Consider the following 41,653-nt stretch of genomic DNA (forward strand, 5'->3'; position numbering starts at 1 on the left):
CTTGCGAAAAACGAATCCAAGTCAGACCATTTCAAATGGTTCGATGTCTGCCCGGATGCGACACATCTGGTGTGTCCATCCTCGCAGTATCCGGTTCTCAAGGTGCACGCCCTCGCGGTCAATCCGGTCCGACCGGGCCGCGCGGCAAGGAGATATATTGCCAGACCGGAGGGGCCCGCGGGGCGGGAATCCCGCACTCCATATTTTGTTCACAAACGAACCAATCCTTCAGCTGTTCCACTGAAGTCATATCTGAAGCATCGGCTTCCGGTATTGGCGATGACCAGCTGGTTTATAGGTGTTGAGGTATCGGTCATCTCTGGTGCGCTACTTTACTCTAACGGCATCTGGTTTTGGTTTCCTGTCGGTAAAAGGCTGGTTTTGGCCGCCAGGCGTCCTTATATATAGAGAAGATCGGGTTCGAACCCGTGCACCGGCAACAAAAAAGCGGCCGGCATCCGCCAGTCGCTTTTCTATTCTATGGTGGGCCGTCAGGGGTTCGAACCCTGGACCTTGGGATTAAAAGTCCCCTGCTCTGCCAGCTGAGCTAACGGCCCGCGGATGGCATTGTACCACGGTCTAAGACTATTCCCAACTCCATTGGCCGTTCTGGAAAATCACAATTTCACGTCCATCAGGTGTAATGCCCGTAATATCGATGTCGTCCGTGCCAATCATAAAGTCAACGTGCGTGCTCGAAACGTTGACGCCATGCTCCAGAAGTTCCTCTTTGGACATGTCATACCCGCTTTCGATGCACTCGGGAAAACCGACACCCAACGCAAGGTGACAGCTGGCGTTCTCGTCATAGAGTGTGTCGTAGAACAGAATGCCGCTTTCACGAATCGGTGTGTTCTTGGAAATAAGCGCGACCTCGCCCAGATGAGCAGCACCTTCATCGGTTTCAATAATGCTCGCAAGCGTTGCCTTACCCACGCGAGCGTCATAGTCCACTACGCGGCCGTTCTCGAACTTAATCCAAAAATCGTCAACCTTATTGCCGTGGTGAATGAGCGGCATAGCCGAGTACACGATGCCGTCGGCGCGCATACGATCGGGCGAGGTGAAGACCTCCTCGGTGGGAATGTTGGGGAAGAAAGGGTGACCGTCGGGAGTTTTTCCCTTGCCGCCGGCCCACTCATGGCCTTTCGTCATTCCAATCGTCAGATCAGTTCCATTCGAAGCGGTGTAGTGCAGGCAATCAAATTGATTATCGTTTAGGAAGCGCAGGTTCTTTTCGAATGTGGCGTCATGGAGCTCCCAGTCGCTCTCCGGGTCCTGGCCATCAGCACGAGCGGTGTGCAGAATCGCATTCCACAGCTTATAGACTGCAACCTCATCGGCGTCTCCCGGGAATACCTCGCGCGCCCAAGCAGCGACCGGAGCGCCGGCGATGCACCACGGGTTAATGTTGTAGTCCAGTCCACGGCGGAAGACCTTGCACTGCATGTTCCTCGCCTTAGAAGCTGCGGCAGGCTTAGCGGGATCGATACCCTTGAGGGCAGCAGGGTCCGTGCCCTCAATAAAGATAAAGCAGGCTCCGTCCTGGGCAAACGAATCCAGCTGCATGCGCTTCCACTCGGGAGTCTGCTCAAAATAGCTTTTCTCGACATGCTCGTAGGTAAGCCTCGTCACGGCATCGTCAGCCCAGATGACCGTCACGTGACCGGCACCGGCGTCATAAGCCTCCGCAACCACCACGCGCGCAAATGACGCGCACTCGACGGGAGACTGAACGACGACCTCCTGACCGGGCTTAACGTTGACGCCCTTGCGGACAACGAGACGCGCATAATTGTTAATCTTGGGCTCCAGGGACTTCATACCCTCCAGAGCCTCTTCGACCGTCAGGGCAGCTCGAATCATGTGCCACTCCATCTATCTACAGGACAGTAAAAAGGCGCACCGCAAAAAACGACGCGCCTTATATCTTAGCGATATCTATAGGTTGTAACGCTACTACTTCTTCTTGGAGGCCTTCTTGTCCTCTTTGGCAGCCGAGCGCTCGATAATAGCGTTGAGCTTGTTATCGGACATGCCCTCGGCCTGCGCGCGATACATATTACGCAAGGGACGGATGCGCACGAAGTCGTAGATGAAGTCACCCAGAATGACGATGTAGGACAAAACAATGCCGGCCATCTGGACGGGGCTGGACACCATGCCAGCGGGAGCGAAGTACAGCGAAGACCAAATGGCCACGACGAGCACCATGCCGATAGTAAGCACGGCCCACCAGATGCGGCGGCGCTTGGTGTAGTCCTCATCCTGCTTGAGAAGGATACTCGACACCGTGTAGATGCGGTCCTCCTTGGCGCGCCGCTTAGCCTTGCGGGCGCGCTTCTCCTCTTTAGAGAGGCCCTCGAGGCTCTCGCCCTTCTCGAGCTCCTTGCGGCGTGCCTTGGATGATGCCGGCACGACGCGAACAGAACTCGCTGCCTGACGAGCTGGCTTGGCGGATGCGGCGGACTTGCGCGCAACCCCGGTAACCTCGTGGGATTGCGTGCGCTTGTTCGTGGCGCTGCGGGTACTCACTTACGCGTTCTCCTTCATGCTTGTAAACTGGGAGCCCGTGATGATCTGGAAGGCCTCGCGATAGCGCTCGGACGTGCCATCGATGACCTCGGCGGGCAGATGCGGGGTCTCCCCCGTCATATCCCAGTTGGCCTTGAGCCAATTGCGGACGAATTGCTTGTCGTAGCTAGGCTGAATCTTACCCTCCTCGTAGCTGGCGGCAGGCCAGAAACGGCTGGAGTCGGGCGTGAGGCACTCGTCGATCAGCGTGACCTTGCCATCGATGACACCAAACTCAAACTTGGTGTCGGCAATGATGATGCCACGGGTCGCTGCATACTCGGCGGCAGCTTTGTAGATCTTAAGAGACAGATCTCGGATCTGCGTGGCGATGTCCTCGCCAACGATCTCGCAGCAACGCTCAAACGAGATATTCTCGTCGTGATCACCGATCTCGGCCTTCGTGGACGGGGTGAACAGCGGCTCGGGGAGCTTGGAGGCCTCGGTCAGGCCCTCAGGCAGCTGGATGCCGCAGACGGTGCCGTTCTCGTCGTAGGTCTTCTTGCCCGAACCGGTCAGATAGCCGCGGACGATGCACTCGATAGGAATCGTCTGGGCCTTCTTAACCAGCATGGCGCGGCCTGCGAGATAGTCACGATACTCGGCAAACTCCTTGGGGAAATCCGCCGGATCGATGGAGACGAGGTGATTGGGGACGATATCGGCAAACTTGTCGAACCAGAACGCCGAGATACGGTTGAGCACCTCTCCCTTAAACGGAATTTCGTCGGGAAGAATAAAGTCGAACGCAGAAATGCGATCGGTGGCGACCATCAACAGGTTTTCGCCGGCATCGTAGATATCACGAACCTTGCCACGGGAATCCGGACGACGCTCCATCGTTGTCACGTGAGTCACTCCTTACCTAAATACGATAGAAATGCGGGTTCTTTCCCGCACGTTTTCGCAAACTCGGAGCGGCAGGGACGCGGCCCCTCCTTCACCGAATAGCGAAAAGCTAGTGCTCCATTGTAGTAGATGCCGCGTCCGCCGTGTGCTCGCGGGGCAGATGAATCGTAAAAGTCGTACCCTTTCCAAGCTCCGACTCCACGGATATGTAGCCATGGTGACGCTCGACGATCTGTTTAGTTACGGCGAGGCCGACGCCCAGGCCGCCAGCTTCGCGGGCGCGGCTGGCATCGGCGCGCCAAAATCGTCCGAAGATACGCGACAGATCGTCCTTGGCAATACCGATACCGGTATCCGAAACGGCAATACTGACATGCTTGCGGTCACTGAGCACCGACACTACGACCCAACCGCCCTCGGGGGTGTAGCGCATGGCGTTGCTCATGAGGTTGATGACGCATTGCGTGATCATGTCGGGATCGGCCTCGACGACATCGTCGTGCCCCTGGGTTTCATCTGCAAAGCGAAGGCGAAGGTCACGGTCGGCAAACAGACGCTCCTGGCCGTTCACAATCGATCGCACGAACGGAACCATGTCCACCGGTTCGAGATTGAGCGGAGCCGTGCTGTTTTCCATACGCGATAGGTCGAGCATCTGCTGCACCAAACGAGCCAGGCGACGCGTCTCGGAAGCGACCGTCTCCAGATGCTCGTCGTCGGTGGGATACACGCCATCTTGCATGGCCTCGACCGTTGCAAGCATGGCCATGAGCGGTGTACGAAGCTCGTGTGCGACATCCGAGGTCAGGCGCTTTTCGTGCTTCATATCTTTCTCGAGTGAGGTGGCCATCTCGTCAAAGGTCTCACCCAGCTGGTCGATTTCGTCATCGCCGCGCAAGCCCGTACGAGCAGACAGATCGCCGTCGCGAATTTGCTTGGCTGTGCTCGTAATACGATGAATCGGCTTGGTAAGCATGCGCGACACGAGCGATCCGATAACGACCGAGATGCAGATTGCAACAACCGCGGCAAGAGCCATGGCGTTAAAGGTCTTCTCCCTAAACGCAGAATCTGCCTTAGTGAGCAGAGCGTCGGAGCCGATAGCCCATAGCTTTACCTGTCCGACATGCTCGCCAGAGGACGTAACGATTTCGACGTTGGCAACGCTATCGGAGTCGGTGGGCGCTGACGAGACCGGGCTATGCGAGGCCTTTTTACCGCTCGAGCTGCTCGACGGCAATTCGCTCTCGCGCACATCGGCGGTCGCACTTGCCGAAGGCCATGAGTCGTCATAAACGACAACGCCCTTTTTGTTGACGACCTGCATACCCAGGTCGTCGGACACCAAGCTCGATGTCGCGACCGTGCGCAGCTCGCCCGCAGTCCAATTGCCGTTTTCCTCATACGACGTCGCAAGCTTTTCGGCAGCAGAATTGGCGATCTCGACGATATTGGAGCGCGTGTAATCCGAAAAGACGGTGCCCCACACAACGGAGACAACGCCCACCAGCACCAATACCGTCATGAGCGATGTCAGGGCAAAAGCCAAAGCCATACGCGAGGGATAGCTCATCGCCGGCCGTGAATCGGAACGAGGCGTGTTCCAACTTGCCTTGGAACCCGCCTCGTTCTCCTGCTTGTGCTTTTGTCCGATTTCAAAGCGCGCAGGTGTCATATGTGATTTACCTATTTCTCGTCCGACTTATCGGTCTTGGCCGGAGCCTCGAAGCGATAACCGACGCCGTGAACGGTATAGAGCCACTTAGGCTTCTTGGGGTCGTCGCCCAGCTTGGCGCGAAGGTTCTTCACGTGGCTGTCGATGGTGCGCTCGTAGCCCTCAAAGTCGTAGCCGAGCACCTTCTCGACCAGCTCCATACGGTTATAGACGCGACCGGGATGGCGAGCAAGCGTGGTAAGCAGCTTAAACTCGGAAGCGGTCAAATCAACTTCCTTGCCCTCGACCAAGATCTTGTGGCCCGAGATATCGATGACCAGATCGCCAAAGTCGAGTACCTCAACGGCGGGCTCGTCTGCCTGGTGAGCACGACGGAACAGGGCGCGAACGCGGGCGACGAGCTCGCGCGGCGAGAACGGCTTGATCAGGTAGTCGTCGGCACCAAGCTCGAGGCCGATGATGCGATCCTCGATCTCGCCCTTGGCGGTAAGCATGATGATGGGCACATCCGAGGTATCGCGGATAGTGCGGCAAACGCGCTCGCCGGGGATCTTGGGGAGCATAAGGTCGAGCACAACCAGGTCGAACTGGTGCTTCTCGAACTCCTCGATCGCAGACTGGCCATCGCCAACGCCAACAACCCAGTAGCCCTCGCGCTCGAGATAGGCAGCGACAGCGTCACGGATCGCCTTCTCGTCCTCGACCAGCAGAATCTTTTTTGCATCTGAAGCCATAACACGGCCCCCCTGTCTCAATTAGCTAAGAACAAGCCCATTTTAACGCACCTGAGCCCACCGGGCATCGCATGGGCGCGACAGCTCGGCGGGCGGTACTCACGGTTACAATGGGCTTATTCCCCCGTTGGCGCCTTTTTAACCCCTCGGCGCTAAAGAGAGAACAGGCGAGCGGTAACCGTCTCGGGAATTCCTTGGCTATTACGCACCGTGGCATAGGTTAAAAACGTATTCGATTTTCCCGCCGTAGCTGGATAGTCGCCATATTCGAGAGCGCGGTCGGGCGACAGCAGCGAACCATAGGTTTTAGCGGAGGTATCGATCAGAAAATGCGATGCCTGAACCTTAACCAGATATTTGCCCTTCCTGCCGGCGGCGCACGCGAGCGGTTCGCGCGATAGAAATTGATACGGGCCGCCCTCGTTACCAATGTAGGTACCCATATTGCCCAGGCCGCCCACGCCGGCATAGGTCGCCTCAATGGAGAACACAAACGTATCGCCCATATATACGGCCTCGAAAGGTGACACCGACGAAGGAAGGACCAGCTGAGCCCTCTTGGTATTGTTGCCGTCCGTCAGGTCGATCGCCGTCATGCCGTAGTAGACGCCCTCGTCATTGCGCACGCGGGGTGAGATAGTCAGGATGCCATCGCTCACGCGCGGTGCAGACGCAAAGCGGCCTGTCGACTTCCAGATTGCCTCCGCTTTAGATTCATCGAGCGAACGGCGGTAGCAATATGAATCGCTGCCGGTCTTATTGCCACCGGTCGAAGGCATCTTGTACCAGATGACCGACGAGTCAAAGGCGGTAAACAGCGGAGGGTCGTAGTCCTCACCGCCGCGATCAAGCTCAACGGCATTACCAGTAAGCGCCGCGCCCGACAGGGTTTGCGCATAGAGCTTCCACGACGAATTCGCGTAGTTCATCTCAACCCACGCAAACACGCTATCGGTGGCGCGAACGTCGTAAAACGCATAACCGGAACCCTCGACAGGATCGTCAATCAACGTGGTGAGTGAGCCGTCCCCCATGTTGAACACGCCAAGCGTGTTGGCATGCAGCGCAGATGCGGGCGCCATCATCGCCGCAGCGTAACCTCCATCGCAGTAGTACAGCAGCGTCCCCAATGGCAACGTCCACGACGCCGTCGGCTTAAGATCAATGTCGACGGCCTCATACTCTTCGGTAATCGAGACGATCTTGGAATCATCTTTGATAACCTGCGGCTCACCGGCAGCATCATCGCTGGTGCCCGTTTTTTTCGAGCACCCCGCAAGCAGCGTGGCAGCACTCGCGGCAGCACCACCCAACACAAATCCTCGGCGCGTTACCCCATTCTTAACGCGATCAAAAATACTCATTAGGCAATCTCGGCACGCGCGGCCTCGATGGCACGCGTAAGCTGGTCGGCACAGGAGGTCTTTTTCGTGCCGCACGTATTGCCGGCCAACACCTCAATCACACGATCGGAAGAAACACCTTCGACCAATTTAGAGATGGCCTTGAGGTTGCCGTTGCAGCCGCCGGTAAACTCAACGCCCAGTACTTTGCTGCCGTCATCGGAAAGATTGAGGTGAATATTGCGAGTACACACGCCCTGGGGCTTGTAATCAAACGAAATCATGCGATCTCCTTCTCAGAATGTCATTCGAGACGACTATTATCCCCGTCTTTCCATAAATGCAACGAGGCGCTTTACCGGCAACACACATTACCAGCAAAGCGCCCTAAAAAGCTAACGTTATGCCCGAACCTACTCGAAGCTCAGCTGCTCCAGACGATCGAAGACCGTATCGATGCGGGTGAGGAAGTCCCACGGATCAAAGATCTCGTCGAGCTTCTCCTGGCTGACGGTGCAGCGCGGATCGGCCTCGAGGCGCTCCTTGAAGGTGGGGCCGGAAACACAGTCCTGCACCTCATGCCAGGTCGCCATGGCGTTTTCCTGCACGATTGCGTAGGCGTCCTCACGGGTAATGCCCGTATCGACGAGGGCCAGCAGAACCTTGGAGGAGAAGATGAGACCGCGGGTCTTGTTGAGGTTGGCCATCATGCGAGCCGGATACAGCTGGAGGCCATCGATAACGCGGATAAGGCACTGGAACATGTGGTCAAGTGCGATAAAGCTATCGGCCTGGGCGACGCGCTCGGCAGAAGAGTGCGAAATGTCACGCTCATGCCACAGGGCGACGTTGTCGAAGGCGACCTGGGCGTTGGACTTCACGACGCGCGACAGGCCGCAGACCTTCTCCATGGTGATGGGGTTACGCTTGTGCGGCATGGCGGAGCTGCCCTTTTGACCCTTGCGGAACGGCTCCTCGGCCTCGAGTGTATCGGTCTTCTGCAGATTGCGAACCTCGGTAGCGATACGCTCGCAGGTGGCCGCCGTGGTGGCGAGGACGCCAGCGAGGTAGGCATGATGGTCGCGGCTGATAACCTGCGTGGACAGCGGGTCGTGAACCAAACCCAGGTGCTCGCAGACATACTCCTCGACAAACGGCTCGATGGAGCTGTAGGTGCCAACGGCACCCGAGATGGCACCGAAGGCGACGTTCTTGCGAGCGTCCTCAAGGCGATCCAGATCGCGCTTGAGCTCCCAGGCCCAAGAGCCAAACTTCATACCAAAGGTCATAGGCTCGGCGTGGATGCCGTGAGTGCGACCGGCGCAGAGCGTGTTACGCTCCTCGAAAGCGCGACGTTTGCAGATCTCGCCGAGTTTCTTGACGTCCTCGATAATTAGGTCGCAGGCCTGGGTGAGCTGATAGCACAGGGCCGTATCGCCCAAGTCAGAGCTGGTCATGCCATAGTGAACCCAACGGCTGGGTTTAGGCTCGCCCTCGGGAACATCGGCGTCGATATACTCCTTCATATTGGTCAGGAAGGCAATGACGTCATGGCGCGTGACTTCTTCGATCTCGTCGACCTTCGCCTTCTCAAAGTTGGCGTGGTCGCGGATCCACTGAGCTTCTTCTTTAGAAATACCGATCTTGCCGAGCTCCGCCTGGGCCTCGCAGGCCAGAACCTCAATCTCCTGCCAAATGGCGTACTTGTTCTCGAGGGAGAAGATGCGTCCCATCTCCGGGCGGGTATAGCGATCGATCATGGCGGCTCCTTTTTGGTTATTGGCACGTTGGTCGTAACTCAACCATTGTACCGTGCGCAGGTGCAAGTATAGGCAGCAGGTATTAACCTAACATTTTGCCATTTGCCTAACGTTCACACCCTGTCGGGTTCGAGTCCCGGCACTTTATTGAAAAAAGCACGACACCGTGATGGTGCCGTGCTTGTACTTTTAACTGGAGCGGGCAACGGGACATCCGCGCATTTGCTTCGCAAATCCGCACCGGCTTCAGGCGCCTGTCGGCGCCTTCACCTGCTCGCTACAAACGCTTCGCGTTTGCTTAACGCTCACACCCTGTCGGGTTCGAGTCCCGGCGCTTTATTGAAAAAAGCACGACACCGTGATGGTGCCGTGCTTGTACTTTTAACTGGAGCGGGCAACGGGACTCGAACCCGCGAGTGTCAGCTTGGGAAGCTGATGCCTTACCACTTGGCGATGCCCGCATATGTGGGGGATAGTATAACGCGGTTGTCTTGTTTGATACAAGGGCGCTAACCCTTGTTTTACGCATGGAAAATCATCTTCTTGTTGCTCGAATTGCGAAAACAGGGACTCGAGTAACCTGTTTTACACCGTCTTCTACCTGCTCTTTTGTTTGATTATCTAAAACCGGTCTCCATTTGTTGGGAACTTGGCAAGTTCTTGGTCAGCTCGCGGTACTTACCCGTATGACCCCCGGCGCTAATCTCATCCCACGCGCCGCAATCTCCCAGCGCGGCGCACAAAGGATAAGGAGCAGCCATGTCCAATGCACCCACGCACTCTGTCCACAGCGCAATCGCAACAGCACCGCTGCTCCTATTCCTCTTGTTGTTTCTAGCCTGCGCCACGCCTGGTACCGCCTGCGCCGTCGATGGAAACGATACGCTTAGTTTTCGCACCATCAGCGATATGTGCGGACCGTTTGGCATTGGCAAGTACGAGGCACAAGACACCTCGATTTCTTACTGCATGAACCAAGACTGCCCCGGCCCCAGCAGCCCAGGAGGACCCTGGCGGACCTACAATCAGGGTTGGACATGGCTCGACAACGAGTTTGCCGCCGTCATCTGCCATGGATACCCCTCCGCCACATCATTTGGCGGCCATAACCTAACGGCCGAACGCGCCCGCGCCGCAACCCAGATTGCCGTGTGGATGCTCAAAGGAACCACGCGCCCCGATGGCTCTTTTGCGTATACAAACAACGCCGGCGTTGCCAAAAGCGGCAAGTTCGATCAAGACGCCGAGGTTGTCGCGGCGGCGCGCTGGCTCTACGACAACGCAAAAGCCGGAAATATTAAGGCCGACCCGCATCGCGCCAGACGCTATCACGGACCCGTCTCTAACGAAGGCCGGCACCAGGATATGCTCTACGTTTTGCCCACCATCAACGTATCCTTTGAGAAAAGATCTGCAGACACTGTCATTACCAGCGAGAACGATACGTATCAGTTAGGTGGGGCGACGTTTAACATCTTTGAGGAAAACACAGACAAACACGTCGGCAGCATCAAAATGGACGGCAACGGTCGTGCACGGGCAACACTTTTGCCCAACACGGCATACTACCTAATCGAAACCAAAGCGCCGACAGGCTATCTGTCCCGACGCGATCGCATTGCCTTTACCACCGGAAAGAGCGGCGGACATGTCACAATCAACGAGCAGCCAGGTTCTATCACGCTGCGTGTCGTTAAAACCGATGCCGCCACGAATGCCGGAGCGCAGGCGGGAACCTCGCTCGCCAAAGCCGAATTTACCTGTGTCTCGCAATCTACCCCTGGGTGGACGCGTACCTTCACGACCGAAGGCGATGGCCAGGCGACCTTAAGCGGCATTCCCCTGGGAACCTTTACCCTCTACGAATCGAAAGCACCAGAGGGCTACCTGCTCCCCCATGACAGCTGGACCTATACGGTCGGCCCCAATCAACTAAACGACACGGGCGTCGTTGAGCTCGAACGCCGCATCCCCAATACTCATGTTGCGTTTGACCTCGAGATTTCCAAGTTCAAGGATTACGGGAACGGCGAGCAATCGGGATTAGAACAGCCAGCGGAAGGCGTCGTCTTTGAAATCGTCAGCAACAGCTCTAAGCAGGTCGTAGGCACATTGACGACAAATATCTATGGCTTCGCATCCACCAAAGACCAGCCCAAGGCCTGGTTTGGCGCGGGCACACGACCGGACGGCGTCCACGGAGCCATCCCCTACGATCGTGAGGGGTATACCGTTCACGAGGTCCCGGAAACTGTTCCCGCAGGCTTCAAGCGGGCAGAAGATTGGACCATCGCGCCCGAGCAAATCGCCGACGGAGCCAAGCTTCAGTACATAGTGGACAATCACACCCTTTCGACACATCTCCAAATCATCAAACGCGATGCCCAGACGGGAGCTTCCGTCCCCCTTGCCGGCTTTAGTTTTCAGCTGCTCAACAGCAACCGTGAACCCATCTCTCAAACATGCTGGTATCCGACGCACAACGTTATGAACACCTTTACCACCAATGAGACCGGCACCGTCACGTTGCCAGAATCGCTCAAGCCGGGCACATATTACGTACGAGAAGTCGCAGCCAAAGCGCCCTACCTTGTGGGCGACGAACTGAAGGTGACGATTCCTGCCGATGCAGATCTCACACCTATCGCCGCCGTCTCGTATTTCAACAGCGCGGCAACCGGAAGCATCGAGATCGTGAAGGCTGACGCAGTAGACGGCAGTGCCCTATCTGGTGCCAAGTTTGAAATTCGCGCTGCCGACGATATCGTTTGTCCCGATGGCCACATTGCCGCCCTTGCCGGTGAAGCCGTTGCCGCCGTCACAACTGATGAACAGGGTAAAGCTCGCGTAGACAACCTTTCGCTGGGTTGCGGAACGGCACGATACGAAGTCGTTGAAACCCAGTCTCCCGACGGCTATCTACTTGATCGGACAGCACATATCGTTGAGCTTGCTTATATCGACCAGAAGGTCCCCGTGGTCGAGTCGCAGATCGAATTGTCTAATGATTACACCAAGGTCGATTTCTCCAAGGTCGATATGACAGGCAAGCATGAAGTTAAAGGCGCCCGACTGGTCTTATGCGACGCCGATGGAACAGAAATTGATTCTTGGATATCATCCGAGCAGCCCCATCGCGTGGAGCACCTTGAACCCGGTTCTTATACCCTACGCGAAACAATGTCCCCGCGCTCCTATGACCTCGCTGAAGACGTATCCTTTGAAGTCGAGGATACGGGGAAGATCCAGGCCGTAACCATGACGGATACACCGATTGAGATTAAGGGGAGCGTCGACAAGCAACAAGAAATCGCGCGGCCAACCGCAAAGGGAACAGTAGCGAACGGCGACGGTAAAAACCGGGCGGCGACGCAACCCGACAGTAAGGGCTCCTATTCCTACACCATCGACGCTCAAAACGAATCGAGCACCTGGGTCGACGAGTTCACCGTCACCGACGATCTCGAATGTGCCAAAGACGGCACGGCCAAACTTGTCGCCATTAAAACCCCAATCGCCGTCGGCGACTTAAACGGGCTCTGCAATGTTTGGTATCGAACGTCACCGGCAGACAAGTTGGGCATAAAGGAAAAGGCCAACGCCACACTTGACGATGAACACACCAACCCGTGGCTCGAGACAGCCGAGGTCAAAGAGCGGCTGGGCGAGGATGTGCGGATTGTCGATTACGATGGCTGGAGTCTTTGGAAAGCCGATGTCTCGACCACGGAGTCTTCCACCCTCGAAGTAAAGGACCTTACGCTTTCGGACGACGCTGTTATCACGGGGATTCGCTTTGAGTATGGATCGGTTTCCGCAGACTTTACGACCCGGCGCGACAACGATTCTTGGAATCGCAATGGGCTTAAAGACGAGCATGACGACCTTGACGACGCGGCGGCAGCCCTCAAATCGGATTTACACGGAGCAATCATCCGGATGTGTGCAACCTCATCCTATACGCCCCAAACCGCACTCGCCAACAGTGCCCGTGTTGACCTTTGCCGCAACGGAGGAGGCGAAAAACTCGAGTCGCACGATAAAGATCGTGTTGTTCAAAAATGCGCCATTCCGCAGGATCTTCCAAATACGGGCAATGCACCCATCATCTCTTTTCTCACCGCATTATTGACCGCCGGTGGCACAGCAATTTGGCTCACTTGGCTAAGCTCGGCATCAAAAGAGGAGTAGGTAGAAATAACGGGCGAGCCGATATGCCGGCTCGCCCGTTATCTGGCGTATGTAACCAAAGGCTATTCCGTAGACGCAGACCCGCCGTCAACAAGTTCCAGATCGCCATCCGAAATGCCGTCGGCACCCAAACTCTGCTCTTGCTCCACCTCTTCGCTCATCGTGGACCTGGGCGTCGACCCCTTAGCGCCCACGATATATGCGGCCCCCAAACCCATAGCGATGGCGATCAAAAACAGAACCACATAGACGGGCCAATGGCGTTTGATGTATGAAAACACGCTAACTCCTTAGAGGTCCGCTACGAACGGCGGATGACCTCGGTGACAACCTCGGACACCGTAGCGATGTTCGTCGGGTTGACGTTGTACGGCAAATCGTCTTCGGTGCGCGCGCAGGCAAGACGCGGGCCATCGACACCGGCAATTGTGAGGGCGCGACGGCTCGCCTCGAGCGCGGCATAGGCATCGGTCTTGGAATAGGGCATCTCAAACGCGCCACAATCAACGTGGAACGACTTGCACACCTTGCTGACCAGATTCATGATGCGGCGATCACCCTTGAGCAACTGCTGCTCGCCTTCGACCGTCACGACCGAAAGCCTACCGGCTCCAATGGACTCAAGATTGATAAAGAACACACCACGCAGCTTATCGCGATGGGCTTCGAGGAACGCCTTCATACCGGCGCCGTCACAATCCGAGGCACCCGTTGCCACAAACCAGATATCGTGACCAAGCAGCTCGTCATCACCCATGGAGGCAACAGCCGAAAGCATGTCCTCGGCAGAAGCGCCGTCAGAAGAGGTGGCACCGCCCTTCCAGCCGTTATCATCGTCCTCAAAGTTATCCCAAGAGCCGATACCGCGGCCAGACTTCTTGGCATCGTAGTCATCCTCGACGCCCAGCCAGTCGCTCATGCTGTTCTGCTCATTTTTCTTTTTGCGTCCGAACAAGCCGCCCAGACCGCGCTTCTGAGGCTTTGCCTCCTTGGCGACGGGAGCCGAGATGGTTTCGATGGGCTGAGCGCCCGAAGAAACGGGCATGGAGGGGGCAACCGGTGCCGACGTGGGCTCGGGCCCCTGAGCCGTCGCGAAAGGATCGTCGGCCTGAGCCGAGGGGTCGGGAAGATCGAAGAGGGATGTGCGGGATGCGACGTTGGCCTGCTGCATCGAGGGCAGCGACGGATCGGGGACCGAGGCAAGCGGCGAAGAAGAAGGTGTGGGCACCGGAGCAGAAGCGGGATCGGGGATATTCATCTGCGGACGCGGTGCGGCCTTGGACGAAATCTGTGCCATGAGCGAATCAACCGTCTCGACCCGCGCCGATGCGGGGTTGGCAACCGTGGAGCCGGGATCGCTCGGGGCAGGCATGGTAAAGATCTGCGTAGAGTACGGCCTGGACTCATCGGCGTTAGAAATCACCGGTGTCTCTTCTTGCTCAACGACGACCGTCGCTTCGGTTTCAATCTCGTCGGCGGTGTTCGGCTCGGCGTCAACGTTCTCAACCTGCTCGGCATCGAAACTCTCAGCCGGCTCGGCTTCGGGCGCCTCGATCTCATCTGCAGCATCCTGGGACTCATCGGAAACAGAAAGGGGATCGGCGATGGCAGTACCCTGCTTCTCGAACGTTATCGTGGCATCGAACTTCGCGGCATCGAGCGTCTCGGTGGCGTCGATTGGCTGCTGGGCCTCAAAGGACGTCGTAGCCTCGGCGACCTCCGTCGCGGCAGGCTGCTCAGCCTCATGCTGTTCAAATTCCCGCGCCGCACGCTCACGCTCGGCCTCGGCAGCCTGCTGGTGGGCAATAGCCTCCTGCTCTGCCACCTCGCGCGCAGCGGCACGCTTTTCCTCAAGGTCGTCGACAAGTTTTTTACCCTTAGCGAGTGCGCCCTTAAAGAAGCTTGAAGCGCTGGCTCCAATCGAAGAGAACGCAGATGCTATATCGGCATGGGGCGTCGCGACCGGTAGATCGGCCGAAAAATCGGTATCGCTCTCATAGGAAACGCGCTGCGGATACTCATCGTAATCGCTGGCGGAATCGTCGTACACATCCTGAACCACCGGAGCGGGTGCAGCGGTGTCCGGCTCGGGTGCAGGGCTGGGCTCGGGTTCCGTCTCGGGCTCGGTATCGACGACGGGCTCGTCGGCAGGCGCGGCGACAGGTTCAACCGAAGCAGGCGCGGGATCGATCGTCGGCTCCTCGCCCTCTTCGTAATCAAGCGTGCACGACTCGGGAAGCATCCCCAAGGCACGAATGGCATCAGAACCAAAGCGAATATTACCGGCAGCATTGCGATACAGCTTGGGCTCGGGCTCGCTCGGCTCAGCGACAGCGGGCGCCCCAATCGACTCGACGACATCCTCATCCGCGACCGGCTCGGCAGCAACCTCGGCTTCAGCCTGAGCCTCGGGAGCAATGACACCAATCAGGGTTTCGTCAGCTGAGGCACCCTCAAAGCCATCGATCTGCTCGTCAAAAACTTCGCCCTGCTCGGATTCGGGAGCGATCGGCTGGCCAAACTCGTCCTCGTTGTAGGAGGGTTCTTCGTACTCGATCGTGTTGCCGTAGTCGTTTTGCTGCTGGGCAGCGGCATACTCAGCCGCCGCGCGCGCCATCTCCTCGGCACGACGCTTTTGCTCACCAAAATAGTCATCAAACGGAATGTCGTTGGGGAACTCGTTTTCGCCTTGGTAAGGAGCAACGTTATCCATGACACCGAGCATCGCGGCTACAGAAGACTTATTGCAGACCGCACCGGACGTATAGGGAAGAACAAAACGGTTGGCAATGATATTGGCCGCGTTGGCGAGCGCCACAAGAGAGGCGAGGATCGCAACGATCCAAAGCAGAACCTTCAAAGCGCCGGGGAGCGGCAGAATACGCAGAATGGCGACGGCAGCGGGGACAATCGTGGCGACCGGCAGCATCTTGGCGATGAGCGCGCGATACGGCGCATACGGTTCGCGAGCGAGGAGCTCGGCACGCGGAGAATCGTAATGGGCGACAACAACCACCGGACGGTTGCGCGGAGATGCAAGCGGACCTGTGGCCTTGTGATAGGCAATGACATTTTGACTCACGCCCGTCTTGCCCAGGCGAGAAATAACAGGGCGACCGGTACGCTCGAGCACATACAACACAGCACCGACGATGGCCAGCAGAACACCGATTAAGCCGATGCTGCCGCCAATACCCATAAGCAGGGCACCGGCAAAAGACAGAATGCCTGTGACGGCAAATGCCAGCCTGCTGGGTGCAGGAGCGTTAAATTCCTGGACTTCGGGATCAAAGCCATGATTGCGGAAGATCTGGGCGATATCCTCGGCAGCCAAACGCTCTTCTTCGCTGCACGCCGGCGTGATGCCCGTGCCCTGTAGCAGATGATTGATATAGTTCTGGGTGTTCGCCATGTGCGCTCCACATCCATAATCCGACAAATAGGCCCAATGCTTGCACATTAGAACCGTATATAGTCGAAAGTATACCCCGAGCGAACGCAATCGGCCGAATTCTGGGCATCTTAACGCACTGAGCGGACAAGGATATAGCCTAATCTCCATATCGGATTAAAATCATGGCATCAAATAACCTTCCCATGCGAGGATTCTATGACGGTAAGCGATATGACCGTGACAAACAAAACAAATGCGCCAGAACCCGGTTTCGACAAAACCGCCCAGCGTATCCTCAACCTTTTCTTTGTCCTCAACAGTTCCCCCGAGCCCGTAACTACCGAGCAGATCGTGCTGGATTCTGACCTAGGCTACGGATCGGGCAACGTCGACTCGGATAAGCGAAAATTTCGCCGCGACCGCGACAAGCTACTCGAGCGGGGCATTGTGATCAAGGAAGTTCGCGCCGCGGGTGCCCAGGAGACCGAGGAGAGCGCCTGGACAATCGACCGTGAGCATACGTTTGCCGCGGGCGGCTTGATCACCGCAGACGATGCCGACATTCTGCTAAACGCTATCGATCAGACCCTCATCACGGGCTCTTCGGCCTTTGCGACCCCGCTCGCCGACATACGCTCCAAAATTGCCTATCTTACCGGCGAGACGAATACGGCCGAGCCCCCCGTTCTTCACTCGCCGACGGTCGATGCGGTATGGAGCGCGTTTGCCGACCGATGCGCGCTGCGCTTTTTGTATCAAAACGGACGGGGTGAGCAACGACAACGCACTGTTTGCGTCTACGGCATGTTCGAGCGCGAAGGAACGGCCTACTTTTGCGGCCTAGATGACGCCACCGGCAAAATCAGAACCTTTCGCTGCGATCGCATCGTTCGTGCGTGGCGTCCATCGCGGGCCTACGCCATTCCCGCAGACTTCAATCTCAACGATTACCTCTTCTTTGAATTCGATTTCTCCGATTGCCAGCCCGTCACGGCAACTTTCTCGTTTGCTCCGCAGGCTCAATCCGACATGGTCCACGGCCTCACACGTGGGCGAGGAAGGCTCGAGCACGCCAAAGACGGCTGGACCTGGACCGTTGACGTTCGCGACCTGAATGCGGCGGCGTCATTTTGCATGGAACACAGCGTTGACGGTATGAGGCCCGTAGCGCCCAACGAACTCAAGCAGGCGTGGAACCGCCTCATCGAAAGGACAGTGAGCGCTCATGGCCGTGCGTAAGCTCACCAGCGAACAAAGGCTCTCGCGCTCCATCGACATTATGGAGGCACTCTATGCCGCCGGCGAGGCGGGCATGACGCGAGACGAAATCTGCAGTCGCTTCGATATCTCCGGAGCTTCGCTCGACGAGATCATCGGCATCATCTCGACGCTCGCAGACCGCGAATCGGGCGCGCGCATCATTTGCGAATGCCACGATGAACGTGTGGTTCTCATCGGCGATGCGGGCCGTGTGCTGCCGCTTCGCCTGAGTGCCGCCGAGGGCGCCGTACTCAACCATGAATTGGAGTCACTCGGAATCGAGGAGTGCGCGGCGGCGCGTATCCGGCGCGCACTCCTTCCGGCGGAACTCGGATACAACCAACGCGTTGACGATACCGTCGCCCGCGGATCTTATTGGCAGCAACTCTGCTGTGCAATTCAGGATGGCGTGCGATGCCTCGTCACCTACCGCTCCCTGGACGACCAGCATCCACGCAGGCGATTGATCGACCCCCTAAAGATCACGACCAACGGCGACCAAACGTACCTGATTGCCTGGGATGTCGAGGCAGACGGGCAGCGCTCCTACCGTATGGACAAGATCGAGGAGCTTCTGCTGACGGAGGACTCCGTCGTGCGTCACACGACCGAAAACACGTCCCTGCACGATTCCCTTGCACAGGCAAGCCAGAGCGTTAAGCTCCTGATGCCGCTCGATATGGCAGAACGCGTGAGGTGGGCAGGTATCAGGTCAATTAAAGCCGATGGGGAGGGTACGGCAAGCGTGACCGTTTCCTATAGCTCCGAAAACTGGCTGTTTAGCCAGATTATCGCAGCGGGCGGAGCCATCCGCATCGCAGACGACCCCGCCCTTTCGAAGCGCCTATGTGATGCCGCCGAGGCAATGGCCTTCCGTTCTTAGCGATGGCGTTCGTGCGCTTGGCGCCATAACTGAAGATAGTGGCCGATCTGCGCCGTTTCGATGCGCTGATACGAGCTGGTAGGCAGCGATGTCAGAAATTTCTTGCCGTAACCCTTCGTCACCAGACGCGGGTCGGCCAAAATCAACACGCCGCAATCGGTCGATGAGCGAATCAGGCGACCGGCCGCCTGCTTGACCTCGAGAACCGCCTCGGGCAGCGAGTAGCGTACCCAGGCGCGGTCCTCGCGCAGATTGCGCTCGCACGAGAGAGGATCGGTGGGGCTCGAGAATGGCAGCTTGGGGATAATGACGCATCTCAGCGTCTCGCCGCTGGCATCGAAGCCCTCCCAAAAAGCCTTGAGAGCAAAGAGCGACGAGGTCGACTCGTTGATAAAGCGATCGCGCAAGCGACGGGGAGACGAATTGCGCTGCTGACAATTGAGTTCCAGGCCGGCACGCGCCAGCTTGGGCTCAACCCGAGCGTACAGGTCTTCCATATCGCGGCGATTGGTGAACAGCGTGAGCACCGACCCGCCCATGGCAAGATGGGCATCGACCAGTACGCGCTCGAGCGCGGACAGATAGCCCTCGCGGTCGCGAGGGTCGGGAATGTCCCCCGCCACGACTACGGCCATGTTCGAATCGAAGTCATAGCTCGAATCCAGATGTAGTGACGAGGATGCCGAAGCGGCGATGCGATCGAGGCCTACGGCATGGTTAAAGTGCTCAAAGCTCTTGGACACCGTCATGGTTGCCGAGGCAAAGATGGCCGTATGTACCTCGGGCAGCCACTCGTTCGCCAGGGCCTCGCCGATGTCGATGCGCTCGGCGGTCATGGATTCTCCGCCCGCACGTAGGCGGCGGTTGACCTGCAGCGAGTACACATAATGCTCGTCGGTGCCGTCAATGATGAGCTTGAGGTTCTCGGCCAGCTCGTGCAGACGGCGCGAAATATCGCCCAGGTCGACGACGACCTCGGGTTTATCGGCAACGACAGCCTGCACCAGCGCGGCAACATTTTTATCCGCCTGCTCCAGGGCATCGATAGCAGCGCTGGCAGACTGCAAGAAGTCATGCCAGTCATCCGACTCGCGCAACTCGGGGCCAATCCACAGATTTGCGCTGTCGTAGCCACCGCGGGCGCGACGGCCGAGCTCACGCACGCCGTCAAACACCTCGGCGAGTGCCATGCTCGCGCGTGCGACCGTAGACGTCGCCTTCGCGGTGAGCCCCAGATAAAGCGTGGAGCCTTCGGATGTCGACAAATCACGAGATACCTGGCTCAATGCACCGGAGCTCGACCCGCCAAGGCGCTCAAATAGCACGCGAGATTCGTCTGCCGAGACCACGCGCGCCCACTGGCGGCGCGCCTCGCGCTCGATGGAATGGGCCTCGTCGATTACCCAGTGGCGGATGGGAGGCAAAATTCTCCCTTCGGCCGCAACGTTGCGAAACAGCAGGGAATGATTTGTGACCACAACATCGGCATGCGCCGCGCGACGACGGGCACCGTGGACGAGGCATTTATCGGGGAAGAACGGACACAGGCGGCGAGCGCATTCGCGCGAGGCCGTCGTAAAGTCGGGACGGTTGACGCTGCGCCAGCGAATGCCGAGCGAATCGAGGTCACCATCGGCAGATTGGCACACATACGCCATGATCACCGCAACCGCTGTGAGCGTGTCGGCAGGATCGCGCTTGGTGGTAATCTCGGCCTGACTTCGGCTCATGCGCTCGAGTTTGCGCAGGCACGGATAGTGGTCATATCCCTTGAGCGCACAGAATGACAAGCCTCCGTCCAGCTGTTCGGCGAGTTTTGGCAGCTCGTGGTACATAAGCTGATCGGCAAGATTATTCGATTTGGTCGCAATGCCAACGGTAATGTTGTTTCGGCGGGCGGCCTCGGCAAAGGGCACGAGATACGCCATCGATTTACCGACGCCCGTACCGGCCTCTATCACGCGATGCGTATCCGTAACCAACGCGTCGCGCACCTCGAGCGCCATGGCAATCTGCTCGTCGCGCGGCTCATAAGTGGGATACATGCGATTGACTAGACCACCGGGGGCATAATCCGCCTCAATCTCTTCGCGGCTCGGCATGTTAAGAACCGGCAGCTCGTCGGCATCCACGCGATCATCGGCGCGATCGGCCTTGAGCACGTCGGCGCGGGCGGCGGCAAGCGAGAAAATCGAGCCGGGGTTTTGACCTGCCAAAAAAGAGAAAATGGGACGATAGGACCAAGGAACATCCGCGTGCATATCCGCCAGACGCGCCATAAGGCCCTGCGGCAAGTCCGTAAGGGCAACCAGCAGCACGCGCCACACCCCACACAGGGCATCGACATCCGCATTTGCACGGTGCGACACGGAGTCGCAGCCAAACAGATCGGCCATAAAGGACAACTTGTGCGATGCCAGGCGCGGCAGCGCGATACGGGACAACGCCAGCGAATCGATCCAGATGTCGCTGACGTTGACACCGCCCTTGACCGATTCGATGAATGATCGGTCAAACGTGGCATTGTGCGCGATAACCGGGCACCCGCCCACAAAATCGGCGAGCGCAGCCACGGCCTCTACAGCCGAGGGGGCATCGGCCACATCGGCGTTTGTGATGCTTGTGAGCTCAGTGATTTCGGCAGGGATCAGCTGCTTGGGATGCACAAACGTGTCAAAGCGGTCAACGACCTCGCGGCCCGAAAGACGGGCCGCGGAAATCTCGATAAGCTCGTTGTCCTGGACCGAAAGACCCGTGGTCTCGGTATCGAGGACGATAACATCCTCCTCGATAAGGCCAAACGATTGTGTGCGGGCACGCTCGGCGAGCGTTGCATAGGAATCAATGACAAACCGCGGCGTTCCAGGAGATACAGCATCCTCGATTAGCATGCAATGCCCGCTCGACGGAGACCCATGCGAATCAGACTGTCACAGACCTGCGGGAAGGTCATGTCTTTGGTATGACGAATCTCGTCCGGATACAGCGACGTATCGGTCATACCAGGAATCGTATTGGTCTCGAGGATGACGGGGCCGTCCTCGCTCACGATAAAATCGCTGCGCGAAATGCCCAGACAGCCGAGGGCTTTGTGGGCCGCACAGGCTAGTTCCTGGGCACGAGCATAGTTTTCGGGCGAAATCTGCGCCGGAATACGGTGGATATCCGTGGGATCGACGTACTTCACATCCAGGTCGTAGAACTCACAGTCCTCAGGCTTGCGAATCTCGACGATCGGCAGGGCGCGCACGTCATCCTCGCCGTAGACGCCTACGGTAATCTCGGTTCCCTCGATGCACTTTTCGACCAGCACCTTATCGCCGTACTCAAAGGCCTTGGCGATGGCGGCAGGCAGCTCAGAGGGCTCGTGTACCAGGGAGATGCCGTAGCTGGAGCCGTTGACGGCGGGCTTTACAAAGCAACGCTCGCCGCAAATCTCAACGATGCGATCGATATCAACCTCGTCGCCCGCCTCAAGCGCCAAACCGGGGGCAATGGGGATGCCCGCCTTGGCATACAGAAGCTTTGAAACCTCTTTATCGGCGCCACACGCACTGGCGAGCACACCCGACGCCGTATAGGGGATACCCAGCGTCTCCATGGCTCCCTGCATGGCGCCATCCTCGCCGCCGGCGCCGTGCATGGCGATAAACGCCACGTCAAAATCGCCAGTTGCCATAGTCACCATAAAATCATCGGCAGCCGTATCGAGCAGCTCCACCGAAGTGTAGCCAGCCTCCTTTAGGGCCACCACGACGTTCTTTCCTGAATTGAGCGAAATCTCGCGCTCGGCGGAATGGCCGCCCGCCAAGACCGCTACGTGCATGTTCTCTAGGCTTTTACCCGGCATGGGCAGACTCCTCCTCTATGATTTCTGCAGCTGATACCATATTGTAGCGATACCCCCTACGTTTCCCCAAAATCGAAAGGCTTCCATGAATCCCAGGACTAAATCTCAGGACATTCGCGACTTGAGCCAAAACGATATTCGCGAGCTCGTGGCCGAACTCGGCCAGCCCGCTTTCCGCGCGAAGCAGCTCATTGAATGGGTTTTTGAGAAGAACGTTTGTTCGTTTGACGATATGACCAACCTTCCCAAGGCTTTCCGCGAGCAGTTAAAGGAGGCCTTTGCCTTCGACACGCCGACCGAGCTCACCAAGCAGGTGTCCAAGGACGGCTCTCGTAAATACCTACTCGAGTACCACGATGGCATTTCTGTCGAGACCGTCGGCATGCCCCGTCGTAACAAGCTCTCTGTCTGCGTATCCACCCAAGCCGGCTGCGGAATGGGCTGTGCTTTTTGCGCTACCGGTCTCAACGGCCTCAGGCGCTCGCTGACCGCCCAGGAAATCGTCGACCAGGTACTTCACGTTTCCAATGATTTTGGCGAGCGCGCGACAAGCGTAGTGTTCATGGGCCAGGGCGAGCCTTTTGCCAACTACGATGAGGTTCTTAAGGCGCTGCGCATCCTTAATGACCCCGACGGTATCGGCATTGGAGCGCGCCATCTCACCGTGTCTACCAGCGGTGTTATTCCTGCCATCCGTAAGTTTGCCGACATTCCCGAGCAGTTCACCCTAGCTGTCTCGCTGCACTCCGCTATCCAGTCCACACGCAATAAGCTCATGCCCGGTGTCAAGAAATACACACTCCTGCGCCTTCACGAGGCACTGCAGCTCTACACCGAGAAGACCGGCCGCCGTCCGACATACGAATATGCCATGATCGAGGGCGTCAACGACACCAACCCCGAAATGCAGGCACTCTGCGACTTCTGCGAGGGCACGCTGTGCCACGTCAACCTGATTCAGCTCAACGATATTGAGGGCAGCCCGCTCAAGCCGTCACCGATCCATAAGGTAGAAGACCTTCAACGCCGTCTTGAGTCCCGTGGTATCGAGACCACGATCCGCAACTCTCGTGGCAACGATATCGATGCGGCTTGTGGCCAACTCAAGCAGCGTTTCAAAGTTCAGAAGAACGCGTAGGGGAGACCAGCCTAAACGTTTCATGTGAAACATCAGAAAGCCCCGGTTGCTTAATTGCAACTGGGGCTGTTTCATATTCATCGATTATCTGCATCATACGATTGTCCAGCATTATTTAGGACGATATTAGGGATCCCTGTACTGGTGATCAGACAAGGAACCCTTCAGAATAGATGAGTCATTGTTAGGTACCTAAAGGCCTACATTTTCCCATTGATGATTAACCCAATCTTGGTTGATCTTGGGATTCTTAGTCATCTGAGCCGTACGCATGGCAACGTCCTCGGTCATAACATCCATTTTCTTTTTTGAGGTATCAACGATATCCTGCGCTCCGCGAAGTAAACGACCACGCAATTCATCATCTGTCGCAATCTTATAACCGGCAAAAGCGCCAACTGCAACAGTAGCAGCCAAAGCGACAGCAGTCAGAACTTTATTCCTCATCCTGACCTCCTTGATCAAACTGAATGATTTCGCCAAGAATGCGAGAGAGTTCCTCTTCATCCTTAAATTCAATCTCGATCTTGTTCTTGCCGCGCGAGCTCTTTACGCGAACGTTCGTGTTAAACACCTGACGCAGAACGCGTGCCGCCTTCTTAAAAGACTGAGGCGTTGCGGTTCGAGGCGTTTTTGGTGTCTCTCCGGCAGAAAACAACGGAGCTAGATTTTCTGTCGCGCGGACGGACAATCCTTCCGCAACAACCTTCTCAGCTAACTTAATGCGTGCATCTTCGTATGGAACTGCAAGAATTGCACGAGCATGGCCAGCAGTCAGTTTACCTTCAAAGATCATCTGCTGAACAACCTCTGGAAGATCAAGTAGGCGCAGCGAATTGGTGATTGCAGAGCGAGACTTGCTAACAGCCTTCGACAAGGCCTCTTGAGTCATACCACTCGCATCGATGAGCTGTCGATACCCCTTAGCCTCTTCGACGGGATTGAGATCAGAGCGTTGCAGATTTTCAATCAATGCAAGCGCAAGCATCTGTTCATCATCAACATCTTTTATGATGACAGGAACTTCCTCAAGTCCAGCGAGCTTAGAAGCCTGATAACGGCGCTCACCCGCGATAATCTCATAGCCATTACCGTGCTTGCGTACAAGAAGTGGCTGAAGAACACCATGCTCCTGAATCGACTCACTCAACTCTCGAAGCTCGGTCTCATTAAAATGAATTCTGGGTTGGTTGGGATTCGGAACGATATCTTCGATTGGAAGTTTAGTTTCCGAAGCAGTATTGGATGCGGACGTCGCAGATCCACCGGTCTCATATTCTGCTTCGGAGACCAATGCATTGAGTCCGCGACCCAAACCGCCACGCTTCCTAGGACTAGGCACGCTTGATCACCTCTTTGGCAAGGTTCATATACGCCTTTGCACCCTTATTTTGCGGCGCATATGTAATTACCGGCTCACCGAACGACGGTGCTTCTGATATTTTAACCGTACGCGGAATCAAGGTCTTAAATGCCTTATCGCCAAAGTACGACTGCACTTCTTCGACAACCTGATTTGAGAGCGATGTTCGCGAATCATACATCGTCATAAGCACGCCATAGGTATCAAGGCTCTTATTTAGGCGTGTTTTGACCATCTTCATCGACTCAAGCAGCTTCGTGACACCTTCGAGTGCGTAATACTCACACTGAATCGGAATCAGAACACTGTCCGCCGCCGTCAACGCATTAATGGTCAGCAAGCCAAGTGAAGGCGGACAGTCAATAAATATAAAATCAAACTCATCCTTAACAGGCTCAAGCAGATCTTTCAAGCGTGTTTCTCGTGCAATTGCGCTTACAAGCTCAATTTCGGCACCTGCAAGCTGGATAGTAGCCGGAATTACAAATACTTTACTGCAATTTGTATCCAGAACAAGCGATTCAGCCGGAACATCATTCAGCAATGCATCATAGATACAGTTATCGAGTTCTTCTTTTTCGATTCCAAAGCCGCTCGTGCTATTACCCTGTGGATCAAAATCGACAATCAGCGTCTTTCGACCCAGTTCACCCAGTGCTGCTGCAAGGTTTACTGCTGTGGTGGACTTACCCACACCACCCTTTTGATTGATGATTGCAATGATACGCGTGTCTTTTGCGCTCTTCGAACGCTTAACGTCGCGAAATCCCACGGTCCCTCCTGGTGTATTTTAAGCTGTTAAACGGAGGATGTTTCACGTGAAACATTCCGATTCATCATCTGTTATGTTTCACGTGAAACATAACAAGTAATCACTATCCATTATGTTTCACGTGAAACATCTAGGCAAGCGGATTCTTCTTCGCCATGCCATTAGCACGTGGAAGCGAGATAGCTGCCGGACGAGATTTTTTTAGAATGATAAACTCGCGATGACCCAAGCCATTTGGCAAATCTAAATCATCTGTCATAAGTGTGGTGAACCCGCATATGCTAGCGGCGGTTAGACCAGACTGAAGTTCGACGTCTGACGGGTTTCCCTTAGTGATAACAAAGAGACCACTATCTATTAGAAATGGTGAAGCGTACTCGACGAGAACTGGTAACGGTGCAAGTGCACGAGCAGTAACAACAGCAAACTGTTTCTTATGGCTTCGGGCATATTCTTCAAGACGATCATGAACCGCGTGAGCATGCTTGAGACTGAGAGCCTCAACAAATGAGTTAACGGCATCAACCTTCTTGCCAACCGAATCGATATAGGTAGCCTTACGTCCGCTAGCAATTGTCAAAGGGATACCGGGAAACCCAGCACCAGTACCCATGTCTAACAAAGCGCCTTCTGGAGCTATGTCTATATAGGGAAGCAACACAAGCGAATCAAGAATATGAAGAACAGCCGCATCTTCGATATTTAGGATGCGCGTAAGATTGGTGGTCTTATTAGCCTCCAAAACGAGATCAAGATGCTCAATACAGGAGCGTAGGGCATCATGGGAGACCTTCAAAGAATAGTCTTCGCAATACGAAATTAGACGACTAAGCATCTGACTTGTCTGCTCATCGGTTAGTACAAACAAGACAAACTCCTATCTGACAAAAATCAGTGTATCAAGAACTTTTGACAAAAAAAGGGGACGTGGAAACCACGCCCCCTTAAGATAAGCTCGTTTAGGTTATCGAGCAACAATCACAACATGACGATCGGGGTCAGAACCCTCGGAATGCGTGTCGACGGCATCGTTGCCGCGAAGAGCAATATGAACCAGACGGCGCTCGTAGGCATTCATGGGAGGAAGCGAAACGCTTTTGTGGGTGCGAACTGCCCGCTCGGCAGCAGACTGAGCCATAGAGGCAACTTTGTCCTGGCGGCGGCTCTTATATCCCTCGACGTCGACGACAACCGGATACCTAAAGCCAAGCTTGCGGCTCACCAACAGCGAGAACATAACCTGAAGGGCATCAAGGGTGCGACCATGACGACCAATTAGGACGGCAAGGTCGGGAGCCGTTACATCAAGAATCAGTTCGCCCTCGTCGCCCTCATACTCATCGATAGGAGAGTTGGCGGCGTCGAAATGCGAAAGGATGGAACGAAGAATAGAAATCGCAACATCGGCAATGGTGTCGAGCTCTTCATCCGTAAGCTCTTCACCAGCCTTGTAGCGCTGTGCAATCTCGAGATAATCGCCCGCGGCCTGCGGGGCAACCTCCTCAAGCATATCCTCGACGATCTCTTCAGACATAACGTACTCCAAAAGTTAGGTACCTAAATAAGATTACTATACCGCTACTTCTTCTTGTGCGGGCGCGGCTTCTTCTCGCGACGCGTGACCTCAACCTGCAGCGGGGCGTTCTTAAGACGCTCCTCCTCTTCGGCCTTAGCCTTCTCGATAACCTTCTGCGTCACAAAGATCTGCTGGATGACCTGCCAGGCAGAAGACACGTCGTAGTACAAAAGAACACCAACGGGCAGGCTCCAACCCATCCAGAGCATCATGACGGTCATGACGACGGCCATCATACGCATGCTCTGGGCCTGCTGACCAGTCTGATTGCGCGACATGTACAGCTGCGGAATCAGGGTCAGGACAGCAAACAGAATCAGGCAAACCAGCGCAGGCAGTGCGACCATAAAGCCATCGGCAAAAGAGGCACTCGGCGTGGTAGTCAGATCGGGCAGAATGTTGAAGAACGAGAAGGTGCCCTCGTTAAAGTAATGCGGCAGGTTGCGCAGAAGCGTAAACAGGGCGATGAGGATAGGCATCTGAATCAGAAGCGGCAGGCAGCCGGACAGCGGATTGAACTTGTTCTCGCTGTAGAACTTCTGCATCTCCTCGGCCTGACGCTGGGGATCGTCGGCGTAGCGCTCCTGGATCTCGAGCATCTTGGGCTGCAGCACCTGCATACGGGCCGTCGACTTGGTCGACTTGAGCATGAGCGGCGTCAGCAGCAGACGGACGATGACCACCAGGATAATGATGGACAGGCCCCAGTCGACCGCAAAGGTCTGGATGAGCTTGAGCAGCTCGAAAAGGATGTTAACGATCCAATCCCACATGTAATTTTTCCTCCGATAGCGAGTGCCCGCTAGGGCACAGGGTCATAACCGCCGACGTGCAGGGGATTGCAGCGAGCGATGCGCCTCACGGCAAGCCAGCAGCCTCTACAAACACCGTATTTCTCGATAGCCTGGACGGCGTAATGAGAACACGTTGGATAATAAATGCAGGCGTCAGGCAATAAGGGCGAAATGACCTGTTGATATATGCGAATAGGAGCGATGGCAACACGTCGCAAAACGTGATTGCTCATCGCTCCTCCCCGGCAACGCCGGCGCGTATCACAAGCGAACGCAATGCCTCGTTCATCTCCTCCGGCGACGAGATCCTCGTCTTGGGGGTCGCGAACAAGATGATGTCATAACCCGCAACGGGAAATCCGCAGCTGCGGGCGGCCTCGCGCATCACACGCTTAGAACGATTGCGCACAACTGCGCAACCGAGTCGTTTAGCACCAACGAAGGCGACCCTTCCAGAGTCGCCTTCGCCAACCGATTCACATATGGTCATTCGAATCAGAGGATGATTGAAACGACGCCCCTGACTGAACACATGCTCGAAATCTTGCCGAGACTTAATAGTCTTCATGCGAGATGTGTGTATCGCTGCTAGACAGTGAGACGCTTGCGGCCCTTGGCGCGGCGACGGGCGAGCACGGCACGACCACCCTTGGTGGCCATACGGGCACGGAAGCCATGGGTCTTGGCACGCTTACGCTTATTAGGCTGATACGTACGCTTCATCTTAAGTTCCTCCTGCTGCATTTCGAGTGTCCGCGAGGGCGCGGACGCAGATATAGACACGTGAGCTTGAAGATTGTAGGGAAATCAATGTTCAAATGTCAAGAAATCAAAGGTAAAAGGTTGCGCAGTTCACACGGTTCCGCCATAAGCCGGATGAGTTTTTGAGTATGACTCCAACTTTTCACGATATTTCACCGAGTTTTCAACAGGTCATGTTGCCAATGTTGAGAACTTTTCGCCCATTTTCCAAAGTTTTCAACATATTTTGAAAACTTGTCGAAAGATGAGAAACATTGCGCGGTGAGCTACTATTTATCCGAAACCTTTTGAAAGATTGCGAGCGGCATGTCTGACGACTTTTACACCATGGTCGATTCCGGTGACCCGGCACCCGACAACGAGCACATTAACGGCGTACGCGAAGAGCGCAAAGAGGGCGAGCAGACATCGAAACAGACACCGAAAACCATGTATGCGGCGCGCATCGCCGTCTATGACGACATGCTTTCGACCCCGCGCGTGATCGTCATCGAGCCGCAAGACATCCGCACGTATCTGGAAGAGACGACTAACACCGTCTACCAGTGCATGAAAGAGCAAGGCGGACACATCTCACTCATGGTTATCCGCGAGATTGTCGAAAACTTTATCCACGCCCACTTTGCCGAGCCCATTATCTCGATCCTGGACGGCGGGGAAACTATCCGCTTTGCCGACCAAGGTCCGGGCATCGACGACAAAGAGCGCGCCTTCGACTTTGGCGTGACCAGCGCAAACAGCAAGATGAAGCGGTATATACGCGGCACCGGGGCAGGTTTTCCCATGGTGCAGGAATACCTGGAAAACGCCGGCGGGGCAGTCTCCATCGAAGACAACATGGGCAATGGCACCGTCGTCACGGTGAGCCTCGACCCCAAGCGCGTGCAGGAAATTGAGCGCGCGGGAGGGCGCGGGGCAGCCGTGCGCCCCGAGGCCCAGGGGTCGGAATACCCACTGCCGGGAGCATTTCCACAGCAAGCAATGATGACTCCGCAGCAAACCATGGCCGCGTCCTCACTACAACAGCCCATGGCTTCGCAGCAGATGCATCAACCCGGCATGCCGCCCATGCAGGACCCCCAGCCCGCGGGACAGACGACAACTCAAGGCTCGGCAGAGTCCATGGTCCCGGCCGATTTGGATGCAGCCGTGATGCAGCAGGTGACGGGCATGCAAGGAGCTCGGCAGATGGGCTTCCAACCGTACCCGCAGGCATATCCGGGACAATATATGCCGCAGCAGGGATACTCCCAGCAATATATGCAGCAGTATCCCCAGGGCTATCAGCAGCCGTATCAGCAGATGCCGCAGCCGTACCATCCCTGGGCCCAGCAGATGCCGCCGCAGCCATACCAACAGTGGCCGCAAAGTTTTCAACAGCCGATGCCAACCATGCAGAGTTCTCAACAACCAGCAGCTCAAATGATGTATCCTAATGCGGCGAATCAATACGCACAGCCGCAACCGGACGTATTTGTGAGCGAGCGCGGCAACGCGGCGCTGGGATATCTGGCTCAAAACCAAGAGTGCGGCGCCACCGACCTGGCGCGAGCATTTGGAAACTCCGCGCCCACGTGGTCACGCACACTCAATGACTTGGCGCAGGCCGGCTTGGTAATCAAACACGGTCAGAAATACCATCTGACCGAACTCGGCAGCGCTCGCGTGCGTGCCCAAAGTTAAGGAACGGGAGAGACAGTGGACGAGGAAGCAAGCATCATCCTGGAGGATGCCATCGCCTTTTGCCAGCGCGACGGCCAAGATGCACGCCTCATCAACATGTTGGGGCAATCGCGTGCCGTGAGCCTGACCGAGGACACCTTGACCATCGAGGCACCGTCGCGCTTTGCCATTGCGCAGCTCAAAAAGCACCAGCCGACTATCGAGCACTACCTAGAAGAGATTGCCTTTGCGCCGATCGCGCTCAACATCGTGGCCCCGCAGGGTCCCACGACAGGCGCCACGGGGGCGGCACCCGTCACTCCCCCTTTGACGACCGTCGCCCCCGTGGCGGCTCCGGAGACCAATGCGAGCGATGTTTCCCGTGAAACCATGCCCCACGCAACAGCCGCGCCGGTAGCAACCGCCCCCAGCGTTTCACACATGCCCGTCGCGCACGACGCGGCGCCGGGCGAAGAACCGGGCGTCGCGATTAAAAACACGCTGTCGGCCGACGATTTCCGCCGCATGATGAATCAGATGAAGGGCGTGACACCCGCCAAGAGCGCAAAACCAGTCTCGACATCGCCTGTGAGCGTCCCCACGGCTGCTGCGGCGGGCGAGCAGAACGCCGATGGCGCGCCCCTCGTGGCCAACTCAAAATTCACCTTCGAAAACTTTGTCTACGGCCCCGAAAACAGCCACGCCTATCGTTCGGCGCTTAAATTCGCCGCACTCGCAGACGAACGCGGTACTTGCACATCCCTGTTCATCTATGGCAAATCGGGCTTAGGCAAGACCCACCTGCTGCTCGCTATCAAAAACGAGCTCGCCGAGAAGTCGCCCGAGATCAAAGTGAAATACGCCAACTCACAGGCATACATCGATGATCTGATGACAGAATTCGACCGCCAAAAGAAGAGTAACGCTCCCATCATGCAGGCATACCACGGCGTGGACGTGCTCATCATCGATGACATCCAAAACATCATCGGCAAGCGCGCGAGCGTGGATTACTTTTTCCAGCTCATGGACGAGTTTATCCGCAACAACAAGAAGGTCGTGATTGCCGCAGACCGTGCGCCCAAGGATCTGAACATGGACGAGCGCCTGACCAGCCGCTTTAACGCCGGCATGCTCTGCTTGGTAGCAGAGCCCAGCTACGAGATGAAGTACAAGATTCTGCAGCGCTATTACGAGAACACGATCGCGGCGGCGCCCGAGGCGGGCGACGACTCGCTGCTGGCGGCCTACGGTGGCGACAGCGGACATCTGACCGACGAGCACTTTAAACATATGGCGGAGGTATCGGGCACCAACATCCGTGAGCTCGAGAGCTTCTGCGAGCGCTGCGCCGGGGAGGCGGGCGACCGCGAGCGCGAGGGTAGCGAGCTGAGCTTCGACGACATCGATGCCATCGCCAGCCAGTACTTCGACACGTCGGCCAAAAAGATCAACGTGCAGACAGTTCAGTCTGTTATCGAGGAGCAGTACGGCGTGACGCATGAGGAGCTCATTGGTCCGCGCCGCAATGCCAATATCGCCAAGGCTCGCCATATCGCCATTTACCTAGCGATCGAGATGTGCGAGATGACAACCACCGCCGTGGGTGCGGAGTTTGGCAACCGCAACCACTCGACCGTCAGCACGAGCTACAAAAAAGTCCAGAAGATGATCCAGGAAGACCGGACCGTGACCGAGGACCTCAAATCGCTACGGGACAAAATTACACTGCGCTCGTAGGGAAATAGGCACACCTGTTGAAAACTTGTCGAAACCGCGGGCATAAGGTGTCTAAAACCCAGCCCGCTCCGATGAAAAGTTTTGCGCAGGTTTTGAACGTGGAAAACGACCCCTGTTGCACACAGGGAACTGTCGATTCTCTTTTTGGGTTTGACCTGCATGTTTGGGAGTAATCAACAGTTTCGTCAGTACTATTACTATTATTAAGATATTTATATCTATAGAAAGGTATTAAAAGATGAAGTTCACCGTCAGCCAGAGCTCGCTTACGCAAGCAATCGGCGTCGTCATGAAGGGTGTCGCTTCGGCATCCACCCTCCCTATTCTGTCGGGCGTGCTCATCAAGGCACAAGACGGCATCTTGGAATTCCAAACCTCTAACTACACTATCTCGATTCGTCACCGCATCGCGGCACATGTGGAAGAGGAAGGTGAGATGGTAATCCCCTGCAAGATGCTCTCCAACATCACCAAGACCCTTCCCGATGCCCCAGTTACCTTTGAGCTTTCGGAGCGCCAGGTGCTGATCGGTTGCGAGAAGAGTTCCTTCCGCCTGAATACGCTCGATGCCAACGATTTCCCCGAGTTCCCGGCCTATGCCATCGAGAGCGCCGTTGAGCTCCCGACCGACATTCTGTCCGAGATGGTCAGCCGCGTGTGGCGCGTCACCTCGACCGACAAGGCCCGCCCCATCCTGGGCGGTGTGCATATGAGAGTCGAAAACAACACCGTGCGCCTGGTGGCGACCGACTCCTTCCGTCTGGCCGTGTGCGATACGCAGGTGGAGACCTCGACGCTCGAGGGCTCCTTTGAGCTCAACGTGCCGGCCGATGCCTTCAACGACGCCCTGAGCATCATGGCGAGCCAGGCGACCATTATGATCGGTGCCACCGACACCCAGGTTGTCTTTGAAGCCGGCAACACCACCTACGTGTCGCGCCGCATAGAGGGTATGTATCCCAACTACAAGCAGCTCATCCCCGATTCGTGCGTAACGAGCGTCAAGATCGACGTGGCGGCTTTTAATGCCGCCCTCAAGCGCGTGGCGGTCATCGCGAGCGCCAACCCCGCCGTCAAGTTTGAGATCGATGTCGAGAACGGCCAGATGGGCCTGTCCTCCATCTCCAATGACCAGGATCTGGCGCAGGAGACGATCGATGTCGAGGCCGAGGGCGAGTCGGGTACCATTGCCTTTAACTACCACTACATCTTTGGCTGTCTCAACGCCCTGTCCAAGGAGAAGGAGATCACGCTGGAGCTCAAGAGCTATTCGCAGGCCGGCATCTTTAAGTCCTACGACAAGATCAACTATCTGTACCTGGTCATGCCGGTGCGCATCTAGCGGCGCCCTATGGCCATGTTCGCCCGCGATCTTTCCGTCGCGCGCTACCGCAGCTTCGATAGCTATCGCCTGGAACTGAGCGATGGCGTGACGGTGCTCGCGGGGCCCAATGCGGCGGGAAAGACCAACCTCATAGAGGCGCTGCAGCTGCTAACGAGCGGCGCCTCGTTTAGGCATTCCACTGCCGTCGAGCTTGTGCACGACGGCACGGGTTTGTGCAAGGCCGAGCTTAGGCTCGAGGGCGATGGCCGCGTGCTGGACATGGGCCTATGCGTGGAGGACGGTAAGCGTTCGTTTAGCCGCAACGGCAAGCGATGTGCCGCCTCTGGTGTGCGCGGCGTGCTGCCGAGTGTTTTGTTCTGCCCCGATCATCTGGATATGGTTAAGCGCGGTGCCAGCGTGCGTCGCGCCGCGCTCGACGACTTTGGTGTGCAGCTGAGCGCCCGCTATGCCGATCTGGCAAGCGCCTACGGCCGCTGCGTGACGCAGCGCAACGCCCTGCTCAAAGAGACATGGTGCTGCCGTGAGATGCTCGGTGCGTGGAATGAGTCGATTGCCCGCGCCGGATCGGCCCTGCTGGTGCACCGCTTGGCCCTGCTCGATCGCTTGGCCGCCCACGTGCGCAATGCCTACGGGCTGGTTGCGTCCGGGGAGGAGGCCGATGTGGCCTATGCGTCCACGTTGGGGGAGCTGCCCCAGACCGATGACCGCGAGGAGCTGAGGGGCTGGGCATACGAGCGCATGCTCGCGGCGCTCGACGAGCGCGCCGACGAGGAAATCCGCCGCGGCGTGACACTCGTGGGTCCGCACCGCGACGAGATTGAGTTTTCGGTCGCCGGCCGCTCGGCGCGCTCGTTTGCCAGTCAGGGTCAGCAACGTACGTTGGTTCTGGCCTGGAAGGTGGCCGAGGTGGCCGTAGCCCGCGATATTCTGGGTACCGCCCCGCTGCTGCTTTTGGATGACGTGATGAGCGAGCTCGACGGCGATCGCCGCGCCGCTTTTTTGCAGCTGATCGGCGACGACATCCAGACAGTCATAACCACCACCAATTTGGGATACTTTACCGATGAGCTACTTGATCGAGCCAAGGTGGTGAGCATGGGTGAGGCATGCTAATTACGAGCGTGAGAACGGCACGGCTGCCTTCAGTGACTTTTTGGGTGCCGAGCGCCAGCGCATCTTGGCGTCGGCTACGCCCGAGCGTCGTGCGCAAATGGAGGCCGCCGAGGAATCGCGCGCGGTCTACCGTGCTTGGAACGCGGTGTGCTCGGGCACGCGCGAGGGCCGGCACGTGACGGGGCTGCGTTATCTTCCCGAGTCCAACGAGCTGCTGGTGTATCTCGATTCGCCCTCGTGGACACAGGAGATGACACTTTTGCGCGAGATAATCCGCGCACGCATGGAGCGTGCCGGCGCGCATGTGGATGGCCTGGTATTTAAGACGACCCGTCCCGGCCATACGCCGCCCGCGGCAAAGGAGCGCCTGCGCCCGGTCGCGCCCCCGCGCCCGCCCGCGCCGCATGCCGACCTGAATGAAGCCGAGCGCGCCGAGATCGAGCGCCAGGTGTCGCCCATCGAAGACCAAAAACTGCGTGAGGCCCTCCAGAACGCCATGAGGGCCAGTGCCGAGTGGGCCAAGGGCGTGCAAAGCAAAAAAGAGTCTTAAATCGCATCTGGTGGCCTTGTATAGGCAAATACCCTCGTCCCCGAGGGTATTTTTTACGATAAAATAGTAAGGCTATACAGATTTTCTTAACCGAAGGAGGACGTGTGGCAAACGAAAACGATTACGATGGCGGCGAAATTAAGATCCTCGAGGGTCTCGAAGCCGTCCGTAAGCGCCCGGGCATGTATATCGGCTCGACGAGCGCCAGCGGTCTGCACCACCTGGTGTGGGAGATCGTTGACAACTCCGTCGACGAGGCCATGGCCGGTTTCTGCACCGAGATTCAGGTGACGGTCCACGCCGACAACTCCATTACGGTCGTCGATAACGGGCGCGGCATCCCCGTCGACGAGCACCCTGTCAAAAAGATTCCGACGCTCGAGGTCGTCATGACGATCCTTCACGCCGGCGGTAAGTTCGATAACTCGGCCTATAAGGTTTCCGGCGGCCTGCACGGCGTGGGCATCTCCGTTGTCAACGCCCTGTCCAAGCGCGTGGTCGTGCAGGTGCGCCGCGACGGCAATATCTACGAGATGGAATTCTCGCGCGGCAAGACCGTCAAGAAGATGGAGGTCGTGGGCGCCTCGGATTCGACGGGCACCACCGTCTCCTTCTGGCCCGACGACGAGATCTTCGAGACCTGCGTCTACGATTTCGATACACTGCACAATCGTCTGCAAGAGACGGCGTTTCTCAACAAGAACCTCAAGATCGTGCTGACTGACGAGCGCGAGGCGGCTCCCCGCGTGGAGGAGTTTTGCTACGAGGGCGGCATCATCGACTTCGTCAAGTTCCTCAACGACGGCAAGGACGTCCCCGAGGCCTTTAAGGAGCCCATCTACATTGAGGGCAAATCGGACCCGGATGCGCCCGTGGCCAAGATGGGCGAGGTCGAGGTATCCCTGCAGTGGAACGCCGGTTATGGCGAGAACGTCATGTCGTTTGCCAACGACATCTACACCCCCGAGGGCGGCATGCACCTCGAGGGCTTCCGCACCGCCCTCACCCGCGTGATTAACGATTACGCCCGCAAGCAGAACCTGCTTAAGGAGAAAGAGGCCAACCTGAGCGGTGACGACGTGCGCGAGGGTCTCTCGGCCGTCATCTCGGTCAAGCTGCCCGATCCGCAGTTTGAGGGCCAGACCAAGGCCAAGCTCGGTAGTTCCTACATGCGCGCGCTTACGCTCAAGATCGTGACCGACGGTCTTGCCGACTACCTCGAGGAGCACCCCAAGCCCGCCCGCGAGATCGTCAAGAAGGCGCAGCAGGCCTGCAAGGCCCGCAACGCCGCCCGCAAGGCGCGCGAGGCGACCCGTCGCAAGAGCCTGCTCGAGACGGCGTCGCTGCCCGGCAAACTCGCCGACTGCTCGGTGCGCGATGCCGAGCTGACCGAGCTCTTCATCGTAGAGGGCGACTCGGCAGGCGGTTCGGCCAAGGACGGCCGTCGCCGAGACATCCAGGCGATTCTGCCCCTGCGCGGCAAGATTCTGAACGTCGAGCGCGTGGGCGACCATCGTGCGTTCTCGAGCGACACCATCCAGTCGCTGATCACCGCGATCGGTTGCGGCGTCACGACGAGCGCCGGCGACGGCGGCGACTTCGATATCACCAAGGCGCGCTACCACAAGATCATCATCATGACCGATGCAGATGTCGACGGTGCGCATATCCGCATCCTGCTGCTGACGTTCTTCTACAAGTACATGCGTCCGCTGATCGATGCCGGCTATGTCTATGTTGCCTGCCCGCCCATCTTTGGCATTAAGGTGCGCAACAAGATCCACTACGTGTATCCCAACGGCCGACAGCCCGAAGACGAGATTCTGCGCGACACCATTCAGAGCCTGGGCCTGAACCCCGACGACAACGACGAGGACGGCAAGGCCAAGGATGGCAAGATCACCAAGAAGCGCAAGGGCTATACCGTCCAGCGCTACAAGGGCCTGGGTGAGATGGACCCCAAGCAGCTTGCCTCGACGACGATGGACCCCAAGACCCGCATTTTGCAGCGCGTGACGATCGAGGATGCCGTGGTGGCGGACCGTGCCGTACGCGAGCTCATGGGTTCCGAGGTGGGCTATCGCCGCGAGTACATTGAAAAACACGCGCATGATGCACGCTTCTTAGATGCCTAACCTGTTCGGCTTTCCCAGCCACCGCACCTTCGCCCTCAATCGTCGGTCGCGTACCCAAGTACGCTTCCATCCTCTTTCGGGCGAATCTGCGGCACCTGGAAAAGCCGTCTCCGTGGTAGGGAACTAATGGACCACGCAAACCATGAGGAGGTAACGTGGCAGACGATATCAACAACAACGAGGGTATGGACGAGGCCGGCGACGCCGGTATGCCCGATGATCTGAAGCGCCTGCTCGCCCGCGCCGAGCAGGGCGAGGACGGCGATCCGGATTCCTACAACCCCGATGTCGAGGATGAAGAGGAAGAGGATGACGACGCCGAGCTCGAGGAGAGCTTTGGCGCGGTCGATCGCGGCGCCTCGGCCGGCGAGGACATCAACGGCGGCCAGCTCCAGATTTCGGAGTTTGGCCGCGAGATGAAGCAGTCGTTTATCGAGTACTCGATGTCGGTCATTACGGCACGCGCCCTGCCGGACGTGCGCGACGGCTTAAAGCCGGTGCACCGCCGCATCCTGTACGCCATGAACGAGAGCGGCATCTACCCCAACCGCCCGCACAAGAAGTCGGCCTGGACGGTCGGCGAAGTTATCGGTAAGTACCACCCCCACGGCGACTCCGCGGTCTATGAGACCATGGTTCGTCTGGCGCAGTGGTTCTCCATGCGCACGCCGCTTATCGACGGCCACGGCAACTTTGGCAACATCGACGGCGACGGTGCCGCAGCTATGCGTTACACCGAGAGCCGTCTGGCAAAGCCCGCCATGGAGCTGCTCCGCGACCTGCAGAAGGATACCGTCGACTGGCAGCCCAACTACGACGAGTCGCTCGCCGAGCCCGTGGTACTGCCCGCACGCTTCCCCAACCTGCTGGTTAACGGCAGCCAAGGCATCGCTGTAGGCATGGCCACCAATATCGCCCCGCATAATCTCACCGAGGCGATCGAGGCCACCTGCTACCTGATCGACAACCCCGACGCCACCGTCGACGAGCTCATGCAGATTATGCCCGGCCCGGACTTTCCCACCGGTGCCATCATCATGGGTAGCGCCGGCATTAGGCAGAGCTACGAGACCGGCCGCGGTTCCATCACCGTGCGTGCCAAGGCCCATGTGGAGTCCACCAAGACCGGCCGCAGCCGCCTGGTCTTTACCGAGATTCCCTACATGGTCAACAAGGGCACCCTGCAGGAGAAAATCGCCCAGCTCGTAAACGACAAGCGCATCGAGGGCATCTCGGATATGCGCGACGAGTCCAACCAAAAGGGCATCCGTCTGGTCATTGAGCTCAAGAAGGGCGTTATCCCGCAGGTCGTACTTAACAACCTGTATAAGTACACCTCGCTGCAGACCACCTTTGGTGCCAACAATCTGGCGCTCGTCAATGGCGTTCCTAAATGCCTGAGCCTGCGCGAGATGCTGCAGCACTACATCGACCACCAGGTTGACGTAGTCACCCGCCGCACCCACTTTGACCTTAAAAAGGCCCAGGCCCGTGCACATATCCTTGAGGGCTACCTTATGGCCCTCGACCATATCGACGAGGTCATTAGCATCATCCGCTCCTCGCAGACCGATTCCGAGGCCAGCAGCCGCCTGATCGAGCGTTTTGGCTTTACGCCCGAGCAGACCACGGCCATCCTCGAGATGAAGCTGCGTCGCCTGACCGGCCTGGAGCGCGACAAGATCCAGGAAGAGCTGGACGGCCTGCGCCGTGCTATCGCCTACTACGAGGACCTGCTGACACACGAGGAGAAGATTCTGGGCGTCATCAAGGAAGAGATGCGCGAGATCTCCAAGAAGTTTGGCGACAAGCGCCGTACCGAGATCAGCCAGGTCGAGAAGGATCTGGACGTCGAGGACCTCATCGCCGACGAGGACATGGTCGTGACCATCACCCACACCGGCTATGTGAAGCGTATCCCGGTGGCCGCTTACCGCGCCCAGAAGCGCGGCGGCAAGGGCGTGTCGGGCGTCAACCTTAAAGAGGACGACGTTATCGACGAGATGTTTATCGCGTCCACCCACGAGTATGTGCTGTTCTTCTCGAGCAAGGGCAAGGTCTACCGTCTGAAGGTGCACGAGCTGCCGGTTGGTACGCGCCAGGCGCGCGGCACCGCAATCGTCAACCTGCTTCCCTTTGAGGAAGGCGAGAAGATTGCGAGCGTCATTAGCTGTCGTGAGTTCCCCGCCGATGAGTACCTGATGTTTGCCACCAAGAAAGGCATGGTCAAGAAGACCGTGATGAGCGCCTATGATCGCAGCCGCCGCGATGGCCTCATCGCCATCAACCTGAGGGACGACGACGCGCTGCTCGCCGTGCGCCGCGTGCGCGAGGGCGACAAGATCATCATGGCCACCACTGCGGGCAAGGCGATCATGTTCCCCGAGGACCAGGTTCGCGCTACCGGCCGCGACACCAGCGGTGTCCGCGGCATTGGCATGAAGGACGGCGTGAGTGTCCTGGGCATGGAGGTCACCAACGGCGAGGGCGACCTGTTTGTCATTACCGAGTGCGGCTACGGCAAGCGCACGCCGGTCTCGGATTATCCGGAGCAAAACCGCGGCGGCCAGGGTGTCTACACCATCCAGATGACCGAGCGCAAGGGCAACCTTGCGGCCATGAAGGCGGTCGGCCCGCAGCACGAGCTGTTTATCGTGACGGAGGGCGCGACGGTCATTCGCGTCAAGACCGACGAGATCAGCCAGACCGGTCGAACCACGCAGGGTGTCAAGATGATGACCGTCGACGACAACGACCGCGTATGCGCTGTGGCCCGTATGGATGCCACCAAGGAGAAGGACGCCGAGGGCGAGGATACGGCGGAGCCTGCGGAAGACATTGTTGAGCCTATGCCCGAGGTTATGGACGAGGCATAAAAGAGCTTCTGACGCGGGGCATATAAGCCAAGATCGGGGCCGGGTGCAGTTCGAATGGACTGTGCCCGGCCCTTTTGTATCTCGTTAAAGAAAAAGCCCGCCCCCAGTGATGAACTGCGCCCCAAATCTTGGACGCCCTAAATAGCGACTAGGCCGCAAGGGCCTGATTCCGGAACTCCTCCGGGGTCAGGCCCTTCAATCTTACCTGCCTCCGGCTCGTGTTCCAGTGGACTATGTATTCCTCCAGGTCGCGTTTGAAATCCTCGAACGTCTTCCACTCGCGGCCCCTGTAGAACTCGTCCTTGACGTGGCCGAAGAGCTGCTCGGTGGCGGCATTGTCGATGCAGTTCGCCTTCCTGGACATGCTCTGGACGATGCCGGCGGCCTCGAGCCTGGATGTGTACGAGGCGTGCTGGTACTGCCAGCCCCGGTCCGAGTGCATGGTCGGGGTGGCGCCCTCGGGGATCTTGGGCAGCAGCTCGTCGAGCATCCTCGCCTGCTGGGCCATGTCGGGCGTGGTCGATATGTCGCTCGCCACGATCTCCTTGGTGCAGAAGTCCAGCGTCGGGGCCCAGTAGGCCTTACCGCCAGCCACCTTGAACTCGGTGACGTCCGTCCCCAGCTTCTGCCACGGGGCCCCGGCGTCGAAATCCCTCGCGATCACGTTCTCGAACGTTCTGCCGACGACGCCCCTGTACGAGTTGTACCTGTGGTAGGTGTTAGCGTCAATCTATTTTTCACCAGTTTCGCTAAACAGGCGCGCCGTTCGCGCAAAGGCGGTTTCACCGGTTGCGCTAACGTATTTTCACCGATTCCGGTCACGGCTTGACGGGGCCGTCCCTCGGCAGGTCCTTCAGCCTGTAGGACCTGCCGGTTATCTTGACCAGGTGGCAGTGGTGGCACACCCTGTCCGCGATCGCGCTCGCCGCCACGTCGTCCCCGAACACCCTGCCCCAGCCGCTGATCCCCACGTTGGTGGTGATGATCGTCGAGCGCTGCTCGTAGCGCGTCGATATCAGCTGGAACAGCAGGTCCGCGCCCGCGCTGCCGACGTCGAGGTAGCCGAGCTCGTCGATGATCAGCAGCCTCGAGTGGGCGTAGTACCTGAGCCTCTTCTTGAGGATGCCGCGCGACGAGGCGTCCTCCAGGTCCTCGACGAGCCGGGCGCAGTCCACGAACCTGACCTCGCGCCCCGCCCTGACCGCCTCGATGCCCAGCGCGACGGCGAGGTGCGTCTTGCCCACGCCGGGGCTCCCCACGAACAGGACGTTCTCGGCCCGCTCGACGAACCTCAGGGTCGCGAGCTCCTCGATC

Annotated in this window: 35 protein-coding genes and 2 tRNA genes; 12 read left to right on the forward strand and 25 right to left on the reverse strand. The window is 57.6% G+C overall.

Annotated elements, in window-relative coordinates:
- The coding region (locus ACTQ0H_RS07540) for a hypothetical protein (protein ID WP_441538604.1) at positions 1-408 on the forward strand (408 nt) is incomplete at its 5' end.
- A 73-nt stretch (positions 409-481) separates the two neighbouring features.
- On the opposite strand, the gene ACTQ0H_RS07545 is transcribed toward ACTQ0H_RS07540, so the two are convergent.
- The 10 genes from ACTQ0H_RS07545 to ACTQ0H_RS07590 form a co-directional block, all read right to left on the reverse strand.
- Positions 482-557 (reverse strand) — tRNA-Lys (locus ACTQ0H_RS07545).
- A gap of 28 nt (positions 558-585) precedes the next feature.
- Positions 586-1,866 (reverse strand): aminopeptidase, encoded by a 1,281-nt coding sequence (locus tag ACTQ0H_RS07550; RefSeq protein ID WP_441538602.1) that lies wholly within the window; start codon positions 1,864-1,866, stop codon positions 586-588.
- 93 nt (positions 1,867-1,959) lie between these two features.
- Positions 1,960-2,535 carry a hypothetical protein gene (locus ACTQ0H_RS07555; protein ID WP_427717870.1) on the reverse strand — a complete coding sequence of 192 codons (576 nt, stop codon included), beginning with the start codon at positions 2,533-2,535 and terminating at the stop codon, positions 1,960-1,962.
- Positions 2,536-3,414: a phosphoribosylaminoimidazolesuccinocarboxamide synthase gene (locus ACTQ0H_RS07560; RefSeq protein WP_154516897.1), complete on the reverse strand. Its 879-nt coding sequence runs from the start codon at positions 3,412-3,414 to the stop codon at positions 2,536-2,538.
- A 118-nt stretch (positions 3,415-3,532) separates the two neighbouring features.
- A complete protein-coding gene (locus ACTQ0H_RS07565) occupies positions 3,533-5,098 on the reverse strand; it encodes a sensor histidine kinase (protein ID WP_154516828.1) in 1,566 nt (521 codons plus the stop codon).
- Between the two features lie 11 nt (positions 5,099-5,109).
- On the reverse strand, positions 5,110-5,832 hold the full coding sequence (locus ACTQ0H_RS07570) for a response regulator transcription factor (RefSeq protein ID WP_006236208.1): 723 nt from the start codon (positions 5,830-5,832) through the stop codon (positions 5,110-5,112).
- 152 nt (positions 5,833-5,984) lie between these two features.
- Complete coding sequence (locus tag ACTQ0H_RS07575) at positions 5,985-7,196, reverse strand: hypothetical protein (protein ID WP_427748135.1); 1,212 nt, start codon at positions 7,194-7,196, stop codon at positions 5,985-5,987.
- Complete coding sequence (locus ACTQ0H_RS07580) at positions 7,196-7,459, reverse strand: TIGR03905 family TSCPD domain-containing protein (protein WP_427717875.1); 264 nt, start codon at positions 7,457-7,459, stop codon at positions 7,196-7,198. The genes ACTQ0H_RS07575 and ACTQ0H_RS07580 overlap by 1 nt, the downstream gene beginning before the upstream one ends.
- A 129-nt stretch (positions 7,460-7,588) precedes the next feature.
- A complete protein-coding gene (purB, locus tag ACTQ0H_RS07585; protein WP_441538600.1) occupies positions 7,589-8,935 on the reverse strand; it encodes an adenylosuccinate lyase in 1,347 nt (448 codons plus the stop codon).
- 386 nt (positions 8,936-9,321) lie between these two features.
- Positions 9,322-9,396: transfer RNA gene (locus tag ACTQ0H_RS07590), tRNA-Gly, on the reverse strand.
- 298 nt (positions 9,397-9,694) lie between these two features.
- Between ACTQ0H_RS07590 and ACTQ0H_RS07595 the strand changes: the two genes are divergently transcribed.
- The gene (locus ACTQ0H_RS07595; protein ID WP_441538598.1) at positions 9,695-13,126 is read left to right on the forward strand and encodes a SpaA isopeptide-forming pilin-related protein; all 3,432 of its coding nucleotides are present in this window, start codon (positions 9,695-9,697) and stop codon (positions 13,124-13,126) included.
- A 62-nt stretch (positions 13,127-13,188) separates the two neighbouring features.
- Here ACTQ0H_RS07595 and ACTQ0H_RS07600 read toward each other — a convergent pair whose 3' ends face one another.
- Together ACTQ0H_RS07600 and ACTQ0H_RS07605 are read right to left on the reverse strand one after the other, a co-directional pair.
- Positions 13,189-13,407, reverse strand: coding sequence for a hypothetical protein (locus ACTQ0H_RS07600; protein WP_427729007.1), 219 nt, complete (start codon positions 13,405-13,407; stop codon positions 13,189-13,191).
- 20 nt (positions 13,408-13,427) lie between these two features.
- Positions 13,428-16,538 (reverse strand): hypothetical protein, encoded by a 3,111-nt coding sequence (locus ACTQ0H_RS07605; RefSeq protein WP_441538597.1) that lies wholly within the window; start codon positions 16,536-16,538, stop codon positions 13,428-13,430.
- A 198-nt stretch (positions 16,539-16,736) separates the two neighbouring features.
- Here ACTQ0H_RS07605 and ACTQ0H_RS07610 point away from each other — a divergent pair, with 198 nt between their 5' ends.
- Positions 16,737-17,759 (forward strand): helix-turn-helix transcriptional regulator, encoded by a 1,023-nt coding sequence (locus ACTQ0H_RS07610; protein ID WP_441538596.1) that lies wholly within the window; start codon positions 16,737-16,739, stop codon positions 17,757-17,759.
- Positions 17,746-18,663, forward strand: coding sequence for a helix-turn-helix transcriptional regulator (locus ACTQ0H_RS07615; protein ID WP_441538594.1), 918 nt, complete (start codon positions 17,746-17,748; stop codon positions 18,661-18,663). Before ACTQ0H_RS07610 ends, ACTQ0H_RS07615 begins: the two co-directional genes overlap by 14 nt.
- Here the strand turns inward: ACTQ0H_RS07615 and ACTQ0H_RS07620 are convergent.
- Both ACTQ0H_RS07620 and ACTQ0H_RS07625 read right to left on the reverse strand, forming a co-directional pair.
- The gene (locus tag ACTQ0H_RS07620) at positions 18,660-21,554 is read right to left on the reverse strand and encodes a helicase C-terminal domain-containing protein (protein WP_441538592.1); all 2,895 of its coding nucleotides are present in this window, start codon (positions 21,552-21,554) and stop codon (positions 18,660-18,662) included. The two genes, ACTQ0H_RS07615 and ACTQ0H_RS07620, sit on opposite strands and share 4 nt — an antisense overlap.
- The gene (locus ACTQ0H_RS07625; protein WP_427748142.1) at positions 21,548-22,513 is read right to left on the reverse strand and encodes a D-alanine--D-alanine ligase family protein; all 966 of its coding nucleotides are present in this window, start codon (positions 22,511-22,513) and stop codon (positions 21,548-21,550) included. Before ACTQ0H_RS07625 ends, ACTQ0H_RS07620 begins: the two co-directional genes overlap by 7 nt.
- Before the next feature lie 85 nt (positions 22,514-22,598).
- Here ACTQ0H_RS07625 and rlmN point away from each other — a divergent pair, with 85 nt between their 5' ends.
- On the forward strand, positions 22,599-23,651 hold the full coding sequence (gene rlmN / locus ACTQ0H_RS07630) for a 23S rRNA (adenine(2503)-C(2))-methyltransferase RlmN (RefSeq protein ID WP_441538591.1): 1,053 nt from the start codon (positions 22,599-22,601) through the stop codon (positions 23,649-23,651).
- Between the two features lie 192 nt (positions 23,652-23,843).
- Here the strand turns inward: rlmN and ACTQ0H_RS07635 are convergent, their stop codons facing one another.
- From ACTQ0H_RS07635 to rpmH, 9 genes are all read right to left on the reverse strand, one after another.
- Positions 23,844-24,098 carry a hypothetical protein gene (locus ACTQ0H_RS07635; protein WP_441538589.1) on the reverse strand — a complete coding sequence of 85 codons (255 nt, stop codon included), beginning with the start codon at positions 24,096-24,098 and terminating at the stop codon, positions 23,844-23,846.
- The gene (locus ACTQ0H_RS07640) at positions 24,088-24,966 is read right to left on the reverse strand and encodes a ParB/RepB/Spo0J family partition protein (RefSeq protein ID WP_427795191.1); all 879 of its coding nucleotides are present in this window, start codon (positions 24,964-24,966) and stop codon (positions 24,088-24,090) included. The genes ACTQ0H_RS07635 and ACTQ0H_RS07640 overlap by 11 nt, the downstream gene beginning before the upstream one ends.
- A 19-nt stretch (positions 24,967-24,985) precedes the next feature.
- Positions 24,986-25,786, reverse strand: coding sequence for a ParA family protein (locus ACTQ0H_RS07645; protein WP_441054678.1), 801 nt, complete (start codon positions 25,784-25,786; stop codon positions 24,986-24,988).
- A 130-nt stretch (positions 25,787-25,916) separates the two neighbouring features.
- A complete protein-coding gene (gene rsmG / locus ACTQ0H_RS07650; protein WP_441538587.1) occupies positions 25,917-26,654 on the reverse strand; it encodes a 16S rRNA (guanine(527)-N(7))-methyltransferase RsmG in 738 nt (245 codons plus the stop codon).
- A 96-nt stretch (positions 26,655-26,750) separates the two neighbouring features.
- Positions 26,751-27,320 carry a Jag family protein gene (locus ACTQ0H_RS07655; RefSeq protein WP_154516793.1) on the reverse strand — a complete coding sequence of 190 codons (570 nt, stop codon included), beginning with the start codon at positions 27,318-27,320 and terminating at the stop codon, positions 26,751-26,753.
- A gap of 44 nt (positions 27,321-27,364) precedes the next feature.
- Positions 27,365-28,135, reverse strand: coding sequence for a YidC/Oxa1 family membrane protein insertase (locus ACTQ0H_RS07660; protein ID WP_427717906.1), 771 nt, complete (start codon positions 28,133-28,135; stop codon positions 27,365-27,367).
- A 29-nt stretch (positions 28,136-28,164) separates the two neighbouring features.
- Positions 28,165-28,389: a membrane protein insertion efficiency factor YidD gene (gene yidD, locus ACTQ0H_RS07665; protein WP_154516787.1), complete on the reverse strand. Its 225-nt coding sequence runs from the start codon at positions 28,387-28,389 to the stop codon at positions 28,165-28,167.
- Entirely contained in the window at positions 28,386-28,724 is a 339-nt protein-coding gene (gene rnpA, locus ACTQ0H_RS07670) for a ribonuclease P protein component (RefSeq protein WP_154516785.1), read from the reverse strand. The genes yidD and rnpA overlap by 4 nt, the downstream gene beginning before the upstream one ends.
- Before the next feature lie 20 nt (positions 28,725-28,744).
- Positions 28,745-28,879, reverse strand: coding sequence for a 50S ribosomal protein L34 (gene rpmH, locus ACTQ0H_RS07675; RefSeq protein WP_019127408.1), 135 nt, complete (start codon positions 28,877-28,879; stop codon positions 28,745-28,747).
- A gap of 345 nt (positions 28,880-29,224) precedes the next feature.
- On the opposite strand from rpmH, the gene ACTQ0H_RS07680 reads away from it, so the two are divergent.
- The 7 genes from ACTQ0H_RS07680 (at position 29,225) to gyrA (ending at position 40,339) form a co-directional block, all read left to right on the forward strand.
- Positions 29,225-30,601, forward strand: a complete 1,377-nt coding sequence (locus tag ACTQ0H_RS07680; protein ID WP_441538585.1) for an ATP-binding protein — start codon at positions 29,225-29,227, stop codon at positions 30,599-30,601.
- Between the two features lie 15 nt (positions 30,602-30,616).
- Positions 30,617-32,320, forward strand: a complete 1,704-nt coding sequence (locus ACTQ0H_RS07685; RefSeq protein WP_441538583.1) for a DnaA ATPase domain-containing protein — start codon at positions 30,617-30,619, stop codon at positions 32,318-32,320.
- Positions 32,321-32,558: 238 nt separating this feature from the next.
- Positions 32,559-33,662, forward strand: coding sequence for a DNA polymerase III subunit beta (dnaN, locus tag ACTQ0H_RS07690; RefSeq protein WP_427729028.1), 1,104 nt, complete (start codon positions 32,559-32,561; stop codon positions 33,660-33,662).
- A gap of 9 nt (positions 33,663-33,671) precedes the next feature.
- Positions 33,672-34,778, forward strand: coding sequence for a DNA replication/repair protein RecF (gene recF / locus ACTQ0H_RS07695; protein ID WP_441538581.1), 1,107 nt, complete (start codon positions 33,672-33,674; stop codon positions 34,776-34,778).
- Positions 34,765-35,328, forward strand: coding sequence for a DciA family protein (locus tag ACTQ0H_RS07700; protein ID WP_441056457.1), 564 nt, complete (start codon positions 34,765-34,767; stop codon positions 35,326-35,328). Before recF ends, ACTQ0H_RS07700 begins: the two co-directional genes overlap by 14 nt.
- 104 nt (positions 35,329-35,432) lie before the next feature.
- The gene (gyrB, locus tag ACTQ0H_RS07705; RefSeq protein ID WP_441048774.1) at positions 35,433-37,463 is read left to right on the forward strand and encodes a DNA topoisomerase (ATP-hydrolyzing) subunit B; all 2,031 of its coding nucleotides are present in this window, start codon (positions 35,433-35,435) and stop codon (positions 37,461-37,463) included.
- A gap of 185 nt (positions 37,464-37,648) precedes the next feature.
- Entirely contained in the window at positions 37,649-40,339 is a 2,691-nt protein-coding gene (gene gyrA, locus ACTQ0H_RS07710; protein ID WP_441538608.1) for a DNA gyrase subunit A, read from the forward strand.
- A gap of 148 nt (positions 40,340-40,487) precedes the next feature.
- Here the strand turns inward: gyrA and ACTQ0H_RS07715 are convergent, their stop codons facing one another.
- Positions 40,488-41,069: an IS3 family transposase gene (locus ACTQ0H_RS07715; RefSeq protein WP_441538606.1), complete on the reverse strand. Its 582-nt coding sequence runs from the start codon at positions 41,067-41,069 to the stop codon at positions 40,488-40,490.
- Positions 41,070-41,157: 88 nt separating this feature from the next.
- The coding region (gene istB, locus ACTQ0H_RS07720) for an IS21-like element helper ATPase IstB (protein ID WP_441548030.1) at positions 41,158-41,653 on the reverse strand (496 nt) is incomplete at its 5' end.

Source organism: Collinsella sp. LCP21S3_A3 (assembly GCF_052118905.1).
Lineage (GTDB): Bacteria > Actinomycetota > Coriobacteriia > Coriobacteriales > Coriobacteriaceae > Collinsella.

Coding starts and splice junctions, on each gene's coding strand:
- ACTQ0H_RS07550 (WP_441538602.1), bottom strand. CDS start 1,866: ATGATTCGAGCTGCCCTGACGGTCGAAGAGGCTCTGGAGGGTATGAAG.
- ACTQ0H_RS07560 (WP_154516897.1), bottom strand. CDS start 3,414: ATGGAGCGTCGTCCGGATTCCCGTGGCAAGGTTCGTGATATCTACGAT.
- ACTQ0H_RS07565 (WP_154516828.1), bottom strand. CDS start 5,098: ATGACACCTGCGCGCTTTGAAATCGGACAAAAGCACAAGCAGGAGAAC.
- ACTQ0H_RS07570 (WP_006236208.1), bottom strand. CDS start 5,832: ATGGCTTCAGATGCAAAAAAGATTCTGCTGGTCGAGGACGAGAAGGCG.
- ACTQ0H_RS07575 (WP_427748135.1), bottom strand. CDS start 7,196: ATGAGTATTTTTGATCGCGTTAAGAATGGGGTAACGCGCCGAGGATTT.
- ACTQ0H_RS07580 (WP_427717875.1), bottom strand. CDS start 7,459: ATGATTTCGTTTGATTACAAGCCCCAGGGCGTGTGTACTCGCAATATT.
- purB (WP_441538600.1), bottom strand. CDS start 8,935: ATGATCGATCGCTATACCCGCCCGGAGATGGGACGCATCTTCTCCCTC.
- ACTQ0H_RS07595 (WP_441538598.1), top strand. CDS start 9,695: ATGTCCAATGCACCCACGCACTCTGTCCACAGCGCAATCGCAACAGCA.
- ACTQ0H_RS07605 (WP_441538597.1), bottom strand. CDS start 16,538: ATGGCGAACACCCAGAACTATATCAATCATCTGCTACAGGGCACGGGC.
- ACTQ0H_RS07610 (WP_441538596.1), top strand. CDS start 16,737: ATGACGGTAAGCGATATGACCGTGACAAACAAAACAAATGCGCCAGAA.
- ACTQ0H_RS07615 (WP_441538594.1), top strand. CDS start 17,746: ATGGCCGTGCGTAAGCTCACCAGCGAACAAAGGCTCTCGCGCTCCATC.
- ACTQ0H_RS07620 (WP_441538592.1), bottom strand. CDS start 21,554: ATGCTAATCGAGGATGCTGTATCTCCTGGAACGCCGCGGTTTGTCATT.
- ACTQ0H_RS07625 (WP_427748142.1), bottom strand. CDS start 22,513: ATGCCGGGTAAAAGCCTAGAGAACATGCACGTAGCGGTCTTGGCGGGC.
- rlmN (WP_441538591.1), top strand. CDS start 22,599: ATGAATCCCAGGACTAAATCTCAGGACATTCGCGACTTGAGCCAAAAC.
- ACTQ0H_RS07635 (WP_441538589.1), bottom strand. CDS start 24,098: ATGAGGAATAAAGTTCTGACTGCTGTCGCTTTGGCTGCTACTGTTGCA.
- ACTQ0H_RS07655 (WP_154516793.1), bottom strand. CDS start 27,320: ATGTCTGAAGAGATCGTCGAGGATATGCTTGAGGAGGTTGCCCCGCAG.
- ACTQ0H_RS07660 (WP_427717906.1), bottom strand. CDS start 28,135: ATGTGGGATTGGATCGTTAACATCCTTTTCGAGCTGCTCAAGCTCATC.
- yidD (WP_154516787.1), bottom strand. CDS start 28,389: ATGAGCAATCACGTTTTGCGACGTGTTGCCATCGCTCCTATTCGCATA.
- rnpA (WP_154516785.1), bottom strand. CDS start 28,724: ATGAAGACTATTAAGTCTCGGCAAGATTTCGAGCATGTGTTCAGTCAG.
- rpmH (WP_019127408.1), bottom strand. CDS start 28,879: ATGAAGCGTACGTATCAGCCTAATAAGCGTAAGCGTGCCAAGACCCAT.
- ACTQ0H_RS07680 (WP_441538585.1), top strand. CDS start 29,225: ATGTCTGACGACTTTTACACCATGGTCGATTCCGGTGACCCGGCACCC.
- dnaN (WP_427729028.1), top strand. CDS start 32,559: ATGAAGTTCACCGTCAGCCAGAGCTCGCTTACGCAAGCAATCGGCGTC.
- recF (WP_441538581.1), top strand. CDS start 33,672: ATGGCCATGTTCGCCCGCGATCTTTCCGTCGCGCGCTACCGCAGCTTC.
- gyrA (WP_441538608.1), top strand. CDS start 37,649: ATGGACGAGGCCGGCGACGCCGGTATGCCCGATGATCTGAAGCGCCTG.